This is a genomic window from Candidatus Magasanikbacteria bacterium (assembly GCA_021648085.1).
GTDB lineage: Bacteria > Patescibacteriota > Patescibacteriia > Magasanikbacterales > UBA922 > JAKITS01.
This window is the reverse complement of record JAKITS010000001.1, coordinates 115,343-173,013: the sequence shown is the minus strand read 5'-3', so window position 1 is coordinate 173,013 and position 57,671 is coordinate 115,343. Positions and strand designations below refer to the sequence as shown.

51 protein-coding genes and 2 tRNA genes (1 of these 53 cut by a window edge) are annotated in these 57,671 nt (G+C 30.8%); 4 read left to right on the top strand and 49 right to left on the bottom strand.

The genetic code is table 11. From position 1 onward, the window contains the following. Positions 1-257: 257 nt before the first annotated feature. Positions 258-1,145, bottom strand: coding sequence for a methyltransferase domain-containing protein (locus L3J07_00785; GenBank protein ID MCF6276361.1), 888 nt, complete (start codon positions 1,143-1,145; stop codon positions 258-260). Between the two features lie 283 nt (positions 1,146-1,428). Here L3J07_00785 and truB point away from each other — a divergent pair, with 283 nt between their 5' ends. From truB to L3J07_00770, 3 genes are all read left to right on the top strand, one after another. After that, on the top strand, positions 1,429-2,121 hold the full coding sequence (gene truB, locus L3J07_00780; protein ID MCF6276360.1) for a tRNA pseudouridine(55) synthase TruB: 693 nt from the start codon (positions 1,429-1,431) through the stop codon (positions 2,119-2,121). 314 nt (positions 2,122-2,435) lie between these two features. Then, complete coding sequence (rny, locus tag L3J07_00775) at positions 2,436-3,965, top strand: ribonuclease Y (GenBank protein ID MCF6276359.1); 1,530 nt, start codon at positions 2,436-2,438, stop codon at positions 3,963-3,965. Between the two features lie 58 nt (positions 3,966-4,023). Next, positions 4,024-4,308 carry an HU family DNA-binding protein gene (locus L3J07_00770; GenBank protein ID MCF6276358.1) on the top strand — a complete coding sequence of 95 codons (285 nt, stop codon included), beginning with the start codon at positions 4,024-4,026 and terminating at the stop codon, positions 4,306-4,308. A gap of 54 nt (positions 4,309-4,362) precedes the next feature. Here L3J07_00770 and dcm read toward each other — a convergent pair whose 3' ends face one another. The 17 genes from dcm to L3J07_00685 form a co-directional block, all read right to left on the bottom strand. Then, positions 4,363-5,610 (bottom strand): DNA (cytosine-5-)-methyltransferase, encoded by a 1,248-nt coding sequence (dcm, locus tag L3J07_00765; GenBank protein ID MCF6276357.1) that lies wholly within the window; start codon positions 5,608-5,610, stop codon positions 4,363-4,365. A gap of 54 nt (positions 5,611-5,664) precedes the next feature. Further along, on the bottom strand, positions 5,665-7,062 hold the full coding sequence (locus L3J07_00760) for a hypothetical protein (protein MCF6276356.1): 1,398 nt from the start codon (positions 7,060-7,062) through the stop codon (positions 5,665-5,667). After that, complete coding sequence (locus tag L3J07_00755) at positions 7,055-8,764, bottom strand: ATP-binding protein (GenBank protein MCF6276355.1); 1,710 nt, start codon at positions 8,762-8,764, stop codon at positions 7,055-7,057. The genes L3J07_00760 and L3J07_00755 overlap by 8 nt, the downstream gene beginning before the upstream one ends. Positions 8,765-8,775: 11 nt before the next feature. Then, a complete protein-coding gene (locus L3J07_00750) occupies positions 8,776-9,978 on the bottom strand; it encodes a hypothetical protein (protein ID MCF6276354.1) in 1,203 nt (400 codons plus the stop codon). 1 nt (position 9,979) lies between these two features. Then, positions 9,980-10,627 (bottom strand): DNA repair protein RadC, encoded by a 648-nt coding sequence (gene radC / locus L3J07_00745; GenBank protein ID MCF6276353.1) that lies wholly within the window; start codon positions 10,625-10,627, stop codon positions 9,980-9,982. Between the two features lie 166 nt (positions 10,628-10,793). Further along, positions 10,794-10,904 (bottom strand): helix-turn-helix domain-containing protein, encoded by a 111-nt coding sequence (locus L3J07_00740; GenBank protein ID MCF6276352.1) that lies wholly within the window; start codon positions 10,902-10,904, stop codon positions 10,794-10,796. A 1-nt stretch (position 10,905) separates the two neighbouring features. Next, a complete protein-coding gene (locus L3J07_00735; protein MCF6276351.1) occupies positions 10,906-11,928 on the bottom strand; it encodes a virulence RhuM family protein in 1,023 nt (340 codons plus the stop codon). Positions 11,929-12,196: 268 nt separating this feature from the next. Continuing rightward, a tRNA-Met gene (locus L3J07_00730) sits at positions 12,197-12,270 on the bottom strand. A 30-nt stretch (positions 12,271-12,300) separates the two neighbouring features. Continuing rightward, positions 12,301-12,372: transfer RNA gene (locus L3J07_00725), tRNA-Glu, on the bottom strand. 66 nt (positions 12,373-12,438) lie between these two features. After that, positions 12,439-14,214, bottom strand: a complete 1,776-nt coding sequence (locus L3J07_00720) for a penicillin-binding protein 2 (protein ID MCF6276350.1) — start codon at positions 14,212-14,214, stop codon at positions 12,439-12,441. A 5-nt stretch (positions 14,215-14,219) separates the two neighbouring features. Continuing rightward, positions 14,220-15,254 carry a PilT/PilU family type 4a pilus ATPase gene (locus tag L3J07_00715; GenBank protein MCF6276349.1) on the bottom strand — a complete coding sequence of 345 codons (1,035 nt, stop codon included), beginning with the start codon at positions 15,252-15,254 and terminating at the stop codon, positions 14,220-14,222. Between the two features lie 6 nt (positions 15,255-15,260). Beyond that, the gene (locus L3J07_00710; GenBank protein MCF6276348.1) at positions 15,261-15,590 is read right to left on the bottom strand and encodes a hypothetical protein; all 330 of its coding nucleotides are present in this window, start codon (positions 15,588-15,590) and stop codon (positions 15,261-15,263) included. Positions 15,591-15,651: 61 nt separating this feature from the next. Further along, positions 15,652-16,776 (bottom strand): glycosyltransferase family 4 protein, encoded by a 1,125-nt coding sequence (locus L3J07_00705; GenBank protein MCF6276347.1) that lies wholly within the window; start codon positions 16,774-16,776, stop codon positions 15,652-15,654. 4 nt (positions 16,777-16,780) lie between these two features. Further along, positions 16,781-17,119 carry a DUF2304 domain-containing protein gene (locus tag L3J07_00700; GenBank protein MCF6276346.1) on the bottom strand — a complete coding sequence of 113 codons (339 nt, stop codon included), beginning with the start codon at positions 17,117-17,119 and terminating at the stop codon, positions 16,781-16,783. 330 nt (positions 17,120-17,449) lie between these two features. After that, the gene (locus tag L3J07_00695) at positions 17,450-18,112 is read right to left on the bottom strand and encodes a glycosyltransferase family 2 protein (protein MCF6276345.1); all 663 of its coding nucleotides are present in this window, start codon (positions 18,110-18,112) and stop codon (positions 17,450-17,452) included. A gap of 27 nt (positions 18,113-18,139) precedes the next feature. After that, a complete protein-coding gene (locus L3J07_00690; protein MCF6276344.1) occupies positions 18,140-19,159 on the bottom strand; it encodes an NAD-dependent epimerase/dehydratase family protein in 1,020 nt (339 codons plus the stop codon). Between the two features lie 24 nt (positions 19,160-19,183). After that, complete coding sequence (locus tag L3J07_00685) at positions 19,184-21,205, bottom strand: S8 family serine peptidase (GenBank protein MCF6276343.1); 2,022 nt, start codon at positions 21,203-21,205, stop codon at positions 19,184-19,186. Between the two features lie 83 nt (positions 21,206-21,288). Here L3J07_00685 and L3J07_00680 point away from each other — a divergent pair, with 83 nt between their 5' ends. Continuing rightward, positions 21,289-22,677, top strand: a complete 1,389-nt coding sequence (locus L3J07_00680; protein ID MCF6276342.1) for a sugar transferase — start codon at positions 21,289-21,291, stop codon at positions 22,675-22,677. A 325-nt stretch (positions 22,678-23,002) separates the two neighbouring features. Here the strand turns inward: L3J07_00680 and L3J07_00675 are convergent, their stop codons facing one another. The 31 genes from L3J07_00675 to L3J07_00525 all read right to left on the bottom strand — a co-directional run. After that, entirely contained in the window at positions 23,003-23,905 is a 903-nt protein-coding gene (locus L3J07_00675; GenBank protein MCF6276341.1) for an NAD-dependent epimerase/dehydratase family protein, read from the bottom strand. A 4-nt stretch (positions 23,906-23,909) separates the two neighbouring features. After that, a complete protein-coding gene (locus L3J07_00670; protein ID MCF6276340.1) occupies positions 23,910-24,590 on the bottom strand; it encodes a hypothetical protein in 681 nt (226 codons plus the stop codon). Between the two features lie 4 nt (positions 24,591-24,594). Further along, positions 24,595-25,707 (bottom strand): glycosyltransferase family 4 protein, encoded by a 1,113-nt coding sequence (locus tag L3J07_00665; GenBank protein ID MCF6276339.1) that lies wholly within the window; start codon positions 25,705-25,707, stop codon positions 24,595-24,597. Continuing rightward, on the bottom strand, positions 25,704-26,483 hold the full coding sequence (locus L3J07_00660; protein ID MCF6276338.1) for a glycosyltransferase: 780 nt from the start codon (positions 26,481-26,483) through the stop codon (positions 25,704-25,706). The genes L3J07_00665 and L3J07_00660 overlap by 4 nt, the downstream gene beginning before the upstream one ends. Position 26,484: 1 nt before the next feature. After that, entirely contained in the window at positions 26,485-27,336 is an 852-nt protein-coding gene (locus tag L3J07_00655; GenBank protein ID MCF6276337.1) for an alpha-1,2-fucosyltransferase, read from the bottom strand. Next, complete coding sequence (locus tag L3J07_00650) at positions 27,333-28,109, bottom strand: class I SAM-dependent methyltransferase (protein MCF6276336.1); 777 nt, start codon at positions 28,107-28,109, stop codon at positions 27,333-27,335. The genes L3J07_00655 and L3J07_00650 overlap by 4 nt, the downstream gene beginning before the upstream one ends. Before the next feature lie 8 nt (positions 28,110-28,117). Further along, positions 28,118-29,050, bottom strand: a complete 933-nt coding sequence (locus L3J07_00645; GenBank protein MCF6276335.1) for a nucleotide-diphospho-sugar transferase — start codon at positions 29,048-29,050, stop codon at positions 28,118-28,120. 19 nt (positions 29,051-29,069) lie between these two features. Next, complete coding sequence (locus L3J07_00640) at positions 29,070-29,711, bottom strand: methyltransferase domain-containing protein (protein MCF6276334.1); 642 nt, start codon at positions 29,709-29,711, stop codon at positions 29,070-29,072. 6 nt (positions 29,712-29,717) lie between these two features. Continuing rightward, entirely contained in the window at positions 29,718-30,779 is a 1,062-nt protein-coding gene (locus tag L3J07_00635; GenBank protein ID MCF6276333.1) for a radical SAM protein, read from the bottom strand. Between the two features lie 60 nt (positions 30,780-30,839). Beyond that, complete coding sequence (locus L3J07_00630) at positions 30,840-31,847, bottom strand: WavE lipopolysaccharide synthesis family protein (GenBank protein ID MCF6276332.1); 1,008 nt, start codon at positions 31,845-31,847, stop codon at positions 30,840-30,842. Beyond that, positions 31,844-32,707: a hypothetical protein gene (locus L3J07_00625; protein MCF6276331.1), complete on the bottom strand. Its 864-nt coding sequence runs from the start codon at positions 32,705-32,707 to the stop codon at positions 31,844-31,846. The genes L3J07_00630 and L3J07_00625 overlap by 4 nt, the downstream gene beginning before the upstream one ends. Before the next feature lie 6 nt (positions 32,708-32,713). After that, positions 32,714-33,469 carry a glycosyltransferase family 2 protein gene (locus tag L3J07_00620; GenBank protein ID MCF6276330.1) on the bottom strand — a complete coding sequence of 252 codons (756 nt, stop codon included), beginning with the start codon at positions 33,467-33,469 and terminating at the stop codon, positions 32,714-32,716. Positions 33,470-33,473: 4 nt separating this feature from the next. After that, a complete protein-coding gene (locus L3J07_00615; GenBank protein MCF6276329.1) occupies positions 33,474-34,415 on the bottom strand; it encodes an HAD family phosphatase in 942 nt (313 codons plus the stop codon). 4 nt (positions 34,416-34,419) lie between these two features. Then, entirely contained in the window at positions 34,420-35,652 is a 1,233-nt protein-coding gene (locus L3J07_00610; protein MCF6276328.1) for a glycosyltransferase, read from the bottom strand. A gap of 25 nt (positions 35,653-35,677) precedes the next feature. Further along, positions 35,678-36,682 carry a polysaccharide deacetylase family protein gene (locus L3J07_00605; GenBank protein ID MCF6276327.1) on the bottom strand — a complete coding sequence of 335 codons (1,005 nt, stop codon included), beginning with the start codon at positions 36,680-36,682 and terminating at the stop codon, positions 35,678-35,680. Further along, positions 36,661-37,347, bottom strand: coding sequence for a methyltransferase (locus L3J07_00600; GenBank protein ID MCF6276326.1), 687 nt, complete (start codon positions 37,345-37,347; stop codon positions 36,661-36,663). Before L3J07_00600 ends, L3J07_00605 begins: the two co-directional genes overlap by 22 nt. A gap of 6 nt (positions 37,348-37,353) precedes the next feature. After that, entirely contained in the window at positions 37,354-38,322 is a 969-nt protein-coding gene (locus L3J07_00595) for a sugar transferase (GenBank protein ID MCF6276325.1), read from the bottom strand. Beyond that, on the bottom strand, positions 38,319-39,122 hold the full coding sequence (locus L3J07_00590; protein MCF6276324.1) for a LicD family protein: 804 nt from the start codon (positions 39,120-39,122) through the stop codon (positions 38,319-38,321). Before L3J07_00590 ends, L3J07_00595 begins: the two co-directional genes overlap by 4 nt. Positions 39,123-39,128: 6 nt before the next feature. After that, a complete protein-coding gene (locus L3J07_00585) occupies positions 39,129-39,755 on the bottom strand; it encodes a class I SAM-dependent methyltransferase (GenBank protein ID MCF6276323.1) in 627 nt (208 codons plus the stop codon). An 18-nt stretch (positions 39,756-39,773) separates the two neighbouring features. Next, the gene (locus L3J07_00580; GenBank protein MCF6276322.1) at positions 39,774-41,084 is read right to left on the bottom strand and encodes a flippase; all 1,311 of its coding nucleotides are present in this window, start codon (positions 41,082-41,084) and stop codon (positions 39,774-39,776) included. 3 nt (positions 41,085-41,087) lie between these two features. Beyond that, the gene (locus tag L3J07_00575) at positions 41,088-41,333 is read right to left on the bottom strand and encodes a helix-turn-helix domain-containing protein (GenBank protein ID MCF6276321.1); all 246 of its coding nucleotides are present in this window, start codon (positions 41,331-41,333) and stop codon (positions 41,088-41,090) included. Between the two features lie 563 nt (positions 41,334-41,896). Further along, complete coding sequence (locus tag L3J07_00570) at positions 41,897-42,826, bottom strand: GDP-L-fucose synthase (GenBank protein ID MCF6276320.1); 930 nt, start codon at positions 42,824-42,826, stop codon at positions 41,897-41,899. Positions 42,827-43,147: 321 nt separating this feature from the next. Further along, positions 43,148-44,176, bottom strand: a complete 1,029-nt coding sequence (gmd, locus tag L3J07_00565) for a GDP-mannose 4,6-dehydratase (protein ID MCF6276319.1) — start codon at positions 44,174-44,176, stop codon at positions 43,148-43,150. A 5-nt stretch (positions 44,177-44,181) separates the two neighbouring features. Next, positions 44,182-46,212 carry an O-antigen ligase family protein gene (locus tag L3J07_00560; GenBank protein ID MCF6276318.1) on the bottom strand — a complete coding sequence of 677 codons (2,031 nt, stop codon included), beginning with the start codon at positions 46,210-46,212 and terminating at the stop codon, positions 44,182-44,184. Between the two features lie 164 nt (positions 46,213-46,376). Beyond that, on the bottom strand, positions 46,377-50,228 hold the full coding sequence (locus tag L3J07_00555) for a hypothetical protein (protein MCF6276317.1): 3,852 nt from the start codon (positions 50,226-50,228) through the stop codon (positions 46,377-46,379). A gap of 347 nt (positions 50,229-50,575) precedes the next feature. Then, positions 50,576-51,781, bottom strand: coding sequence for a DUF5667 domain-containing protein (locus L3J07_00550; protein MCF6276316.1), 1,206 nt, complete (start codon positions 51,779-51,781; stop codon positions 50,576-50,578). Positions 51,782-51,789: 8 nt separating this feature from the next. Next, positions 51,790-52,353 carry an RNA polymerase sigma factor gene (locus tag L3J07_00545; protein ID MCF6276315.1) on the bottom strand — a complete coding sequence of 188 codons (564 nt, stop codon included), beginning with the start codon at positions 52,351-52,353 and terminating at the stop codon, positions 51,790-51,792. Positions 52,354-53,032: 679 nt separating this feature from the next. Next, on the bottom strand, positions 53,033-54,199 hold the full coding sequence (locus L3J07_00540; protein ID MCF6276314.1) for a glycosyltransferase family 4 protein: 1,167 nt from the start codon (positions 54,197-54,199) through the stop codon (positions 53,033-53,035). A gap of 511 nt (positions 54,200-54,710) precedes the next feature. Further along, positions 54,711-55,937, bottom strand: coding sequence for a glycosyltransferase (locus tag L3J07_00535; protein MCF6276313.1), 1,227 nt, complete (start codon positions 55,935-55,937; stop codon positions 54,711-54,713). A 413-nt stretch (positions 55,938-56,350) separates the two neighbouring features. Continuing rightward, positions 56,351-57,424 (bottom strand): glycosyltransferase, encoded by a 1,074-nt coding sequence (locus L3J07_00530; protein ID MCF6276312.1) that lies wholly within the window; start codon positions 57,422-57,424, stop codon positions 56,351-56,353. Beyond that, a protein-coding gene (locus L3J07_00525) for an O-antigen ligase family protein (protein ID MCF6276311.1) crosses the window boundary here: on the bottom strand, positions 57,421-57,671 show its 3' end. Its footprint extends 1,183 nt past the window's final position; only the last 251 of its 1,434 coding nucleotides appear in the window; its start codon lies off the right edge, out of view; its stop codon occupies positions 57,421-57,423. Before L3J07_00525 ends, L3J07_00530 begins: the two co-directional genes overlap by 4 nt.

Here is a 57,671-nt window from a genome sequence, read left to right as displayed (position 1 = left end):
AATACCTAATTTAGCTAAAAAAAGCAAGTTTTTAGCTTGACAAAAGTGTTTTTTGTGGTATGTTATATCAACCTTACTATTAAGGAATGCTAACTCACAACCCAAAAAAAGGAGGAATTGAAATCGACAGAAAAATATTAGAACAAGGAGTATCGAGATCCATTCGACTTCACTCTACTTTACTCCATTTCACTCAGGATAACGCCATTTTTCTAAACTTTCGACTTTATGGACTTTATAACTTTACAGACTTATTTTTATTTTTTCTTAGCAAGTATTATATAGCCCTGAGCTTCTACTTTTTTTCCAATGATTAGCATTTCCAAAAAACTATAAAACTCTAAAAATGCTGTGGAATATGGGTGGGTTTTTATTTTTACACTAGTTAAAAGTCTGCTTATTTGTTTCAAAAAGAAAAATCCTTTTTTATTTTTTAGTGCATTATAAAATTCATTTGGATTTATAAAAAAATGTAATGCAGACGAAGAACGAACTTCCAAAATCTCGAAACCTGCTTTTTCTATCTTTTGTTTTAGCTCGTCCTTGGAATACAGAGAAATATGAAATTTTGAGTGTGGATCTATGTTTACTCCTTTTTTCATAAGACGATTTCGTACAAAAGCATGCTTTCCCAATTTGGATTCGCTAAACATTGCCAAAACTCCCCCACTTACCAAAATCCTATTTAAATCTGCCAACCATTTATCTACATTTTCTACATGCCCCAAAACATCTGATGTGTAAATTCCGTCTATTATTCTATCTTCAAATGGAAGTTTTGAACCATTATACAGTTTAATATCTGCGCTTATCTTTTTATTTTTTAAATTTTGTTTTGCTATATCTGTCTGCATTTTTACAACATCCACCCCAAAAAGATTTGCACTATCACCAAACATACTATTGAAATCTATAATACTAGAACCTGTGGCGCATCCAACATCCAAAATATTTACCTTATATTTTTTACCTGCTAAATTCTTTTTCAAAAAATTGTACAAAAAAAACCTCTTTGGATAAAACAAAAGTTTAGCTTTTTCTTTTAAAGTTATTTTGGAGTTTGGGAAAACAGGCTCAGAATGCCATATTTCTGAACCACTCTCTGTTATTACTCCCCAACCTGATATTTTTGTATTGTTTTTCATACATAATCATTGTATCATAAGTGATAATAGCAAACTAACGATTAAGCAGACTAAGTAAGGAAAATGTATAAGACAAGAAAGTAAAAACTTCTATTTTGTCATTCTCAACTTGACTAGGAATCCAGGAATCTACAAACCAGAACAATGATACAAACTCTCGATCACCAATCGAGTTAAAAATAAAAATATGACATAAAACACGCGAGTCTTTTTAAATAATAAAAAACTCGTGAAGTTACTTTTGTTAATTGCTAATTGTTAGTTATTAATTTATATTAATAATATGGAAGAAAAAGAATATTCAGGATTTCTTTTGGTGGATAAGCCAACCAATTGGACTAGCCATGATGTGGTCGGCTATCTTCGTGGTGTCACAAAAATAAAAAAGATAGGGCACGCTGGAACATTAGATCCTTTTGCAACGGGACTTTTGATAGTTGCGGTAAAAAGAGAAGCTACAAAAAGAATAGATGAATTCAAAAACTTGGATAAAACATACATTACAAAAATAAAACTCGGCGCAGAAACTGATACTTATGATAAAACTGGGAAAATTACAAAAAAAATAAAGGTAGAAATGAAACCAACAAAAAAAGAAGTTGAAAAAGTATTAAAAGAATTTCTAGGTGAACAAAATCAACTCCCACCAATGTATTCTGCCAAAAAAGTACAAGGTAAAAAATTGTATGAACTTGCTAGAGAAGGAATTGAGATAAAAAGAACGCCACATAAAATTACAATAAAAAATATAGCCTTAAAAAAATATAAATATCCATTTTTGACTATTGAAGTAAACACAACAACCGGAACATATATACGAACACTTGCGTTTGATATTGGAAAAAAATTGAAGACAGGAGCTTATTGCGAAGAATTAAGAAGATTAGCAATTGGAAAATATAAAGTTAAAAAAGCAAAAAAAATAAAAAGTTTAAAAAGAAAAAACTGGTTTAAAAAATTATTTCAGATTTCTTAAAAATTAGGTGAATTATCTAGTTTTTTATTGACACAAAAAGTAAAAAAAGATATAATGCAGTTATACCCAATTATTAATTAGGGTTTGAAAGGATACGATAGATTAAGACCTGTTCAAAAATAGGTCTGTTGTAAGAAAGAAAAGAAGACGACTGATATGGAAAATAATGTTAAATGCAAAATAACAAATTTAACGCTTAAATTAGCGAAAATAAACTTCTTGAGCTATAAAATATAAGCAAAAAAAATGCTTATTTTTGTGTACTTCTACAATAAAATATAGTATTCTCAAAAACCCAGTGAGAAACAAAAAATATGTCGCAGATAACACTATTTTTATCCTCTATTATTAGTATTTTTATTGGTGTTGCTATTGGTTATGCAGTACGCAAACTTATAGCACAATCCAAGATAAATACAGCAGAGGCAAAAGCAGAAAAAATTCTTTCAGAAGTGAAGAATAAGGAAAAAACTATTTTAATTGATGCAAAAGAAAAATCAATTAAAATTCTAGATGAAGTAAAAAGAGAAGAGAATAATATGCGAAAAGATATTCGCAATCTTCAAAATAGAATGTCCCAAAGAGAATCAATGTTCGACAATAAGTTGTTGGATTTTGAAAATCAAAAAAGTAAATTACAACAAAAAAGAGATGAGATAGAATCTGTAAAACAAAAAATAGATAACACCCACAAAGATGCAGTAGAAAAATTGCAAAAAATATCCAACTACTCAAAAGAACAAGCAAAAGAAGAATTAATGGTGGCTATAAAAAAAGACTCAGCACACGACCTGTCTGGCAGATTGATGAAAATTGAAAAAGAAAATGCAGAAATTTATGCAGAAAAAGCAAGAGAAATTATACTTGGAGCCATACAAAGATGTTCTTCAAACCACGCAAGTGAGACAACATCTACTGTTGTAAATTTGCCAAGCGATGATATGAAAGGTCGAATCATTGGAAAAGATGGTAGAAACATAAAAACAATTGAAAAATTAACAGGCTGTGAACTTGTAATAGACGAAACTCCAGGAGTAATCTTAATCTCTGGCTTCTCGCCAATTCGTCGTAGAGTATGCTTTCTTGCACTAGAAAGACTTATCCAAGAAGGTGTAATTCATCCTGGAAAAATTGAGCAAGCAATAGAAGACTCAAAAAAAGAGTTGGCTATTGATATCAAAAAAACTGGTGAGGAAGCACTTTATAAGCTTGGTTTTACTGGTATTGTACCAAAGTTAGTTTCAATTGTGGGGCGTTTAAAATATAGAACAAGTTATGGTCAAAACGTATTGAACCATTCAATTGAAGTTGCTTATCTTTCTGCTTTGATGGCAGAAGAAATTGGTGGAGTTGATCCTATAAAAGCAAAAAAAGCAGGTTTCTTTCATGATATTGGAAAAGCAGTAGACCAAGAAACACAAGGAACACACCCAGAAATTGGTTTTACAATTCTAAAGAAATTTGGATTAGATGAAGATTCACAAGATGCTGCGGCAAACCATCACGAAGACAAACCAGAAAAACTAATTACACAAATAGTAAAAGCCGCAGATGCAATATCTTCTTCACGAGTTGGTGCACGGCGTGATACTTATGAAAAATATGTAGCTCGTTTGGAAGAGTTGGAGCAAACTGCAAAGGACTTCCCAGGAATTGAAAAAGTTTATGCTATTCAAGCTGGACGCGAAGTGAGAATCTTTGTAAAGCCTAGCGAAATTGATGATTACCAAGCTTACAACCTTGCAAAAGATATTGCTAGAAAAGTAGAAAGTGAACTTCAATACCCAGGAGAAATCAAAGTAAGTGTAATAAGAGAGACGCGTGTGATAGAATACGCAAAATAATTTTGACATTCTAAGCTAATTCTCCTATAATAAACCTATTATACTTTCAATAAAAAATATGAACAAAGTAGAACTATCAAACCAAATAGCTGAAAAAGTTGGTGTATCTAAAAAAGAAGCTGTGCAAATGGTTTCTGCGTTTGTGGAAATAGTCACAAATACATTAAACACTGGCGGATTTGTAAACATTGCAGGTTTTGGAGCGTTTAGTGCAAAAACACGTGCTGGAAGAATTGGCGTAAACCCAAGAAATCCAAGCATCAAAATAGAAATTCCACCAGTAATTGTACCAAAATTCAAAGCAGGAAAAACACTGAAAGATACTTTGAAAGGAAGAAGATAAAAAAACTCAAAACAAAAAAAACTCCGAGAGGAGTTTTTTTTGTTTTTTATGAATTTATATAAAGTCTGAAAGTGTTTGACCTAATTTTTTGATAACACCGATAACAAGAGCATTACCCATTATAAAAGCTCGTTTTGTATTTGATACACCTTCTGTATGATTATCTGGAAACATATTAAGTCGTTCTAATTCTATTGGTGTTAATCTGCGTAAACGTCCTGTTTTTGTTTTAATAACGTGTTTAAACCTTGAAGGTGATGAGCCTCCTTCACCTGTCACAATTGTCCTAGATGCATTCTCTAAATTATCTGGAAAAATCATACCACCTTCTGAATAACTATATTCAAAACCATCTTTAGTACATCTCTTTTCTGTTTTACTATTTTTTAAATATTTCCACCTTTCAAATGTTTTCTCATCAATAAAAAATTCTTCCGGTACATGTTTCTCATCAATTAAAACGTCTTTTAGAATTACTTTTTTACCATTATATTTTGGATGAACTTTTTTTGTATATATTTTATTATCAATCATTATACCACTATTATAAAAAGGACTTATTTTTGGAGAATTTTTTGAAAATTCTTCAGAAACTTTAGCCGGATTAGTGTTAATCTGAAACGAGGTTAACAAATTATTATTTTTATAAATAGGAAAACCTTTTGCCATTACACTCTTTTTATTTATCCAATCTTCTAAATTTATATTCCGTGCTTTTTTATTAAGTTTTGTTCCTTTTTTATAAGCTAAAATAAAAACACGTCTTCGTCGTTGTGGAAAACCATATTCTGCTGCATTAATAATCCTCCATTCCACTATATAATTAAGTGAAGCCAAAGAGGAGAGCATTACAGCAAAATCACGCCCCCTTTGTTTAGTTGGTGATTTAAGAAGTCTATCAACATTTTCTAACAATAAAAAACTGGGAGCTTTTTCTCCACTTTTTTTTAAAATATCAAAAATAGACCACCACAAAACACCTTTTTTACCAATTAAACCATTTGCTTGATTTGCTGTACGTGCTACAGAATAATCTTGACAAGGAAAACCACCAACTAATAAATCATGTTCAGGAATTGTGTGAAATTTATTATCAACAACATTTCTAATATCCTCACAAGAATGTCCTTTTTCACCAAAATGTTTTTTGTATATTTCTGAAGCATGTTGTGTTTTTGTACTTGGTTCCCACTGACTATTCCAAATAGTTTTATATTTCACTTTTTCATTATCTGCTTGTTTAAGCCCGATTCGAAACCCTCCGACTCCAGCAAATAATTCAACCACTCTTATTATTTTCATATTAAAAAAATTTATTAATTATATTTTAACAAAAATAATGATATTGATCAAATTTTAATCAATATCATTTTCGAGTACTTTTTGAATATACTTTGCATTTAACCAAAATGACCTTTTTGTTTCTTGTGTTTTTTGTGGAGTTTCTATTGTATCTTTTGAATTTTTTCCATGCGGTCGCACATGAGCAACACCATTCTCACTCATTTTTGGTAAATTTTTATATTCTCCATTATTAATACAATCAATTGTTTTATCCCATACATTTCTAACTTCCAACAAATCTTTCATTGGAAAATTCCAAAATTTTATTTTTCTAAAAATAATCTCTTTACTATCTTTTTGTTTTTGAAATACAACAAATAAAAATTTTTTCGTTTCTAATAACTCATATAAATCACTCATTTTCTGATTTTCGTCATCATACCAAACCTGTGTTATTAAATCTTTATAATTAAATGCTGGAAAAGAAAGTGATTCCCTAAGAGTACCTGTATATTCCAATGTAATTACTTTCATTTTTATATTTCCTTTTTCTAATTCCTCAATTTTATTTGATTTAACACCGAGCATTCTATTTGCCAAAAGACGTTTCCAACTTTTTGGTTTTTTCTCAATTTCCCAACCCACAATATTCTTAATCTCAAGATCTGTTTTTCCTATAAATTTAGAAAACTTTTCTTTTACAATATCTTCTACCGTAGCTAATCGTCGTTTTTTCTTAAAAATTGATTCTGTATCTACAGACTTACCGAGTAATTCTTTTTGAATTAAAAAGTTTAAATATTGTTGTTTAAAAGAAAAAGCTCTTGGTTTTGCTAATATACGTGATTTTGGTTGGTCACGTACAACCCTACTATTTGCAGCTTTTGTACAAGCACCTAAATAATACGTATCCCCTTCAGACAACAAATGAGCTTCTCCCCGTTTAATTTTTGCGACAATATATTCCCAATCCTTTTGTATTTGATATATATCTTCACCAGATAGACCATTTAGTAAGTCAAGTAAATGTACAAATTTAAACTCATAATCCAAAATACTCTGATCTTTAAGCCACAGATAAAACATCAGCAAAAGAACTTTATTTTTTTTAAGAAATGAACTATTTTCCCATGTTTCATTTACTATTTTATTATAATTAATCATTGAAAAAACCAAACGTTCCTTAGAAACAAAATCTTTTTTATTAGATTTTTTAAGTGGATTGGTTTTTAATTCTATACCAGCAATAACAAAATCTGCCTCAGCATTATTATTTACATTAAGCCCAAAAACGAATTCCTCAACCAACTCACCCAAAAGTCCTTTTCGTCTTTTATTATATTGAAAAAGTTTTTGTTCCAATTTTTCAATATCAATATTATTATCAATCATTATATCACGCAAAGATTGATTAAGAATTTTCTTAGCTTCTTTTAATACATCATTTTTTGTTGTGTATATTTTATTCATATTTCCATTTTTTAATTATGTTATTAAAATCAACATCTTTCCATTCCTCTTTCCATGTTTCCAAATATTTCACATCATTTGAAGATGGCTGTTTATCGTTATCACATTTTTCTATTTTAACTAAAGATGGCATAATTATTGATTCTCCAAGCAAAAGTCCTTCTCCAGATTGTAATGATGGTAAATTATCAATTAGATTCCCCAATGTATCTGGTAACAATCTTTTTACATAATTCTGATCAGTTGGATTTGTTAATCTCATAGCAATAAAGTTATTGCATTGAGAGAAGATGGTTTCAGATATTTCAGATGGCCTTTGGCTTATAATACCTAAAGTTACACCATATTTTCTTCCTTCTTTTGCAATTCTTTCAATAGCATTCCTCGATGCTCTAAATTTTGCAAAATCATTTTTTGGTACATATTTATGTGCTTCTTCATATATAAGCAATAATGGAGTTTCCAAATCAACACCTTCGTTTAAATATTTTTTATAAAAATATCCATAATCAAATAATATTCTTGAAATTAAAGCTACTGTGACACTAAGAACGTCAAAAGGAACACCACTTAAATCAATAATTGTTACATTTGATTTATTGTCATCTTTATATCCAATAAATTGTCTCAAAGTATCTTCAAAAGAAATTTCTTTTGAATTATCTCCTAATAAAAATTCAAATCTTTTATCATTCAATTTATTCTCTAATCTACTGACAAAATTGGTTAATTTTCCAAATAATGAACCCTGTTTTTCTTTATTATTTGCACCTGGAACCATTTCTTGATTTTTGTTTTGAGCAAATTCCAAAACTTTTTGAATATCAAACAAAACAGGAGAATCATAATGAATCTTTTCTTTTCTATTGTTAAAATCTTCATGACTTTCACCATCTTCTTTAATTAAACTGTCCTTTTTATTCGTTACAATTGATTCTTTGAAAACATTTTTTTGATTGTGGTCATTAGCTTCCGTATCAATAAATAGTTCTTCTAATTCTTCACTATTGAGTAACCAATAAGGCAAAACTAAGTTGCTAATATCCAAAAAGTTGGCATCTGGGAAAGCTGTTTTATATTCGTTGTGAATATCAAATATTATAATGTGAGAATTGTTTAATTCGAATTCACCATTTTTCTCTGCAACAGCTTTTTGTATAATTTTTGCTATCGTATGCGATTTCCCTGAACCACTAGACCCAACAATTGCGAAATGTTTATTGAAAAATTTATTCCCATTTACAGGAACTTCAATATTTTCATCTTGTGCTAATTTTGCAAATAAAAACTTTTCTTGTGGCTCAAATCCATTTTCATAAATTAATTTTATATTTTCTTCACTTGCAGGTCCTACCTCTGTTGGTGGAATAGTCAAAGCATCGCCACCTCTAGTAAATTCTTTACCTTTTATTGTACCGAGAGGACTAGCTTCTAATACGTAAGCGTTGTAAGTTTCTTTATTTTTTTCACCTTGTTCATTTTCTATAATTCTTTCTTTTAATTCTATTTGATAGCTTTCAATAATAGCAATAAGTTTACAACCTTCATTATCAGAAATTTCAAGATAAGAGCCAATTTTTAAATCACCAAGTGCGTCATCTATATTATCTTTAAAAGCAGTTAGATTTTCTACTTCAATTTTTACTTTATTTGGATAAACGGAAGTTACGAAAGCAAGTTTTTGATCAGTTGAATTTGTCATGATATTTTAAGTTAAAGAATAAAAATAATATCTGATATGTTTTTTATTTGTATTTCAATATTTTTCATATTAGGTTTAATTATAATACTTTCATTTGTGTAAAATTGATAAATTTCTTTTGGATGTTGAAAATCTTCACTTATTAATCGCTTTAAAATATCTTCATTATTAACTAATTTTAAACAAAGATTGTTGTGGATTGTAGAATTTTGTTTTATTGAATCTAAAGAAAAATTAGCACCAGCAAAATCAAAACCATCTTTGAAAATTGTACTTTCTTTTAATAATTCAGTTTTTAACTGAATTAAACTATCATCTGAAATATTAATCATATAAATATACGGGGCAGGAGATTTTATTACTTTACCTCTCCATGTTCCTGATTTGTTATAAAATGCATCTTTAATTTTAAAAACAACTTCTTTTATATCTGCAATGCTTTCATTTCTACTTAATTCTACAATAATGAATCTTTCAAAATAATCTATATTTCTATTAGAAAAATGTTGTTTTTTAATAAAAGTAAAATATTTTTGATCACCTTGATATTCTCTAAAACTAGAATTAAAGATTAGACACTTACCGTTTTTTAAATAATCAAATATTTCTTTTTGAGTACACGTCCTGTTTTTAATTTTTATGGTTGGATTATTTGTGACTAATTTATACAAAAAGTCTGAAATATTTGCATAATAAAACATTGCCTCTTCGTCAGTATTTCCAATAAAACTCTGTTCTTTTAATTTTAAAATTACAGAATTAAATTGAGATTGAAACTCTGGAGAAAAATCTAAATAAAAATTATTAACAAAGTCTATTCTTTCCTGTTCTGTAAAATCATTTTTTAGGTTCCCTAAAAATTCATCCAAAGTATCCTTTGAAATTTTTTTATCTTGATCTACTTTTTCCTCATATCCATTTAAGTCATCAAAATAAGTATACAAAATATATTTTTTTGTGTTATCTACTTTAAATTCTTCAATGAGTTGTGATATTGGCTTGTTTACTTGAGAGGGAACTAGCTTAGTAGTTTCTTTATATTTAACTTGTATAACTGAATCAGCTAAATCTATGTCTTGAATTTGCTCAATATTTATACTTTTACTCTCGTCATCAGTATTTAAGATTTCTAAAATTGCTTTATCTATTTGATAAGCAAAACCTTTTATAGCATAATATCCCCCATCATTAATTATAATATTATTTTTTGGCATTTTATATAAAACTCTTAAATTCTTTATTAGATACTATTACATGATCAACCACTTGAATATCCAAAATTTTTCCTGCATAAACAAGTTTTTTTGTAATTTCTATATCATCTTGTGACGGTTCAAGATCTCCAGATGGGTGATTATGAGCAAGAATTATTGATGAAGCATTGTTTTTAATTGCACTCTCAAAAACTTCCCGTGGATGGACAAGACTCGCATTTATTGTACCTATCGAAACAATCTCTCGTTTGATTTCTTGACTTCTGCTATTAAGATAAAAAACAACAAAATGTTCTTTTTTACTATTACGAATATCTACCATTGCTTCCCAGACATCTTTTGGTGTAAGTAAAATATTTGTTTTCTTTCCTTGTAATTTTCTACGTCCAAGCTCAAAACATGCCACGATTTCACATGCTTTTGCTAAACCTAAACCATGAATTTTCTGCAAATCAACAATAGTTACATCAAGAATTTTCTCATCTTTAAAATCACGTAATATCTTTTGAGCTAATTTAATTACATCCATTTTTTTCGTACCAGTGCGTAATAAAATTGCCAAAAGCTCTTCATCTTTTAGTTTTTCAGGGCCGTATTTTTTCATTTTCTCCCTAGGACGCTCAATTTTTAATTTATTTTTAATTCTCATACCATATTCTAAACATTTCTTATTATTTCAACAATATATTATTATGGTAGCAAAAAACTACAAAAATACAAAATATCTTAGAAAACAAAAAAACTCCAACCTGACTCTTCAAGGAGTTTATTTATTTTTATTCTTGATTTTGCCTATTTTGAATTTATCATAATAATTATTTCATTAAATCTCCAATCTCAACCCCCAACTCTTCAACAATTTTCGCAATTATTTCAAATGTTGGATTTTGTTTCCCTGATTCTAAATTTACTTTTAATTTTTCCATATTATTTTTTAGAAGACTTGGTTTTTTGTTCAACCTCTTTTTGTATGTTTTTGATATTTTTCAAATACGCCTCCTCAACTGGTGATAATGTTTTAGCTTGAAATTGTCTGTATTCTTTTTGAGCTTTTTTTACTGCTTGTTTATGGCTTATTTTTCCTGCATCTTTCAAAACACCCTTTCCATAATTTTCAGCAAATTTATCCAACTCTGCCACCCAGTCTGCCATATACATTTTTTTCTGTTCTTTTGCTTTTATTTCTGCCAAATCAAAGAAAGCCGAAACCATACGGTTTAATATAAACAACTCGTCTTCGGTAAGATAGTTTTTGGCAACCCCAACTTCTGACAATATTGGTAATATACCTGCAAATGTTTTCAAACCCATAAAATCTTTTTCGGCATCCGCGCGTGTAAAAATAGTTTCAGCTGCAGTATTTTTGTTTGTGGCATAATGAAGTTTGTTTTGTACTATTTTGAAAAACTTGATTGATTCAGAGCTATTTGGGTCATAATCAACACTAGTCGCATACAAATCCAACACTTGGCGGTACAGCACCTTTTCACTGCTTCGGATATCACGAATACGATCTAGTAATTCTTTCCAAAAGCTTCCTCCACCCATACCTTTGAGTCGTTCGTCGTCCATGGTAAAACCTTTTACGAGATACTCACTAAGACGTTCTGTTGTCCATTTTCGAAAGTGAGTTGCGATTTGCGACTTTACCCGATAACCAAGAGATATTATGAGGTCTAGATTATAATATTCTATATGACGAGAAACATCTCTATCTCCTTCTTTTTGAACTGTTAAGTATTCCTTAACAGTTGGTTCTTTACTTAATTCACCTTCTTCAAAGATATTTTTAATATGTAAGCTAATATTTGCTTTTGATGTTCCAAAAAGTTCAGCCAATTGAATTTGTGAAAGCCATACAGTTTTTCCTTCGATACGAACATTAATTGTTGGATTACCGCCGTCAGCCGTATATATAATTATTTTATTGTTTGGTTTGTCTTTTATCATATTTATTTTATTAAATCTACAATCTCAACTCCCAAATTTTTGTACAACATTATTTTTCATAAGATTGCATTTTATCAATACTATATATTATATAATGTATTCTGATTTATTGCTATAATGCAACCCACTATACAAGACCTCTCCGAGGTTAAGAACTAAGACTACTACGTAGTTAAGTAAAAACTTAAAACAAAAAAAACTCCAAATGGAGTTTTTTTGTTTTTGTACTTACTTAATCTGCTTATTCTGCCTAATTTGCTTTCCTCTGTGACTGGGGGGAGAGTCGAACTCCCGACCTCAGGGTTATGAATCCTGCGCTCTTACCAACTGAGCTACCCAGCCATTAGATTTATTTTTAAATAGATCTATATGTAGCCTATAGGGGAATCGAACCCCTCTTACCGGGATGAGAACCCGGCGTCCTAACCACTAGACGAATAGGCCAAATTGTATAAATTATATCTAACAATAGTCCCATTATATAAGAAAACCAATAAAATGTCAATATTATTATCTCGATGGAGGCACTCCATAATATTCTAAAATAAATTTTGCTATTTTACCAAAAGTTGGTGCTGCCGTCATAGAAGAATATGAACGCTGTGGTTTTTCAAATTTTATAAATAACACAAACTGTGGATCGTCTATTGGAGCATACCCAACAAAAGAATGGTTTGTCTCATCTGTATAACCACCTATGCCTGAAATTTGAGCTGTACCTGTTTTGCCAGCCACATAAAATCCAGATACTTTTGCTCCGCCAGCCTGACCATTATCCACCACATTTACAAGCATTCCAGAAATTAAAGATGAAGAGCTACCAGAGATAACCCTTCTAATTTCTTTAGTTTTTGTTTTTTCTATTTTGCCATTTGAATAATCAATTTCTTCAACCACATAAGGTCTTAAAAAAAGACCGCCATTTGCCAAAGAACCAAAAGCACTTGTCATTTGAAGTGGTGTAGCTGTTATACCCTGCCCAAAAGACGCTGTGGCAGTATAACAACCTACCTTATTCGATTTATTTCTACTTAGTGATTCTAAAGTACCACCAACTTCTGTATCTAATTTAAGACCATTTTTTGCACCAAAACCAAAATTTTCTATATATGTTCGTAGGTTTTCTTTTCCCAATCTTTCTACCACAAAAACCATACCCGTATTTATAGAATTTTCCAAAACTCCAATCATATTTTGATCCTCGTAAATTCTCCCTTCTGCATTTTTTATTGGTGTATCACAAACACCCTCTTTTACACCAGTATCATAAAAATATGTTTGTGGCGTTAAAACACTTTCGTTTATTGCTGCCGCCATCACAATTGGTTTAAAAATAGAGCCTGGCTCGTATGGAGTAAAAATTGCAGAATTATTGAAGACACTTACGGACTTTACACTTCCATAATTATTTGGATTAAAATCTGGCAAACTACACATTGCTCTAATTGCTCCTGTGTTTGGATCCATTACTATTGCTGTTGCAGACTGTGCTTCGTACTCTTCCATAGCTTCTTGCAGTATCTTGCAGGTTTGAAACTGGATTGTTCTGTCTATTGTGAGTGTAATGTTCGCACCATCTCGAGCTGGCTCAAATTTTACATCTCCAAAAGCTATCCTATTTCCAACGGCACTTTTCAAACCCTCATAAAAACCACCGCTTCCAGACAATTCCTTATCCCAATACCCTTCCACGCCATACCTCCCAACACTATTTCCACCACTATCTTTACCCAAAAAACCAATAATATGTGCACCGAGATTTTCTTCTGGATAAAATCTGTGTGAGCTTCGAATAAAAGCAATTCCTGGTAGTTCTAAAGCATCTATTATTTCTTTTGTTTTCTCATCTACCTTTTTCTCTATTGGTTCGTATGGGTCATCTTTTTTACTTAGTTGTAGTCTTATTTCATCTTTTTTTTCATCTTCATATTCAAAAATATCAGAAAGTTTTTCTATTATATTTTCAATATCATCCTGATTTTCAATAAGTCTTGTGTCTGCAAACAAAAGAAAAAAGTCACGATTTAAAGCTAGTGGATATTTTTCACTTGTTCTTGTGTCTTGTATAAAAACAATCCCTCTTTTTGGAAATAATTGTGCAAATACTTCGTGAGAGCCTGCGGCCATAGCTTTGTAAAACTGACCTTGCCAAACCATCAAAATAAATAATTTTGTTATAATCAAAAAAGCAACAACAATAATCATTGAAGCTGCGATATGAACACGAGGATCACTACGATCCCCCTTTTTTTTATTTAAACTATTTTTGGAATAATACAAATTCACACTTATTACACCTTACGAGATCTACCAACCCTCCTTTCAGCGATATCTTTTGTTATTAATTTTTCTTTTAAAAGTTTCTTTACAGAATTGCGCATACTTATCATCTTGTGTCGTCCACCTGTTTGAATAGAACTATAAAGTTGTGAGATATTATTTTCTCTAATTAAATTAGAAACTGCTGGTGTATTTACTAAAATTTCTCTTGCTGCTACACGCTTACCACTCTTCCCTGGAATTAGCTGTTGAGAAATCACACCTCTCAAAACAGAGCTAAACTGAATCAAAATCTGCTTTTGTTTTGCACCCTCAAACACATCTACAATACGCTCTACAGCCTCAGCGGCACTTGGGGTATGTAGTGTGGAAAAAACAAGATGTCCTGTTTCTGCAGCTGTCAAAACTGTTGCAATGGTCTCTGGATCTCTCATCTCCCCAACTACTATAATATTTGGATCTTGTCTTAAAACATGTTTCAAAGCAGACGCAAAAGAAGGCGTATCTGCTCCAACCTCTCTTTGTTCTATTATACTTTTATCATCTTTAAAAACAAATTCTATAGGATCTTCAATTGTAATAATATGTGCTTTTCTTGTTTTGTTTATTTGTTCTATCATTGCAGAAATTGTAGTAGATTTTCCAGAACCAGTAGGTCCTGTCACCAACACCAAACCATCTAGCAATTTTGTTGCTTCTTTTAAATAAGGCTCAAACCTTAACTCTTTTATACTTGGAATAGAATTTGGAATATATCTAGCGCTCAAACCCAAACCGCTCAAACTTTTGTGCAAGTTTATACGAAATCTACCGTTTTTAATAGAATAGCTAAAATCCAAATCATAAGTTCTTTTGAACTTTTTTATTTGAGATGGTGATAAAATAGAAAAGATAGCTTTTTTCAAAACTTTTGGATGAAGTTTTTTCTCACTTAAATGAATCAATTTACCCTCCAAACGCATACTTGGTTTTTTGCCAGCAATAAGATGAAGGTCTGATGCATTTTTTTTGAGAACCGTTTGAAAATATGAACTCAAGCTCTTCATAACAAACTATTTTTTAGATGTTTTACAGCAATTCTTTTTACATTTTGCGTGTTTTGCTTTTAATGTTTTTACAATTGAATTCGACATTGTTTTTGCCCAAGGATTTTTCTTTGTATATGCTTTTACTTTTTTTTCTGCGATTTTTGCGTACTTACTATCTGTAATTTTTCCTGCAAGTCCACTATCTTTTATCTCTTTTTTAACTTGCACAAAAATCTCTTCGGATGTTTCTTTTATATTCTTTTTTATCTTATTACCTTTTTTAGTTGTGTTTAACAGCGACATTCCAGCACCAAACAAAGCACCCAAAAATAAACCTTTTTTAAATCTACCCATATTTTTATTGTAAAAAATTATATATAGATTATACCACAATTTGACTTTTCACCCCAATGTTTTAGATTAGTTTTTTGTATATTTTTAACAACTTACAAACTGAGATTTCCCAAGAATATTCTTTTTTAATTATTTCTTGAAGTTTTATTTTTAAATTTTTATGCTCATATCTTTCTAAAACACTTTCTATTTTAATAATTAAATCTTCTGAATTATTTATTTCTGCCACTTCCCCACCTTTTCGGGCTATTTTTCTAACTCCTGGTAAATTTGTGGCAACCACAGGAACACTACTTGCCATAGCTTCTAGCAAAACAATACCAAAAGCCTCAGCACTACTTACTGAAGGTAACACAAACAAATCAGCCAAATTGTAATATTTTGGTAACAATTCTTCAGATACATTTCCTACAAATTTTACTTTTTCGTTTAAACCTAATTTATTTGTTAATTTTATAAACCCCTCTCTTAAATCACCTTCTCCTACTAAAATACACTGCCAATTATTCGTTTGAAGTTTTTTGAGTGCTTCTAGCAAAACTGGAACCCCTTTGAAATGATGACCTTTGTCCATTCCACCAACAAACAAAATAGTTTTTTTGTTTTTATCCAAATTATATTTTTCAAAAAGTTTTTCGTCTTTTTCTCTTATTTTAAACCTTTCGATATCCACACCAAAAGGGACTTCATGCCATTTTTCTTTTGTTTTTTTGTGTATATTTTTTGCTTGACTATTTTCAACAAAATCAAAAGTAGATGCAATTAAAGCATCTGCGGAATTTAAAATTTTTGGCATTAAAATTTTTGAGTAAAGTTTGAAAATTAAACCTTTCCACCCACTTGCTGTGGCGTCCATATGATAAGTAATCACGAGTGGAATTTTTGGATTTTCTTTTTTCCATTTTGCGACCAAACTAGCTGTACCAAAAAATGGATAATGTAAATGTACAATATCAAAATTAGTTAACCCATCTAAAAACTTTTTTATTCTTGCAGCTTTTCCAAAAGAAAATATCGGTTTTTCATAATTTACATTTGGAAGTTTAATTTCATTTTCAGTGTAAAATGGTGTAAAAACCTCCACTTCATTCCCCAACTTTCTTAGATATTTTGAAGCCTCAAAAACAGAATTACCCATTCCACCACGATAAGGGGGATAAGTACAAATAATTTGAGCAATCTTCATAAAATTATTTTGAACTATGTTTACTATTAATTGCATTTTTGCGAACAATCTTTGTAATATCCCTGCCAACAGACTCAATTTTTATATGCAAACGAAAAATAATATAAAAAAGTATTACAAAAGCAAAATAAAAAACTAAATCAACACCCCTTCCTATTCCAAATTTTGAGGCTAAAATACTGGTGCTTTCAGGCCAAACTACTGCCACCACAGCGAGCAACCAAAAAGATGTCCAAAAAAACACTCCTTTTGGTCCTAAAAGTCCTTTTTCCTTCTTTTTCCACACAGCAAAAACAGCAAACATAGAAAAAAGTACAAATAAAATTTGAAATAAAATTATCATATTACGAAAGTATTAAGTATGGATTATACGTCATATTGAGCGGGGTGAAACGGAGTTGAAAATCAAAGCTCACGTCATATTGAGCGGAACGCAGTGGAGTCGAAATATCTCGATTTAATTTCATTAGAACTATGAATATTTTGTGTTTTAATGATCTTAAATCGAGATCCTTCGGCTTCGCTCAGGATGACGTGATGGAAAAGATATAAGAATTAAGTTTAGAACTTTCTAATTTGCCATTTTTAGCCTGACTGTGGATCCACTTCCTATTTTATGACTAAAGACTCATAAATTCCTAATTAAGCAAGGAATGACAAAATAATTATCATATTATTTATTTAAAAATTTACCAAAAAACAAATCTTCTACTATTTTAAATCCTGAAAAAAAGTTTTGTCCATATTCTCTATAAATTACATTTACAGGATATTCCACAAAGGTTAATTTGTGTTTTTTTACCAAAGCTGGAATTTGTGTTGCGTGTGCCATTCTATCTTGTGTTATTACAATTTTATCCAATGCGTTTCTATTTAATATTCTAAAACCATTATGAGCATCCGACAATTTTACACTTCCAAAAAAAATACTAACGACTCTTGCCAACGGTAAAACCACATACTTTTTTGCAAATGGAATTTTAGATTTTTTCTCTAAAAATCTAGAGCCAAACAAAATATCTGCATTATATTTTTTTATTTTTTCTAGTGCTGTCAAAATGTCCCCTGCCGCAAACTGTGCATCACCATCAAAATGAACTACAAATTCTGCCCCAATCTTTTTTGCAAAATCATGACCTGTCTGAAGTGCTGCACCCTGTCCACGATTTATAAAATGACTCAATACAGTTGCTCCTGCCTTTTGCGCTGTTTCTGTTGTATTATCTTTAGATCCATCGTCTACTACAACAACCTTATCCACAACTCCAAAAAGGTCCTGAACTACGGAACCTATATTTTTTTCTTCATTGTAAGCTGGTACTATCGCTATTATCATATCAACAAATTAAAGAAAACTCACAACCTATAGAGATAATCTAGCCTTATTTGCTATTGTGTAGTCGACTGTTTTCTGTAAACCATCCTCAACGCGAACAAGTGGAATCCAGCCCAATTTTTCACGAGCCAAAGACAGGTCTGGAACCCCAGGTCTACTTATAAATTTCATAGCATCTTCAAATACAACTTTTGAAGTTGACTCTGTAAGATCAATTATTTTATTTGCAACATCTGCAAGCCTATACATTGCGTCTGATCCTAAATTTACAACACTCAAATCTTGTGGGCTTTTCATAAGCCTAACAAGCCCATCTACAACATCTGAAACATAACAAAGAGTCTGTGCCTTCTCCTCTCCACCGTAAATTTCCAAATCTCTTCCTTCCAACGCATCCAAAATAAAATCTGAAATAAATAGCCCACTTCGCAACCTTATTCTAGGTCCGTATGTTCTAAATATTCTAGCTATCTTACCATCTAAACCGTGTACTTGTCTATAAGTTTCCACACAAGTCTCTGCAAAACGCTTTCCCTCGTCATAACAAGCTCTTGGGGAAAGATGATCTACAATTCCCTCCTCATCTTCTTTGAACACAATCCTCTCGTCTGTGGCAGGACCGTAAACTACAGAGCTAGAAGCAAAAACATATTTTGCTTTGTGTTTTACAGCCAAATCTAGAGTAGAAATCATTGCCCTAGAATTTGCCCACAAAGTTTGAAGTTTCAATTTTTCAAAATCTTTTACATTTGTAGGGCAAGCCAAATGATAAATCTCTTGAATTCCTTGAAATTTAACTTTAAACTTATCCAGTTCGTCGAACTGTTCCAAATCGATTGGATTGTTTACATCATAACGAATAAATTCAAAATCTGGGTATTGAAGCAAATGATCTATGTTTTGTATTGAGGAATTTGATAAATCATCAACACAAATAACTTTAGCTTCTCTAAGGAGTCGTTCACACAAATGTGAACCAATAAAACCCGCGCCGCCCGTCACTAAAACATTCTTTTTTTCAAAAATTGGGTTTTCTTTATTATTCATAAAAATAAAATTACTTTAAAGTATTTATTTAATAGCAAATAGATGAGCATTTGACACATTTTTTCCGTTAAATGGAACCCACTTACCTATCTTTTTTGACCTATAATTCCAAACAGAAATCTTTTTTTCTCCTGATAATAAATTTAATACAATATCATCTTTCCCATCATTGTCATAATCTATAATTGTGGAAGAAAAACCACCAGTATAAGATGGCGAATTTGCATAAAATGTTCTACTCCAATCCCCGTTTTGTTCATAAATTGACACAAATGGCTCTTGGTTTTTGCGAGACGAAACAACAAATTCTTCTTTTTTATCTCCATCTAGATCTCCAACATTAAAATTTGGCAAAACCTTGAAGAAAGATAGTGGAATCTCCTTTTTTTCTGCTAAATTGGTATCAAAATGCTTCAATGAAAATTTTCCGTCAGCATTTTTATAAACAAGCACAATTTCTGTTTTTTCAACCCCGTTTACCAAATCTAGTGAAACTCCAGTGTGTTTTATTTTTACCTCTTTAGAGTCTAGATATTCTCCAGTTTTACTATAAATAATAAAAGTTGTAAATGAGCTGTATTTTGGAAATAATATTATTTCATACTCTGCACTACCCAAAACATTTCCGACTTTTATACCCAAATCACTACTAAACAATGGCACATTGAATGAGCTTTCAACCTTAAAATCACTATTTAAAATACTTATTTTTACCTTACCATTTTCTCTTTTTATAGTTGCAAATTTTGTCTGTCCATTATCAACAAATGAAGTAATTGAATTTATACCTGCAATTGTTTTTTTTGTAAACAGACTAATCTCTTCTTTTTTTAAATCGTTGTACTCAATTAAACCCGTTTTCAAGTCTACTGCAACCACAGTATTTCCTTTTGGAACTTCTGGTAAACTTTCCATTGCAAATTTTACAGCCTTATCTATTTGCAAAAGACCAGCTCCAAACAAATGAGCATAAGACTCTGGATCTTTTGGAGGTGTTCTGTGAACAGTAGAAAGTACAGCATCAAAAAGTTTATCCACACCCCAGCTTGGTTGAATAGATTTTACAAGCGCAAGAGCTCCACTCACAAAAGGAGTTGCAAAAGAAGTTCCACTCCACCCTCCACCGTACTGTTCTGTAAGACCATAACGAGGAGCATAACGCATTGTACTGGCTATATTTGTACCAGGAGCTGTGATGTCTATACAGTTTGATCCAAAGTTAGAGAAAAAAGCTTTTCTATGGTCTTCATTCATAGCACTCACTCCCAAAACCATTCTTTTCCCTGTTTTTTCATCTGTACAAACAGGATAAAGAGGTGATACATTTAATGATCTTGAGTTATTTCCTGCTGCAGCGACAACGGCAACATTGTTTTCATAAGCATATTTTATAGCGTCATTTATTTTTTCGTCGAAAAGACCAGTCACCATACTTATGTTTATCACATCTGCATTGTTATCTACTGCATATCTAATTGCATTTACCAAGGCACTAGCAGAGCCATCTCCATTACTTTCAACTACCTTCAAATTCATTAGACTTACATTCCAATTTACACCCACACCATCTGTTAGATTATTTCCAACAGATCCAATAATTCCAGCAACTAACGTACCGTGATGTATAAAATCTTCTACAGCTGGAATATCAAAAGCACTTGGTCTTGGGTCGTTATTACCAAAAGATTCTTCTGCCGAAATACCACCACTCCCATCTAAATCTTTATAAGAAAAATTCCAACCCCAAATATCGTCTATATATCCGTTTTTATCGTCATCTATGTTGTTTCCAGCTATTTCACCTGAATTTTTCCAAACATTATCATAAAGATCTGGGTGAAAAGTATCAAAACCGTTATCAATTATCGCAACTACAACATCTTTTGATCCTGTTTCACTAGCCCAAGCTTTATAGAGTCCCAAATCATTATAACTCCACTGTTTCACATTTGGATCATTTGAAACTTGTGCAAACAAAACATTTGGCAACAAAATAATGACTAAAGTAGTAAAAAATAAACAGAATAAACCTTGTCTTTTTTCCATAAACATGCTATAAATTCAATATAAACTAATAGTAACTTTACTTATATAATATACCATTTTACCATTGAGAGCAAACAAACATCATGCGTTTTATTTATAGATTCAAACAAATAATTTTACTTTCTGGAGATATTCTAAGTCTTTTGGTCGGATTTTGGTTAAGTTTTTTAATACGAAACTTTCACTTACCCACATTAGAAAAAATAGAATCACACTTACCCCTATTTAGTGTTATTTTTATAATTTGGATTTTGAACAATTATATAAACGGTCTATACGATCTTATTAAAATATCAAAAAAAGAAACCTTTTATCGTCGTTTTGTGGAGACTGCCATACTGTCACTAGTTGTTGGAGTGTTCTTTTTCTACCTAATAAATAATTCAAAAATAGCTCCAAAAACACTACTACTTTTAAATGTGTTTACTGGATATAGTTTAAGTTTTTTATGGAGACTTTTATTTAGAAAATTTTCTGGAATAAGAAAACTACAAACAAATGTTCTTTTAGTTGGTTATACTAAAGACGCAAAAGAATTAATAGATATTTTCGAAAAAAATCCAGAAAGAGGCTATAAAATTGTAGGATTAATAGAGCCAAACAAGATCATAAAATCATCTGAATTTTCTTTTGATGTTTATTACAATTTAAATACAATAAGACCGGCAATTACAAATCATAATGCACATTTAGTAGTAATATCTCCAAATTTAAAAGACGATCATCATGCAATGCGCGAATTTTATGAATTGCTTTTTTGGAAAGTACAAATCAATGATTTATCATCTTTTTATGAAGTTGCGACGGGTAGAATTCCTCCATTTACTTTTTCTGAAGGTTGGTTTTTGCAACACCTCCGACATCATGAAAACACAGTGTATGAAAAATTTAAAACTGTTTTAGACTTTTTTGGAGCTGTACTTATTTTTATTATATTTGCTCTAGCACTTCCTTTTATTGCAATAGGTATTAAAGCAACATCAAAAGGGCCTGTTTTTTTCAAACAAAAACGAATTGGTCGCTTCGGAAAACACTTTATGATCTACAAATTTAGATCTATGTTTGCTCTGTCAAAAGATGGAAGTGCCGAAATAGATGGTGCTACTTTTGCAAAAAAGGGTGATAAACGAATCACAAGTTTTGGTAAATTCCTAAGAAAAACCAGATTGGACGAATTGCCACAAGCAATAAACATGCTAAAAGGAGAAATTGGACTAGTGGGACCACGTCCAGAAAGACCTGAAATAACAAAAAAACTAGAAGAACAAATGCCATATTATTCACTGCGACATGTCGTAAAACCCGGATTAACTGGCTGGGCTGTAATAAACCAAAACTATACCGACACAATGGAAAGCTCATTACAAAAACTTCAATACGATTTGTTTTATATAAAAAACCGATCTATATTTTTGGACGTGTCTATTTTATTAAAAACTGTGAATTTGGTGATTAGATTTATGGGGCAATAAGAAAACAGTAGACTAAATAAGGAAAGACACAGAACATAATACAAAACAAAAAACCTAACATTGACATTTTTAATTTGATTGGGATCCAAAATTTGTAAATTTGTTTCCACACGTCATCCTGAGCGAAGCAAAGCGGAGTCGAATGGATCTCGATTCAAAATAACTTTTCTTACTGTCATCCTCAACTCGATTAGGTATCCAGGGTTTGTAAAATAGAACTAAGAATTAAATACTAAGACTGCTTTGTAATTAAGAGGAATGACAAAAAAACTTACATATAAAAAAACACCGAGACTTGCCTCGGTGTTTTTTTTATAATTTATTCTTAAAGCCCCATTTCTTTTTTTAACCCAGCAATACCCTCTTCAAATTTTACAGCTGGTTCCCAATTTAGAAGTTCTTTTGCTTTTTCAATATTAGCTTGGGCACGACACATTTCTCCAATACGAGGCTCAAGATACTCTTTCTCACCTCCAATATGTTCTGCAATTTTATTTACACTAGTCTGTTCTCCAAATCCTATATTTATAGACTCTCCGTTTACAACTTCTGATTCCCATGCTTTTACATTTGCATCTGCAACATCATTTACATGGACATAATCTCTTGTATTTTCTCCTGTTCCAATTACTGTCATTTTTTTACCTTCTGCAATTTGCTTTAAAAATACAGGTATAACCATTGGATATCCCCCATCTGCCAATTTTCTAGGACCGTAGACATTGAAATATCTTAAGCAAACTGTCGGCAAATCAAACAGTTCTGAGTATAGTTTCATGTATTGCTCACCTATCAATTTATGAAGTCCATAGGGGCTTTTTGGATTTTTATGATAATTCTCAGTAATTGGCATAACCGCACAATCTCCATAAACAGCACAAGAAGAAGAGAAAACTACTTTTTTTACACCCGCTAACCTAGAAGCTTCAAGTATATTCAAAGTTCCACTTACATTTATATCGTTAGTTTCAATTGGTTTTTCGATAGAAATTGGAAGTCTTGGCTCGGCTGCCAAATGAAAAACAACCCCAACACCTTCAAATAAATTTTTAATTTCCTCAAAATTTCTTATATCCACTTGGTGGAATTCAGCTTTTGAATTAACAAATTCTTTTTTACCCAAGCTTAAATTATCTATTACTAAAACCTCGTTTCCGAGTTCAATTAATTTATCTGTGATATGAGACCCTATAAAACCCGCTCCACCTGTTACAATACATTTTGACATATGTTTAATCTTTAAATATTTTTTTTAAAAAATCATCTGGGAATTGACTATCAAGCATCTTTGCATTTGGCACTACACAATGTCCACCTATTTTACCTTCTGGTGGATTTAATATATATCGTTGATAATTAACTTTTCCCAAATCTCTATATAGTTTATTATAATCCAAATCGAAATCTTTTACATATTCAAAATCCATTTCTATTTCATCTGCTACTTTTTTACAATATCTAGCATACTCAATATTCACACCATAAAGAGAAGTGGATCTTAATTTTAAAAATTCTGTATGTTCTGGTTTTTTGACTTGCTTAAACTTGATCCCAGCTTTTTCCAAAAGACCGATAAAATCAGTAGATTCACCACCAACCCATCTTATAGCCCTACGAATACTATCTGCAAGTGTGGGGTGCATTCCCTCAACCGGAGAATGTACAGCACCCAGCTGACTTGAAGTACCAATTGCAACTGTTGAGAAGATTATAGTACTTTTTGGCTTGTGTTTTAGTTGGTAATTTTTTACAATCTCCACAAAATTTTCTGTATATGGAATTGCCACAAACATCATATCAAACTTCCCTTCTACTTTTTTATCAATATCACAAATTTCTATTTGTGCATAATTAGAAAAAACCTCGTACAATGAACTTCCTATTTCACCATATCCAATCAAAACAATCTTCATAAAATTATTTTAACAAATTATTATACTCTTCTTCCACTTTACTAAACATTATAGATAGGGTGAAATTTTCCTGTATTTTTTTTCTTGAATTTTTACCCATTTCTATTCTTAAATCACTTTCTTTTACAAGAGTTGTTATAGCGTTTACCAAAGAATTTATATCATCTCGCTCAATTAAGAAACCATTAGTTTTTGAGACAAGCTCGGGTATTCCTCCAACTTTCGATGCTACTACCGGCAAGCTGGCGCTCATAGCCTCTAGAATAGTAATTGGCAGACCTTCCCACTTTGAAAATAAGGTAAAAACATCAGTCTTATTGCAAAGCTGATCAAAAACATCCTCTCTAGACAAAAGACCTTTTAGAATTACTGTTTTTTCTAAATTGTTTTTAATTATAAATTCTTTTATTTCTTTTTCTTTCTCACCTTTTCCTATTATTGTCACATTAACTTTTTGTTTTATATCTTCTGGTAAAAGAGTAATTGCTTTTAATAGAAATGAAGGCTTTTTTGGTTCTGTCAATCTTCCAACAAAGACAAAATTCACTTTTTCACTTAGTGTTTTAGCGCATTCGATAGTTGGTAAAACATCTTCAATTCCATTATAAATTACAATAAATTTTTCTGGTTTATCTATTTTATATTGAATAGCTAGTTTCTTTCCATATTCTGAAACACAAAGTATTTTGTTTGTAAAACGACTAGAAAATCTTTCGACTTGAATTGCAAAATGTTTGCGAAAAAAAGAAACCCCAACATTGAAACCCCAACCGTGTGGTGTAAAAATTGTAGGATATTTACCTTTTACAGCAAGCCTCCCGAGGAAACCAGCAAAAAAACTATGACAATGAACAATGTCCGGATTAGTCTTATTTACAACCTTGCGAATTTCCAAAAAGCTCTTCCAAACTTTTAGTGGATTTATAGTATTGGTTAAGTATTTACTCGGTATAAAATCAACACCAAAATCAGCCGCCTTTTTTCCAAGCCAGCCGTCTTGCGAAGATGACATCAAAGTTATATCCCAATCCTTTTCTTTGAAGTGTTTCATAAGCTGAGCCACATGTGTTTGCGCCCCACCCTGTTCTGATTTTGTAATTAAATAAAGAATTTTCATCTTTTTGTTTTAAATAAAACCAAACCAACAATATAACGAAATAATCGTCTTGTTATAGCAATATAAAATCTACCATAAAATTTTCTATATTTCAACACTAAAATTATATTATTTTTTAAGGCCTGAATAATTTTTGTGTTGCAGGTATTTTTGCTATGCACTCTATATTTTACAAGATAGTCATCTAAATTTAAAAATTTACCCTCTTTTCCCAAACGCAACCACAGATCATAATCTTCACCTATCTCTAGATTATTATAACCTCCAACACCTTCCACAATACTTTTCTTAAACATTACACTAGAATGCGCAAAAGGATTTTTAAATAAAATATTTTTTCGTATTTTTTCATCGCTATTAGGATTTAAATATCTTTTTTTCTCTTTTCCGTTTTTATCTATCTCAATAACACCACCGCCAACCAAAACAAGATTTTTATTTTCTTTAAATTTACCAACTTGCTTCTCTAATTTAAAATTATCCACCCAAATATCATCACTATCTAACACTGCAACTAAATCAGCTTTTGAATTTTTTAATGTCTTATTCCTAGAATATACTATTCCTAAATTCTCTTCATTTTTAAAATAAACAATTCTATCATCTTTTTCACTGAATGATTTTATAATATTTTCACTAGAATCAGTAGAGCCATCGTCAACAATTACAAGTTCCCAATCTTTGAGTGATTGGTCTAAAACGCTCTGTATAGCTTCTTTTATATACTCAGTACGATTATAATTTATCATTATTATACTGATTTTAAACAAGTTCATATTATATTTTTATCCAACTTGGTGGAATTAAGTCTTTATATTTTTTTTGATATTTATTATTCCATTTAGCAGGTGCGATGACTATTTTAGTTTTATTTTGATTTAACCAAGCACCCCACCAACTAAATGTACTATTCGCAATAATATTATGTTTACATTTACTCATTATTATTAACTCCTCATAATCTTCAATATTTGTGTCAGAAACAAAAAATGTAGAATTTTTAATTTTCAAATTATTTTTTACCCACCCAATATCGTCAGAAAAAATGAAAAATATTGGACTGTCTATTTTTTTAGAAATTTTTTCTATTGCCTTTTCATAATATTCTAAATTACAAATATTATGAACCTTGGCAGTTTTTTGATTATTCACATAATCCCCCCTTCTGACATGTAAAGAAATTGAATTTGAGTTATTAATTTTTTCCAAAATATTATAATATTTATCTTTAATAGGGTTTTTAAGAGTAAGCTCTTTTAATAATTTCTCCCTTATTATTTTTGGATATTTATAACTCTGCCAATACCCATCAAAATAACTCTTTTTAGAATTCAAAATTCGTGGATTCCAGCCAACATTATGTATTTTCAGTATTTTACCTTTAAATCCACGCCAAATTTTTGAAATAATACCAAAAGGATATTTAATTTTCTGCACTTCATTAAAAGTAACGATACTATTACCAATGTTAAAATGTTTTAAACCACACTGACGATAACTATCTTTTTTAGCACCTAAAATATCTTTATCCAAAAACAGTTCCTCTTTTCTTTTAGAAGCAAGAAGGCTCCCAAATGCATATTGGAATAATTGATTTCCTAAGCCACCTTTTAGTTTAATTACTATCATGCATTATTTTTTAAAAAAATAATCAAACTTTCATTATTTCTTATAATTTTTTTATAATTTCTATTATCTCTAGACAAAAAGTAATCTCCACTACCCATTATTTTTAAAACATCGAAATTATTTTTTTTTGCAATCAAGTCTATTTCCCATTTAAATACCGGATTTATATGATAAGAAAAACATTCGAGAGTAAACCAATGTAAGTATCCTTTAAACAAAAATTTAATCCTACTATACAACGATTGTACATTTGGAGTTGTCACTATTAAAATCCCATCTTTTTTTAAAACCCTTTTTGCATCCCTGAAGAGTTTCCATGGATTCTCAATATGTTCTATTATTTCCGAACATACAACAACATTAAAAAAAGAAGAAGAAAACGGAAGCTCTTTACTGCTATTTAAATCAAACCTTATTTTTTTTTCACTTTCATTTTTTTCTTCAAGATCCACATTATAAACATTGAAACCAATCTCACGAAAAATATCAGATACTTGTCCAGTTCCTCCACCCAGATTAAGTAATTTATTATTTTCTTTGTTATTTTTTAAATATTTAGATAAATAAACAATAATTAATTCGATAACGCCTGGGGAAGCATGGCAATATAAAGAATCGGCCAGCCTCTTAGTTAGTCCTGACACGAAACTTCTTTCATTATGTATAAATTTTTTTTTAAGCCTACTTATTATATTTACATCTTTTGGCTTAATAATTATAACTCCAAACTTACGTAAAAAAAATTTAATAAAGTGTAATATTCTTTTTTTCATTTTTATATTTATAATTCCCTAAATAAAAATTTTATTTTGTATTTAATTTTTTGGAATAAACTTCTTTTGCAAACTTTGTTATAAAAAAAATCATCTGCAGTTCTGTTTACTGTTATTGTTTTTGGGTGATTAATTTCTTTCAACCCTCTTCTAACCATAGACAAACCATACTCGTCAAATGTATTTGTAGCACCCTCTCCAAAACCAATATTTTCTATTAAATTACTATTCGGTATTATACATACACTATTGGAGTTCCACATTGCAAACATTAATTTAGAATCCATAAAATGAAACTTACCATTTTTAATTTTTTTAAAAAAATTAATCCAATATTTTTTCTGTTTTAAATTGTATAGTATTTCGTCAATTTTTTTTAAATTCAAAAAACTATCTAAACCTTTCATTTCACGGTCATATTTATCCCACGACCTTCTCCAAGTAGCCCACCCCCAAGTTGGATATATAGAGAAATAGTAACTTGCACCATCACCCTCAATCTCACCTTGAAAATTTGTTCCACATATCATCATAACTTTTTCCTCATCACGATATTTAGACAAAAGAGTTTGTGCATAATTAAAATAATCCAATGATGGTAGATGATCATCCTCAAAAATTATACCTTCTGGTTCAATAGAAAAAAACCAGTTAAATGCAGTTTCCAAACCTCTATTTCCAGAAAGTCCTAAATTTTCTGTAGCAAAATTAGTGTAAATTTCACAAGGCCAGTTTATATTTGTTGCTATATTTCTTGCTCTTTTACAAAACTCCACGTCTTTTAAGTTATTTTTTCTAGGGCCGTCAGCAGAAATATATAATTTTTCTGGTTTAACTTGAGACAAAATCTTCATTAAGTTTTTCAATTTTTCCGGTCTATTAAAAATAACCAATAAAATTGGCGTTGGAAATAACCCATTATTTTCACTGAAACTCAACATAAATTTTATTTTAACGGAATTATTTTTTAACTATAAAAAAAGCATTCCCAAAAGCATATTTATTTGTCCAATTCTCCTTTATTCCTTTTATTTTGTATTCAAATGAAACATTATTCCACCCTTTTGATTTAAATTTTTGAATCCACCAATTTAAATCTTTTCTCAAAATATGTGTTTTGTCAAATTCATAATCAGGCACTATATAACTCCCTTTTTTATCAGCCAAAGGAATTATGTGAAACATTTTATCAGTTTTACCAAATGATTCCTCCAAAAATATATCCAGACCCTCTTCACTTATGTGCTCTAACACATCCTTACTCATAATCCAATCAAACTTTTTTTCAAAAGGAATAACACTTTTTGATTCAGAATTAATCAATTTACAACAATTTCTAACTTCTGTTTCAAGATTATCTATTGCATAAGATGAAATATCACAACCATAAGCGTTTATGTCTAATATCTTCAAAGATTTAACAACAAAACCTTTTGCACATCCAAAATCTAATACAGATTCACCATCCTTAAGATTAAGATGTTTTATAATATTATACGCCATTTTTATTGTTAACTCTGGCATCCACCTATAATTAACATAGCCAGACTTACCAGTTACAAGCCCGTCTTCATAGTATTCTCTATCAAAATCATTTTTCATAAAAAATTAAATAAAATTTTTATGTTTTAAGTCTTTGTTTGGTTTAGGTAGTTCATCTTTTGTGTTAATAATTTTAGACAAAAGTTCATTTTGACGACTAAATACACAATTGTGGCATTTTTCAGTATTTATTAATGTGCCGTTTATTTTTTGTGAATAAAACTCTTCAACCTCATCCCATTTACATAAAGCAAATTCTCTATGAAATTTCTTGTCATCAGCTGGGGAATTTAAAACCAGAGAATCACATGGATACACATATCCATCCACATAAAGTACCGGATGAACTCTTCCGAGATGACATTCTTTTGGTGTTATATGTGTTTTATATTGATGGAAGAAAGGTGCACCAAGTCTTTTTGTAATTTTTCTTAATTTTTCATGTGCAGCCTCCAATTCACCTGTTTCAAGATTGCAATCGGGTAATAATCTAATGTATTCAACTTTGTTTGTAGTTGAAATTTCTTGTACTTTGTTTTTTATTTTATTTATAACCTCTTCTGATGATAGCGGATTCCAAATGTAACTAAACCCTAATGTTGTTTTTTCTGAATCTAACTTAGGTATTTTAATATCTGGAACATAATCAAGAGCATTTATTGAGATCCTTAACCAAGTTAAATACTTCAACTTGTCCTCATCAACCTTATTTGATAATACTACCCCATTAGATATCATCCCAATTTCCAAACCTTCTGAATGTAGATACTCTAATAACTCATTGATATGTCGATATACAGACGGCTCACCTCCCCCACTTAAAATAACAGCTTTTAGACCCATCTTTTTAAATTCTGTTACCACACTTTTAATCTGGTCCATAGTCAGGTCTGGTAATAATTTCCCCTCTTCACCTCTTTGAGCTACAGAACAAAATACACACCGCAAATTACAAATTTCTGTAGGCATTATATGTAAAACTATAGGATGATTTTTTTTCCACCTAAGGTCTTCAATGGCTTTTTCGTGATATAACAATTTATCTCCTGTTGAAGTAAATGAACTTTCTTTTTTCGTATTCTCTATATCAAAACTGTTTACCTGAACATTTATTGTGTCGTCTGTCATATTATATTTATTTTTAAAATTAATTATTGAAATTTAAATTAAAACATATGAATAAAAAAGTTATTGCTTTATTTTTTCTTTAAATTTCTGACTTAAAATATATTCTGGAATATTTTTTTTATTGTTTAAATTGTAAAACATATTTAACCACTCAGAAAAAGTTAGCTCCTGACTATTTTTAAGATTTTTGTATTCTAATCTTCTATATTCTAAATTTCTTGCGTATTTATGCCAATAAATATCCAAGCTTTGCTGATCAAATATACAAAAATAGTTTGCAAACATAGACCAACTGTCTTCTATTGTCCATTTAAGTTTTCTACCTTTAGTTTCTAAATAATTTGCAGACAGATACACCTCGCACAACCTAGCTCTCGACCAATCTCCTATTTTTTCATGATTTGCAAAATCTTTTCTCATATCCAAACCACACCCCCAATAATCCACCATATCATCAACACAACCAAACAAAACCATATCAGAAATACTATAAGGACGATATTTAAAAGTGTTCAAACTAATACCTGCAATTCTCTTTTTTTGTTTATAAAGCGGATCTACGGGAAATAAACTTATAAAATTAACAAGAAATTCAATTGAATTTGGATTATATATTCTTAAATCAGTTCTTGTTTTCAGAATGTATTCTACACCAATTTCTTGTGCTTTTGCAATAGCGTTACTAGTTGAAACAATTTGATAATTAATATGAGAAATTCCAGAATAATCAGGTTTTTTATTTAACAAAACTACTATCCCCTCTTTTTTAATTTCATTTATATAGTCAACATCCTCATCTTCCCATGTGGATAAAATAATTGCATATTTATTAAATATTTTTTTATAAAGTCTTACTGTTTCCAAAGTAAAATTATTTTTTTTTAACAAAGGACCTTGAATTATTATTGCAACCTTAGAATAATTAACCAAAGAATCATGCCAAATATTAATATCTGAAGAATTTTTAGGACGAATATGAAAAGTTATATAACCACAAAAAAAATGTTTCAACCGTAAAACAATTCTATTTTTACAACTTTTAAATTTTTCTATTTTTATCTTTGTCATTTTACAAGTAATAAACATTCCAAAATTAACTCTGGATAATCTGTACACACCATATTGGGATTTAATTTCAAAATTTTTTCAATTCTTTTTCTGATTGTATTTAAATTTTTTGCATCTTGATGAGTCTCACCACCTAATAATCCAGGTGAAGTTCCGTGTAGTTCTGGAGTAACCAAGGCAATATTAAAACCTTCTTTTTTTAGCAAAGAAAAAACCCGTTCATTATAAAATGTTTTCTTTTGTCCACCCTCGTCATGCCTATCCCACTCATCAAGCCAAACCCATTGAAATAACTTTTTATTACTTATTACCTCTTCAATAGTGAGCAAGGTATTATTTACACAAGTATTATATCTCTTTATGTCATATTTGTGAGATACTGATGGTGCTAGAATTAAATCTGGCATTCTTTCTAGTAAATATTTAGCAGTTTCAACCTTAACATCAAAAATAATTATTTTATTCATTATTTGTTGAAATTTTTTAAAATATTTCAACAAAATTTCCAGATATTTTTCATCCTGATATTTTCCCTTCAGATGGAGTGCATTCATTTTACTGCTACCATACTTTATAATTAACAACACTTCATTCAAACTACACACCCTTCCTTTTTTAAACTTAACTCTTTTAATTTCATCCAATGTCATACCAGAAAACAGTCTATTGTCTTTTCCATTTGTTATCCTTTCCAATCCTTGATCATGAAAAATAACAACCTTATTATCTTTGGAAAAATTTACATCAAACTCAAGCCCAAACCCTCTTTTTGCTTGATCCTCAAAAGCCTCAAAAGAGCTTTCAGTAAAAAAATCTTTTTTTTTAGGCTCAAGACCTCTATGAGTAAGCGTGATAATCATAAAAATTTAAATTTTTACACTTCCACCATCTAATTTTTTCAAAAACTCATTTAAATCCTCTGGCGTTCCTAAACCGTGCATCTCTTCCACTTCTATGTTTTTTATACCTATATTTTTATCTTCCAAAATCATTTCATTATACACAGGACAAACATAAAATTCATTATTATGTCGCATATCCTTTTCTATCATAGACTGTGCAGATCTTATAAATTCTTTACCTGATTTAAAATAGTAAATTCCCACAGTTGCCTTATCTGAAATTACTCGTTTTTCTGCCACTTCCACAACATTACCGTCCTCACCTACTCTAGCATAACTCCACTTAGGGTGACTTGCTTTAAAAGTCATAATCAACCCGTCCTTATCCCCACATCTAGCGTCATTAATAAAATCATTCAATCCCATACTAATAAACTGATCTGAATTTGCTATCACAATATCATTTTCATTGTTTATATATTGTAGAGCACAAAGAACTGTACAAACAGCACCTTCTGTAATACCATCTATTTGTACAATTTCAAACTTATTGTCTGTAGCGTTTTTTAAAATATTATAAAGATCATATTTTTCATAATGCTCTCTCTGACAAATAAAAATAAACTTATGGTCACAATCTGGCTTAAGATTGTTTATTACAACCTCAATCATTGTTTTTCCTTTTATATCTATAATAGGTTTTGGAAATGTATAACCAACATCTCTAAAACGAGATCCTTTTCCTGCCATTGGAATTATTATATTTAGTGTTTTTGACATAATATTACTTATTAATTATATATTTATCCCCCACAACTGATGGTGTTTTAATTACTATAATAAATCCATCTTCTAAACACTCGAAACTGCTACTTTCACTAGGATCCAAAACCATGATTTCACCTTTTCTAAATTCTTTACCATTCATTTTAAAAATTCCAGAAATGAAAACTGTAATTTCTCTTGCTATTTTGTGAACATGTTCAGGTTCTAAATCTCCTTTTTTATAATATTTTATGGCGACCTCAAAATCCTTAGTTTTTAAAATACTCAAATCAAAATCACCAATAATCCAACCTTTTGTAAAATCACTTAATTTTAAAGTTTTTTGTATTTTGTTCAATAATAAATCTTTAAACAAAGATAAGTTAACATCCTCAACACCTTTTACTTGGTATACAATACCACCACTTCTCTTTGCTGCCTCAACACCAGGTGGAGCATCTTCCACAATAATACATTCATTTGGCTTTAAACCCATTTTTTCAAATGTTTTGAGATATATTTCTGGATCTGGCTTTGAATTAACAACCTCATCATTGCCTATAATAAAATCAAAATAATCAAATAACTGTGCAGATTTAAGCATTAAATGTAAAGTTTCTTTTACAGAGTTTGAACAACAAGCCAATTTATATCCTTTTTTCTTTAACTGTTTTAACAAAATAATTTTTGAATAATCTGGTACACAATATTTTGGAATAATTTTTTTTGTGTGTATTTGCTTAACACTATTTATTAATTCTACTAAACCATTAGGTAAGCGCCCCTGCTCTTGTAATTTTTCAACCTTCTTTCTTGTTGGTAATCCGTTGAAGTTTAACACATGCTCTTCTCTTTCAATCTGCGTACCAAAAAGATTTAAAGTCTTATTTAGAGCTTCATAATGCCCATCAGGCATATTTACCAAAACCCCATCCAAATCAAACAAAATCGCCTTTATCATATTTTTATTTTATCCTATTATTAAAAACTTTTTTATATTTTTTAACAAATTTCCATAAAAAAATTAATATTTTTTTAATAAAATTTGGATTTAAATTTATCTTTTGTTTTTTTAAAGCTAGTAATTCAGTTATTTTTACAGACTCTTTTTCAATTAAATTTCTATTTACACCAGACAGGGCGACGACGCAACGTATTATGTTAAAGTACACTAATTTATTGAAAGTGTCAAAATTTAACGATTCTATAAATAAATCTAATGCCTTATTAAACTCATGTTTTTTATAAAAATAAACAGCCCTAATAAATTTATTATAAAATTCCTCACATTCTGGCGTTTCTTTTATATATTTATCAAAACCATCTTTAATAACATAATTTTTGTAATTAGATATAAACAAACTATCTTTTTTTTTCAAATATTTCAGATCCAATTCAACTTTTAAATTTTTTTCTCCTAATTTAGAATTTTTAAAAACATTATACTTAATAATATTTTTTACATCTTCTCTGGAAAAAAGATATAATATTTCTTCATATATATAATAAAAGTTTAATGAGAATTCACCTGACTCATACATTCTTTCAAAATATGATTTTTTATTAGCTTGTCTATGAAAATAATAAGTATCCGGACAAACACAAGCTTTTAAACCCTTAGTAATAAAGCGAAATCCAAAAGCTTGGGTGTCCATATTATGATTTTCCGGATAACCACCAGCAATATCAAAAGCTTTTTTAGTATATAAAAAATTAACCAATGTCAAAGATCCGTTATTCTCATTAAACAAGTCTTTTACTTCAAAATTTCTATTATTTATATTGTTAAAACTACTACTAGTTTTATTTTTATTTAAACCTTTAAAAAATCTGGCTTCGTGAAAAACAACTCCATCAACTTTTTTTTTACTTATACATTCCACCATTTTATAGAGCATATTTTTTGGTAAAATATCGTCACTATCTAAACAAAAAATTAAGTCTCCGTCTGAATTTTTTACAGCTGTATTTCTTGTTGCTCCACCACCTCTATTTTGCTTATGGATAATACGTTTTATTTCACTAAACCTAATAACTAAATTATTTATAATTTTTTCTGTATTATCAGTTGACCCATCATTTACCATAACCACCTCAAACGGTATTTGTAAATCTTGCTTATAAATAGAGTTTACGGCTTCTTCAATCGTAGACTCACAATTATAACACGGCATTATTATAGATAGTTTTTTATACATAATATTAAGAATATAAATACTAAAATTATTTATTTTTATATTTCAACCAAGTCATATGTTTAAAAATATTAGGATTTGCATTTTCTGCAACAAATATGCGAGGTAATGAAAACAACTTATCTTTATAATTTGAATAAATATTACCAACACTTGCTGTGACTGCAGTTTTAAAACCCAAAGATTTAACAATTCTTTCATCTCTAGGACTCAAATTGTCTCCATAAGGATAACAAAAATGATTAGGTTTAAAATTTACTTTTTGTTTAAATAAAATATTAGCCTTTTTTATATCACTAACTATCTCGAGTTCATTAAAAAATTTAAAATTTATATGTGAATGTGTATGTGAGCCTACTGTTGCAAGTGGCTCATCCACCAATAATCTCACGTCTTCCCAAGACATTGGTAAAATATCATTATACTTGTAAAGGTCAATTTTATAATTCGAAAATAATTTAGTAAAAATTTCTGAAAAATTTTTAGGATTTATAGACATAATTTTTTGACGTATCCTCATAAAAGTAGCTTCTTTATCTTTTTTACTTTTGCAATTATAAACACTACCATCGCTCAAAATAATACTATTATTTTGAGAAATTAAATCTTCAAGTAGATACCACCAATAGATAAACTCATGTTCGACCATTCCAGTAGTCACATACACAACAAATGGCACGTTATGTTTTTTAAATACCGGCAAACCTTTTGTAATATTATCTTTATAACCATCGTCCAAAGTAATAACAACCATCTTTTTATTATTTGCATTTTTATTTAAATTATTAAATAATTCATCAATACTTACAAAAATAAAACCTTTTTTCTTAAAGTCTAAAATTAAATTTTCTAAAAAAACTTCAGAAATTTTTAAGTGCTCATTACACAAAAAACGGCAAGTGTCAATATTATCTACTCTATGCAACATTAAAATTGTTGCTATACTTCCATCTGAAAAACTAAATATTTTTTGAGAAATACCAGATGTTAAAATATTTTTAAAAACTTGCTCTATTTTATTGCGGTAAAACATATTGTTAACTGATAATCTTTATCATGTTTATTTAATAATTGTTTTTTAGGCATATCCTCTATCACAACACCTTGTAAAAAAGCTATGGACGCTAATACATTTCCCATTGGATATACATTAATATTTTTAAAACCTGCTTCTTCCAAAAGAATTCGAATAGATTTATCTGTAAAACGCCAATAATCACCCCATTTATCCATATCATATCGTGAAATCTGAGAAATACCAGACACCGTACCTAACAAAGTACCTTTTTCTTTTAAGATATAATAACTACCTTTTATAGCTTTTTTTACATCATAAATAAAATTGTAAGTCTGAGTACAGATAAAACAATCAATTTCTTTATTAGGCAGTGTTTCCATTTTTGTTAGATCACCAATTATAGTTACATTTGGAGATGTTTTATCAAATCCCAACACCTCACTTTTCACATTTTTATTACCGTACTTTAAAGTATATATATTATCACCAATTTCCAACACTTTACCTGTAATAAATTTGGAATTAGCTGATAAAAAATTCTCAATATAATATCTATCAATAGGTGTTCCGCGATCAAAACCAAACATGGTACTTATTGGATATATTCTTTGTAAGTCATTAAATATAACTTTTGACTTTGGAAATAAAAAACGATAAATATTAAACAGCTTTTTTAACATATACACTTATTTAAAAAATTTCTTTAATAATTTTGTGATCTTTAACACAACCAAAATACGAATAAACTTATTCAAAATAATAGCTCTTTTTCTTTTTTCCATTTTCTCATAAAATACTTTCAATAATTTTATAGCATTCTTATTTTCTACAATATGATCATCAAAAATAATTTCTTCATTTTTATCTAATTCAACTTCAAAAGGACTTTTTCCAAGTAGTCGATTAATTATAGTAAAATGAGTCCCGTTAAATAATCCGTTATTTTTAATAAGTGCGTGTGGGGAATTTACAGATAAACCATTGTTTCTGATAAGTGCAATATACCAACAAATATCCCAAGGTATTGGGTTTAATTTTAAAGTGGTAAGACATTTAAAAGAACCATTTAGTTGTATTCTATTTTTTTGATTTAGAGACAGTGCAGACAGAGCTTTTTCTTCTGAGAAAAACTGTTCAAACTTATCCCAGCTATTTTTCCATGTTCCCCAACCTCCACCAGTATTTTCTGTATAACGCCAAAAAAAAGTTTTTTTATATTCATTTGGCATTTTTATAAATGTAAATGTAGCGACATGCATAATTTGATCTTCTTTTTCATAAAAATCAAGTGCACCATTCATAAATGTTAGAAAATTCCTAGCTGTAACACCATCATCCTCTAAAACAATAATTTTTCCAAACCTATTTACAATTTCAGTTACACCCTCTATTATATTTTTCTCAATATAATAATTTTCTCTTCTTTCAATAATATTTACAGTTTTAAAACCTCTTATATTTTTTATATATTTTCTTACATTTAAAACATCTTTTTTGTGGCTTTCAGTTTTATAAAAATCAGAAAAAATAAAAAGATCTGTTTTTTTTGCTAAATAATTTTTCTGTAAAGCCTCTAATACCTCCTTTGTATTTTTAAGCCTATTATATACAAAAAGTGCTACAGGTGCTATTTTATTATACTCTTTATTGTTCATACAATTCTTTTGAATGCTTTAGGATGATTACATGGCGTGTCTGGTAAAATAATATTAGCGTGCGGAATACGTTTTTCTATTGGTGTAGGTGTTGTGTGATTACGATACATTTGAGATAAGTGTTTATTTGGATTGTTAGGCGCAAAATAGAACTTACCTTCAAATTCTACTTTTTTTAAAGGAAAAATATAAGATATATGTGTTGTACACATATATCCATTATCTTCCGGTGTTCTCCCAAGTGCTGTCTTTTTAAAAAAAGAGGCTAAAAACCAAACACTTTTACAAAAAAAATATATTGGATAATTAAGCCACCTATTTTTTGATAGCACAACAGCATTATATCTAGACCGAACAGTTGTCCGAAACATTATTTTTCTAAATAACTTAGGCATTTTTGGATAGGCTACAGAAGGAAATATGTCTATAAATATCCCCTTATGATATGGATATTTTTGCTGATGTTCTTTATTTTCATGGTGTTCTAAAAAAGTAGAACCAGTGTCTCTTAACTTTGTAAAATACTGTTTATATGATTTATCAGTTTTGGGAGTTTGCAAAAAAATATCTTTTGGTAACTCCTTTTCAGCTATTTCTAAAAATTTTTTATAATCTTCTATTGGCATAGAGACATCTATGTCATCATCCCAAGGAATGAATCCATTATGACGAACTGCACCTAACAAAGTTCCAAAATCAAGCCAAAACTTAAATTTATTTTTTTCGCATATTTTTTGAAATTCATTTAATAAACGTAATTGAATCTTTCTAGTTTGTTTTTTTATTTCTTCGTTAATCATAATATTTTAGCTATTCTTTTGAGCAACAATTCTTATAAAAAAGAAATCTTCATTCTCTAAAGGAGCAAATCCAGTCTTTTCTTCTGCTGATATAATTCTTAATTTTATACTTTCCAACTTTTTACAAATATTATTAATATTAAGAAACCTTCTAAAATGACCATTATAAATAAATGCATTTATCTCGCCAATAACAGGTTTACCAACTTTAAACAATCCATTTTTCTCCCCCCTCACTTCAATAAATATTTTTCCATCTTTATTTAAACACGAATTTACAAATAAAAATAAGTTATTTTCTTCTTTTTCTGTAATTGAATGTAATGTAAAACGAGAATAAATATTATCAAATGTTCCAAATTTATTTAATTTGGTAAAATCACCGGCTTTAAAAATTAAATTTTTATACTTATTACTATTTAATTCTGAAATTTTATTTTTACACTGATCAACAGCAAGCACATTTATATTATTAGAAGCAAAAAAAATAGCATCTCTTCCATTACCACAACCTAATTCTATTAAAGATGCGTTATCCTTTATATGCTTATTTAATACAAACTTAGCAAACAAAGAAGGCTTTTTAATTATACTTCCATTTTTGTATATATTTTCCCAATATTTTGTGTCCATAAAATTTTTTTATTTAACTTAAAAACTTGTAAATTTTTTAAGATTATTTTTAAATAGAATTAATGCTATAAAAGGACCCAATGAATAAGAAATAAAGGTAGCCCACGCAGCCCCCAATAAACCAAAATACGGAATAAATATAAAATTAAGACTTATATTCAAAATCATCAAAACTAAATATATATAAAAAATTGTACTCAACCTATTTCCAATTAGAAGGTGTTGCTGTATCCCCCACAAAACAAACAGTCCTACACCCGACCAAACATATATTTTTAAAATTCCTACAGCTTCTTGATAAGCATTGCCAAATAATAAATTTATTATAAACGATGCAAAAAATGTTAAAGGTATTGCAATTAAAATGGCTGACACTGCTAATAATATGTATAATTTTTTTAGGCGGTTATAATACTGTACTTTATTATTTTTGTATGCGTTAACTATTGCTGGAAACAAAGAACTACATATAATACCTGGAACAAAGTACCAGATTTCTACCAACCTTACTGCAGATGCATATAAACCGACAGAAGACTCATCCAAAAAATTCCTTACCATAACCTGATCAACTCTTGTAAAAATATAACTAGCGGCAGCGGCCAACATTAACATCCAACCACTGGATAAAAGTTTTTTTGCATATTGCATGTCGAATTTCCAATCTACAAAAAAATGACCACTTTTTCTATAAATAACAACACTTAAAATTACATTAATTAAAGATTCAAAAATAAATATTAATATCAACCAAATTAAGTTTAAACCAAAAATAATAAATAAAACTTTTAGTATTAATGACGCAAACATACCAATCATAGATATTTTTACATTTTTTTCTGCTTGAACAGTAGATTGAAAAAATATAGAAATAATTCCAAACGCCCCCCAAAGAAAATTGGATGCATACAAAATTATAAGTATACGGTTAAAAATAGATTGTTCGAATATAACTACAGAAATAACAACAAGCACAAAAGCTAATAGTCCACCCAAAGTTTGTATTATGAAACTAGTGCCCATTAATTTATTTCTTTTTTCAGGATATTTAACTAAATCACGAGATAATATATTACTAATACCAAGTGTAGTAATAAAAGTAAAAAGACCAACAAAAGCAAAACTATAATTTAAAATTCCATAATTTTTTGGGCCAAGATATCTAGCAATCCAAGCACCCATAAAAAATGCTATTCCCATACGAAACATCTGTCCAAAAAACATCCAACTTGTATTTTTAAAATATTTCTTGAAACCAACATGTTCCAAAACCCATTTCCATTTTTCTGGAACAATATTATTTAATTTTAAAAATAAAATATCAATCATAAACTACCACTCTTTAGTTTTATTCCTAACTTTTGTCTTAACCTTCTGATAAACTACTGTTGCTTTTTCATCTACATCAGGAGACAAAACCCTTAAAATTTCATGCCCCAAAATTCTATATTGACCGCCTATTTTATTTGCCTTAAGCAAACCATTTTTCAAAAGTCTTTTTACAGTACTCTTACTAATCTTAAGGAGTTTTTCCGTTTCTGAGGTTGTATAAACTTCATTAGGATTTATTTCAGGCATAGAGATGGTTTATAAAGTTCTTAAAGTTGAAAGTTTACAAAGTTTTAGGAAGTTGTTATTTAAACACGAGATCCTTCGGCTATCGCTCAGGATGACGTGATAAAAAGGTAATATTGTCCCGAGATCCTTCGGCTATCGCTCAGGATGACGTTTTTTTATTCCATGTCATATTGCGCGGAACGGAGTAGAGTCGGAAATTAAAGCTCACGTCATATTGAGCGGAGTGAAACGGAGTCGAAATATCCCAGTGCAGTATCACTATTTATAATTTATAATACTTTCACGAGATCCTTCGGCTATCGCTCAGGATGACGTGAGAGAGGGGTGATACTTTCACGAGATCCTTCGGCTATCGCTCAGGATGACGTGATAAAAAAGGTGATATTGTTTCGAGATCCTTCGGCTGTTACTCAATATGGCGTACTCTGTGTTTAGTATAACAACAAGTATCAGAAGGTGTCAACAAGTGTCAGTAAGGTTCTATAAAAAATTATCCGCGGATATGCAGAAATAAGAAGTCAGCTTAGTTTAGCTTAACTTTTTTATTTTTATATTAGTAATTTTTATTTTCTATCTTCCAAATACCATTTATGTAAATTCCCAATTCCTTCTCTTAATGAAACTTTATGTTTCCATCCGAGTGAGTGAAGTTTACTAACATCCAAAAGTTTTTTAGGTGTTCCATCTGGTTTTGACAAGTCATTTTTAATTTCCCCACCAAAACCAACAATTTCACAAATTAATTTTAATAAATCTTTTATTTTTATATCCTCACCCATTCCCAAATTTAACAATTCATTTTCAACACCACTTTCCATCAAGAAAACACAAGCTTCACCGACATCATCTATATATAAAAACTCTCTCATCGGCTCTCCAGTACCCCACATTGTAATTTCTTTATCGCCGTGCTCTTTTGCTTCTACAACCTTACGAAGTAGCGAAGGAAGGACATGAGAGGTGTTCAAATCAAAGTTATCTCCAGGACCAAACAAATTACACGGCATAACAGCAATATACTTCAAACCATACTGCTCATAATAAGATTTACACATTTGAATTCCTGCAATCTTTGCAACCGCGTAAGCATTGTTAGTTTCTTCAAGTTTACCAGTCATTAAATATTCTTCTTTTATAGGTTGCTCCGCAAATTTTGGATAAATACAACTACTTCCTAAAAACAGTATTTTTTTTACCCCATTTAAATGTGAACTGTGGATTATATTCATTTCTATCGACATATTGTCATAGAAAAAATCTGCTTTATTTTCTTGGTTTGCCAATATTCCACCAACTTTTGCCGCAGCCATAAAAACATACTCTGGCTTTTCTTTTTGAAAAAAACTTTCCACTGCCTTTTTATCTCTTAAATCTAATTCTGAGCTAGTACTAAAAATAAGATTATTATAACCTTTTGATTTTAAATTTCTTACAATTGCAGAGCCTACCATTCCTTTATGTCCTGCGATATAAATTTTTGAAGATTTTTCCATAAAATTAGGGATTTGGGGAAGTTTATAAAGTTGTTCTCGGCTTGACTAAGAATCCAGGAACTTTAAATAATTAAACGTTGATTAGAACTGTCATCCTAAATGGAACGAAACACACACGTCATATTGAGCGAAGTGAAACGGAGTCAAAATATCTCGAACAATATCACCAGAACTATGAATATTTAAAGTTATAGTGATTTTAACCCGAGATCCATTCGACTTCATTTCGCTCAGGATGACGTGGTTTTTGTAGGTCATCCCGAACGGAACGAATAAGTAAGGGAGTGACTTTTAACTTTATAAACTTTTTACTTTCTTATTTTATAAACCACTCTCAAGCCTCTCCTCAACCATTATTTTTATCAAATCATCAAATTTCACTTCTGGCTCCCAACCCAACTCTTTTTTTGCCTTACTAGAATCACCCAAAAGCAAGTCTACTTCTGCTGGTCTGAAATACTTTTCATCTATTTCAATTATAGTTTTACCTGTTTTTTTATCTATACCTATTTCTTGCAAACCTTCACCTCTCCACTCAATTTCCATATTCAACAACTGTGCTGTTTTTTCAGCAAACTCTCTTACACTATGTGTTTCGCCAGTTGCTATCACATAATCATTCGGTTTTTCTTGTTGCAACATCATCCACATTGCACGAACATAATCCTTTGAATATCCCCAATCTCTTTTTGCATTTAAATTTCCCAAATACAACTTATCCTGCTCTCCTTTTTTAATTGCAACTAAACCATCTACAATTTTCTTTGTCACAAAAGTTCCACCTCTTCTTGGAGATTCATGATTAAACAAAATACCATTACATGCAAAAATATCATAGCTTTCGCGATAATTTACAACCAACCAATGTGCATAAACTTTTGCACAACCATAAGGGCTTCTTGGATAAAAAGCTGTTTTTTCACTTTGTGGCACTTCTTTTACCTTTCCATACATTTCAGAAGATCCGGCCTGATAAAATTTAATATTTAAACCACTATTTTTAATAGCTTCAAGCAATCTCAATGTTCCTAACCCGTCTGCATCACCTGTATAAATTGGCAGATCAAAACTAACTCTTACATGACTTTGCGCTCCCAAATTATAAACTTCATCTGGTTTAACCTTGTTTAAAATCTTATTTATATTACTAGCATCCAACAAATCTCCATAATGTAAAAATAATTTTACACCTTTATCGTGTGGATCTTTATAAATATGGTTCAATCGTCCAGTATTAAAACTGCTCGACCTGCGAATAATTCCATGAACTTCATATCCTTTTTCCAAAAGAAATTCTGCCAAATAAGATCCGTCTTGTCCTGTAATTCCTGTAATCAATGCTTTTTTCATACTACTTATTCATTTTTATTAAAGTCAAAATCTGGGTAAAAACTATTTAAATACACCTCTGCATTTTCATTTAAGACTATTCCATTATCCAATGCATAATTTAAATGTTTCAAACCCTCTTCAAACTTACCCATTTCCTGCTCCAAAGCAATTAAACGAAGTAATCCTACTTCTATTTTAGGATTGTTCTCCAAACTATCGATTAAAACCTGTTCAGCCTCCTCATCTTTACCAAGAACAATTTTTATCTCTGCCAACACATATTGAACTTGTTGTCTTTTTGGAGATTTTGAAAGTGCATCCTCCAAAAGCAATTCCACATTTTCAAATGCTTGTTTATTTTCTGGATTCATATATTGTTTTGTCATGTTTGCCAACTGCAAATGAACCCGAATATCTAACGGATGTAATTCTAAGTTTTTTGACAATTCTTCGTATACCAAATTGTATAGTTCATTCACCTCTTCTTGCCTATTTGCTTTTATATATTCTCCTAGTTTGTCCACAACTGCTCTTGAAAAATCAGCTCTAATATCATCTATATGTGGTGATGGTATTTTAATTGCATTTTGATATTGCAATGCCGGATTATCCCCATTGTGAATTGATTTTATAGCTGTTAAAGTTGCCTTATTTGCTTTTGCAGGATTTATATTTGTTGCGTATAAGATAATAAATATAAAAGAAAATACTAATACTACCAATCCTACAGATATATCGTTATTTAATTTATTATTTTCAGCGACATTTTTATTTTCAGAATTAGCACTCAAAAGAGCCAAAAAGAAAAAGAAATATAAATATGAGGTTGGATTTTCAAATACAAACACATTATTGACCAAATGCCCTATTAAAAATGCAGTACCGACAGCAAAAAAATGTATATCTATATCACCTTTTTTATAAGCTCTAAAAAGTACAATAATTGATACAATGAACAAAGAAAGATAGGTTAAAATTCCAAAAGCTCCTTGAACTGCCAAAGTATTCATCAAAATATTGTGTGCATTATCAAACCAAGTTTCTCCAAAACCATAATCTAAGAAGTTTGGATTATAATACTTATTGAAAGCATAAAAATAATTATTTGGACCCCAGCCAAAAATAGGCTTATCTTTCCAACTTTCATAAGCTATACCCCAAGCCATTATTCTTGTGTCTGCTGTACCACCGGTTAAACTTACATTCATAAGCCTTCCAACTGCAGGTATATTTTTTACGAAATCTGTCTGTCTAAAGAAAAACAAACTAGATAAAACTAACACTCCAAAAATAACTAATGCTGAAAGTCTTAAACGAATTTTTTTGTGTTTTTTTAAAAAAAGTAAATAAACAAGAACCATAACAAACAAACCAACAGTAAGCCCTAAAAATGCACTTCTTGTACCACCCCAAAAAACACCGCCAAAACCAAACAACATTCCAACAATCGCAAAATATCTCCAAAAATTATTTGTCTTTTCTTTTATCATTAGCAAATAACCTATAAAAAATAAAAACATTCCATAAGCACTAAAATAAATAGCGTTTCCAAGAGTTGCAGAGACCCTACCGCTACCACCATTCAATAAAAAATTTACATTTAGATATTTTTGTATAAAACCTATAAACATTACCAACAATCCTGCACCCAAAAATAATCTTAAAAATAATTTCCAATCTAACCAATCTTTGAAAACAGAAGATATAATAAAATAATAAATAACATAATGCCCAACAGTAAACAACCCAAGCATTCTCTCGTGATTATCCCAAAAACTTTTATAAGGATCTACTCCCACAAAAGTAGAAATTGTAAAACTTAGAAAAAATAAAAATACTGCAATATTTATTGCTGTTAATTTTGGTTTATATCTATGCCAATTACTAAATAGTAAAGCCAAATAAGACCCAAACATCAACAACACAATACTTCTGAAAATAACAATCTTAGGTACTATAAAAGGAAAGATAAAGCTAGACGACATTAAAACTAATGGGACAAAAAAAGATAAAAGTATTAAAAGTTTTAAAAACTGCTCTATATTTTTTCTCATAAAAAATTTAATCAATCTACTAATAATTATTTTAAACATCGTAATTATAGTCTTTTTGTTCATTTTAAGCAAGGCAAACAAAAAACTCGCACGAATGCGAGTTTTTTGTTTCTATGTGTAAATTACACAATAGAATTCTAATTTAACATATTTTATATGAAAAACTAGCTATTCTTTGGAGCTGAGATTCTTGTACCATCAATACTTTCAGTATCTAAGTATAAGAAATCATAGTTATTAGCAATTGTATATGTTGTGTCATAACCATCGAACCAATCAATATTATTGTTTGCATCACCATCGCTACCCTTTAAGTCATCCAAACCAACTTGGATCCAGTTAGTTTCATTGGTTGTTGTACTTAAAGCTGTAATGTTTGCTTTTACAACAAAGTAAGCAGTTGCACCTTGATCAATCAAAGCATCGTTACCCAAAGTTGTTGTAGCAGCTGATAATGTCCAATCTCCACCAACATCACTTGCTCCACTTCCAGTAGAACTAGCTGTGGCAACAGTAAATGTTACTGCACCTGTCACACCATTGATACGCTCAATTGTACCAGTTGTAACAGCCACACCATTGAATTTAGAGATATCAAACAATAGACTATCTACTGCTAGCTTCAAACTATTACCATCTGTGTCAGTATTATTACTATCTGAAACAGTTACAGCTAGGATAGCAAGAGTAGTTACTCCTGTACCTGTGATACCTGTAGCGACAGATTCACCATCCATAGCAGTTACAAATTCTACTTTTGTAATCTTTGTACCAGCAACATAGTAATCTTTTGTCTCAGCTGTTCCGCCATCATCAGCAGCTTCATCGTAGAAACCATCCAAATCTAGGTCGAATACGATTTCACCTGCAGCAACTCCGTCAGAAGTTCCAGCTGTACTATCTAAATTACCATAAGTAAATGCCTCTCCAGAATCCACACCTTCAGCTGTCAAGTGTCCAGTAGTTGTTACGATCTTGTACTGGATAGCTTCGCCAGCAGCGTTCTGTGAATCTGATGTTTGTGTAGCACCATTACCCATTTCATTGGTATTTACATAAATCCACCAATCATGAGTTCCTTGAGGAATCACTTCATTAACACCATTAAAGAAAGCAATGTCGCTTGTATCAACTGTTGTACATCCTACAAGATTTGCTGAAACATTAGACTTCTCTTTGTACAAACACACTGACTCAACCTCATCTTCTGTTCCAGAATTAGAGTTAGTCAATTTAAGATCTTTCAACAAAACATCTTCATATTCTGCTCTTAATCTCAATTTACCAGCCCATAGATCTGTACCAGCAACAACTACACGATCTTTATTAATTCCAGCGTCGTTGTTACGCAATTGAACATAAAGATTTCCTTTTTCTTTCAAAGTAAGAGTGCGTGTTGTTTCAAGTTGATCGGTTGTTGAAATTGCTGTACCACTTGAATCTTGTACTGTAGCATCATCATTATCAGCATCTTTTGCTGTTATTACACTAAGTTGAGCATGAACTGTTCTGTTTGATGCATCAAGTGCTGAAGAAACGGTACCTTTTACTGAGAAAGTACGAGAAGTTCCAGGAACTACCAATACATCTATAGTATCAAAATCTACATATCCAGTTGTTAGACCAGAATTTGTAACATTTTGTTGAAATACACCATCCACATAAAGTGCTAAATCAGACCAGTTAGCCTTGTCCAAATTATCCTCAACAGTTGATGTATTACTTGCCGCACTATTTCCACCCTCAAACTTAAGCTGTGAAATTCTTACCTCTCCAGATGTAGCCTCAAGAGTACCGTTAAATATTTCAACAGCAGTGTCATTTATAACAGCTGTTCCAGTATTCATTGGTGAAGCTTTAATTGTCAATGTAGCTCCTTTTACAGTTACTGTTTTACCAGTAATAGAACCTACAGAGAAATTACTAACAGCATCTCCAGCAGGAACTGTTTCAGCAACCCAGTTTGTTGTATTAATTGTAGATGTTACTTTGTAAGTATCACCACTACCAATACCAGTTGGAAGATCTCCACGAACAGAGAATTCAAGAGTTTCCCCAGCGTTCAAATAAACCTCGTCTGAGAAAGTCCAAACCTCTCCATCCACATCTCCGTCTCCACCACCTGACATTACACCACTATAAGCAGCACCACCAACAGATACGATTTCGAAGTTATCAACATCTTTATTATTTGTAGCATCACCATCTCCGTCTGCTTCAAAAATACCAAAGATCATTGTTGTAATCTTCATATCTGTAGAGCCAGCACTCAAAGTAAGAGTACCAAATTCAACATCTGTTCTATCATCTGCAACATCTTTTAGAGTTGAAGTGAAAGAAATGTTAAGCTCTGCACCATCAATAGTAATAATAGCTCCTTCTGTAGCAGCATTAAAATTAGTTGAAGTTACAGTAAGACGAGTATTATATGTACTTCCAACGACCTTTAGATCACTAGTAGTATCCAATACAAACTCTGCAGTATTTCCATCACCATTTACAACATCTGCTTTCACAGTAAATGTTTCATTCTTATTCTTTAAAATAGAATAAGGTGTGTCCAAAACAAAAGTAATTTTATCACTTACCATTGATACAGGACCAGCTAAAACTGTTGTACCTTGATATAAGTAGAAATTCTTTAGATCTCCATCAGCAGCATTACTTGAAGCTGCTTTATTTTTCAATGTAATGGATTGAAATTCAGAATCTTCTACACTACCTATTGCAAGTTTAAATTTACTCACAATTACACCTGTTGTACCAATTTTCTTTGTGACAGCAGAAGCAGAATTTGTAATAGTAACAGTACCAACAGATACATTTACACCAGACATAGCATTACCATATACAGGAACTCCTGAAACAGTACCACTACCAAGTGTCATATCTACAACACCAAGTGCATTAAATGTTCCAGCAGTGTCTATTTTAGCCACAATTGTAAGCTCCTTAGATGTTCCAGCTGGAATTGTCCAACCACCAGACACATTATATGTCATAAATTCACCTGAAGAATCCCAAGTTGTCTTAGTACTTCCAAGTTTTGTAGAACCATCATATAATGTAACATTGGTAAAGTCACCTGTGGCACCAAGCCCAGAACGACCTACCTTTACTGCATTAATAATTGCATCTGCATCAGAACCAGCAGAAACCATTACTTTTGTAAATACAACATTGTCAGTGTTAATAATAACACTAGCAGAAACAGGAGTATCGGCAGATAAAGAAACTGTTAAGTCTCCTCCTGTTACAACTGTTCCACTTCCACCAGTAGTAGCACCCTGAGTTGGGTCTTCTACTACGCTAGAAGGAGTTACATTTGTAGTTGCCATTGCAGCTGCATCAAATACAGTTGCACTAACTTCTTGAACATCTCCACTAGTTGCGCCGCTCATTGCACCGTCAACCATATAAAGCATTCCATCTACCATTTGGTAAACAGTAGTTTCTCCTGTTTTCTTTACAAGCATTCCGTTGTGAAGAGCTGATTCTGTAATTTCTGAACCACTATTTGCATAGTTTGGCCAGAATACATCTGCTACATCACGAACTTTTGTTGCCCAGTCAGCTCCGTAAAGCTCTGAAGCAATAGCTGCGCTTGCGATCTTTGATTTTGTATTACCTGGCTCAACCACATATACGCTAGGTGAGATTTGAACCTTTACCAAGCGAGAACCTGGTCTATAGTTTACACCATAAGGTGCAGCTGTAGGTGCAGGATATGCGTCTACACAAGTATTAGGGATAACATTGATACCAGAATAATCTGCGTACCAAGTCTTGTATACTTCACCATTTGGGAAGTACATTCTTTCCATGTCTGAATTCAATAAGTACACTGCTGTGTTGTCTGCAACCTTGAAAAGGTCGCCAGCTGCCAATGTAGGACATGTAGCAGCAGAAACACCTGCAGGAACTAAAGCTGCAACTCCAATGCTCCAAGCAATTGTCATTACAGTTACAGACATACTAAAGGCTTTTTTTCCAACCTTTTTTAGTTTGTTTGTCATAAATAAATATTTTTTTGACCTATATTCTGACGCAATCTGTTTTTAAAAACAAACCGTCCAAAAGTATAAGCTGTTAATTCACAATTTTAGGTGTATAACTGGCTTGTGACCACCGACCTTTGTTTTACACCGCCCTTACTGTATGGCAGGCGGTTTTCCACTAGTGTTTACTAAACAAACACCACAAGCTATTTACAGCTTTTTCTAAAAACTATTTACAGTTTTTAGAAAGTGAAAAACCATTTGCCTACAGTAAGAACATTAATACGTTCTTTTATGTGCAGAAGCACACAATTATTTTGACTAGTAAAAATCAAAATAATTGTAGTCTTCTTCTGTGCTTTTCTCTAAATAACTTCTTCTTGTGTAATTTCTTCTGTGGTTGTACTTATTATAATGGTACTTGTGGTAGAATCTAAAACACCTTCTTTATCATTAGAATCTACACCTTCACTTATTTTTACCGCTTCGTCTACAACTGCACTTATCTCATCTTGTGTTATTACCACTTCTTTCATTTTTTCAAATGCACTCGCAACATCTTCGCTTTCTAGTAAGTCTCTTGTTTCTACAAGTGCTGTTTCTATTTGTTTTGTAATGTCTTCTACTTGCTGTTCTGCATCTTTTGCATTTTCTACTACTCCAAGATCTAAAGTGCTAGACACAATATGGTAATTATCAACAAGGACAGTACTACTTGAAGCAAAACTACTAGTACCTTGCACAGCATTTTTTACACCTTCAAAATCTTCTGCAACCTTGATTAACTGATTTTCAATATGAACCTTTACAACCTCTTTAAGCTCTGTTTTTACACCCTCTTCAATAGTATCTCCTGATATTTTTTCTACCAAAACCTCCATTGATTTTGCACCAACCTCTGCCACAACTTTACTTATTTCGTCCATTTGGTTTGAGGCAACCACTAGACTACTCTCTTCCAAATCTACCAAAATACCCTCTACAGCTTTATCTGTATTTTCTGCAATTTCAAGAACACCTTCTATGCCGTCTTTTGCAACATCTTCCAAAGTTTTTGATGCAGACTCAATTGATTTTTTAAGTGAATCTACAGCTGTTGTTATTGATTCTGCTCTGGCGCTAGTCTCTTCTTTTGATACTACCTCTTTTATTTCTACTGCTCTTTTGGATGCAAATTCCAGATAAAGCTCTACTTCTTTTTCCTTTGAACCACTTACAGAAGCCATTACTAATCTTGTTTTTTCACCAGCCAATTTTACACCCCACATTACATCTCCTGGTAAACTGTTTTGTGAAGCGCTTACTCCTACTATCCAACCGCCTACTACAATTACAAATGCCAACGAAGAAACAAGCACAGGCCTTGCGTACGATATAAATTCTTTGGGTACAAAAAGATCAATGAAACTATTCACCCTTCTTAATCCTACTTTTTTATCCACACCAAAAGAACTATTTGAGATTTTACTCAACAAAACTTTTTTAGATTGAACTACCCATTCCTGATCTGGAGATACTCGACCACTCCTATTCTTCAGTCCTCTTAATTTTGCTTTAAGTTCTTTGCTCATATATTTAACTAATGTGGCAATTTTTCTGCAAGCTGTTTAAGTTTTTTCAATGCTCTGTGCAATGTCACTCTTACTGCTGTCGGTCTTTTACCAAGAATATCTGATATTTCCTTTATAGAAAGCTCTTCGGTATAGCGAAGTAAAACAACCTCTTGATACTCTTGTTTCATTTTTCTCAACAATTTAAATGTGTGTGCAATATCTTGCTTTAATTCAATCTCTCTAAGATTATCTCTATTATTTGGGAACTCTTCCATTAGATAATTTGCACTCTCATTTATTCTAGATTTTTTTCTATAATGATCTACTATTGAGTTTCTAGCTATTCTGTAAACCAATCCGCTAAAACTTCTTATAACTTCTACATTCTTTTTTCTTTTTATAATATACTCCCAAGTTTTCAAAAAAACTTCGTTTGTTATGTCTTCTGCATCTTCTTTTGTTCTTACTTTCAAAAATATAAATCTATATATCTTTGCAACATATAAATCATAAAGTTTACCGTATGCAACCGGATCTGCTTTTGTGACAACTTTGTATAATAAAATTTTTTCTGTAATTTGCACTCTCATAAGAGAAGACGATTGAAATTCAAAAGTGTTACACTTTTAGTTATTTTACAAACTAATTTGATAAAACTTTTAATTTTTAAGTATAAAAAAATAATTTAATGTTGTCCAACCAAAAAATATTAGACCTCTTTGGTATATGGTGGAAAGTATAACACGGTGGTTTTAAATTCTCAAGGGTATTTTTTCTTTATGTGTTTTTATATTTTAGTGATACTGTTTCGAGATCCCTCAAGCTCCGCTTCGCACCGTTCGGGATGATGTGTGATTATTCAGAATGACGTTTTTTTATTCACGTCATGATGTGTGATTATTCAGGATGACGTTTTTTTATTCACGTCATATTGAGCTTCACCTCGTGGAGTCGAAAAAAAAGTTCACGTCATATTGAGCGGAGTGAAACGGAGTCGAAATATCTTGGGATTGTATCATTAGAACTTTGAGTATTTTGTGTTCTAGTGTTTTTATTATTACGAGATCCTTCGGCTTCGCTCAGGATGACGTGTGGGAAAGTGATACTATCTCGAGATCCTTCGGCTTCGCTCAGGATGACGTGATGGAAAATTCCCCTCAGGATGATGTGTGGGATTTTTGTTATCCTGACCTCGACCAGGAATGACAGAATAGTTTAAAAACAAAAAAATAGCTTTAAAGCTATTTTTTTGTTTTTGAAAATAATTTATTAAGCTGTTTTAACTAATTTCATTTTTCTCATATTGGTGTACTCACTTTTATACACATTTATTGTTTCATCCACAATTGTATCCCAGTTATAGTCTCTTTGAACTCTTGTTTTATTTCTATGAATTTCTTCTTTAATTTCACCCTTACTTTTAGACAATACTTTTGTTAAAGTTTTCATAAGTGAGTTTACATTATCAGTTTTAAACAGAAAGTCTTTAGTTTTTATCAACTGTTTGTGAGCTGGGATATCTGAAGCCACAGTTGAAATTCCATAACTCATAGACTCCAAAACGGTAATCGGTAATCCTTCATTGTTTGAAGGGTTCACTAGTACACTAGCCCCTGAAAACAACTCTCTTAAACTTTCATCAATTTGCACTCCAGTGAAAATAATATCTTTTTCGCCTTCAGCCATTTTGTGAAGTTTGTTTACATATTTGTCTGTGCTTGCACCAGCTCCAACAATTACCAGTTTTTTGTCTGTCACAATATTTATTTTTTCTTTTTTTGCTTGCAGATAAGCTGTAATAAGATTGTGAACTCCTTTATCTGGAATAAGTCTTGCTACCACCAGAATATACCCATCTTTTTTAATCCCCCATTTTTTTAGAGTTTCAAATTTTTCACTCTTTTTCAAATCTGGAACACCATTTGGAAGACATACTGAATTTACATCATATTTCAAATTCAAATAATGTGCCATCACATCTGAAACCACAATAGTTTTGTGTGCAAAATGTATGGCAGTCCACTCTCCCATTCTAAGTATAAGTTTTGCGAAAATACCCCATTTCATCTGCTTCCTGTCCATAGAATGGAAAGTAGTAATTACAAGGGTTTTTGGTGCAAAAACACGCGGAATCCAAGAAAGTAATGACGGTCCAACACCATGAAAATGGATAATATCATTTTTTGACCTAATTGCGTCTATTGTAGCAAACAAAGTGTGGGTAATAGTATCCAAATGTTTTGTTCGAACAGTTGGAGTGTGTTTTATAGAAATACCTTCAAATTCACCATTTTTAGCATTTGTATACCATTTTCTAGCGTAAGCTATCACCTTAAAGTCAAACTTAACCAAGCGTGTTGCCAATTCATGCACATGCCTTTCTACTCCACCATATTTTGCTGGTAATCCTTTTTGTCCAATAAATGCTATTTTCATACTATTTTAGTCTAAAATTTGTTTATTTTTAGCCAAATTATACTTTTTATTTATCGTAAAATTATACCACATTTTAACCCTTTTGTCAAGGTAAAAATAAGAATAACAAAAAACTACAAGTCATATTGAGCTTCACCTCGTGGAGTTAAAAATAAAAGTTCACGTCATATTGAGCAGAACGAAGTGGAGTCGAAATATCTCGTGTTTGTTTCACTATTTTATTTTTGTGTTTTTATTTCGAGATCCTTCGGCTTCGCTCAGGATGACGTGATGGAAAATTCCCCTCAGGATGATGTGTGGGATTTTTGTTATCCTCACCTCGACCAGGAATGACAGAATAGTTTAATTTATTATAGTTTATGTATTTTTATATAAAATAATTTTAGTTTGTAGACTCTGGATTCCAGATCGGGATCGGGAGTGACAAAGAGGGTTTAAGGTTTGAATTACTGTTTTGTTTTATAGACTCTGGATTCCCGGTCAAGCCAGGAATGACAAAAGAGCAGGGACTTTACAGACTTTTAACCTCCTTATATAAAGCCAAAATCTGCTTCAGATGCTTTTCTGGTGAGTTTATTTTTAAAACCTCTTTTCTAAGCTCTTGTCCAACATCTAACAATTCCTCCTCTTTTTTGTTGAACCAATACTTAATTTTTAAAGCCATTTCTTCTGAATTTCTTGGCTCAAACAACATAGAATTTGAAACCATTTCTGGCAATCCGCCAATGTTTGAAGCTAATACAATTTTTCCCATTGCTTTTGCCTCCAAAACACTAAGTGGATAATTCTCATACCAAATAGAAGGAGTTACCAAAATCCTAGCACCGCCAATTAGCCTTTCTAGTTTTTTTCCTGTTTGAAAACCTGTAAACTCTACATTTCTCAAACCCTCTTGCTCTACAGCATTTTGCAAAATTTCCAGTTGTGGTCCATCGCCAATAATTTTTATATCTATTTCTGTATTTTTAATAGCAGTGTCTATCAGAAAACCAACACCTTTTTCCTCTGAAACCCTTCCCACAAAAGCTATATAACCTCTGTCAGTTTTAGATAAATTAAACCTTTCTACATCTATAGGATTTGGCAGATTTACAAACTTTTCCTTTTTCCATCCAAATTCTATGCACTTTTTTTTCATAAATTTACTTGGTGCAATAAACTTATCCACATATCTTTTGTAATATCTCATTATTTTGTGATGAAAAATCATTTCTAAAGTCAAAATAATACTCTGAGAAAGACTATTTTTTTGACACCTATTTTTAATACAGCTCAAATAAAATCCTTTTGCATCTTCCTCGTGCACAGCCCCGTGATGAAACATAGAATAGTTTGGCACAAGCAGTTTATAATCGTGCAAAGTCATTACAACAGGAATTTTGTGCTTTTTGATAACCCCCAAGATCGATGGAGAAATATGATGATAAATATTATGCAAATGAATTAAATCTGGCTCTTCATCTTTTATCAACTGTTTCATTTTTCTCCTTGCCTCAAAAGAATAAAAAATTCTTACAATACCTTTTATTTTATCCAAAAAAGATACCTTACTAGGATCGCCAAGCTCCATATTTGAAACAAAATATTTGCTATATGGAGTTTTAAAATTTTTTTCATTTTCTACAGAAAAAGGAATTACAGTATGTCCAGCTTTTTCTAGCAATTCAGTGAGATACAAAGAATAATTTGATGCGCCATCTCTATGCCAATAATATTTGTGTACTTGTACAATTTTCATATTTTTAAGAAGTTATAAAGTTTATAAGGTTGGAAGTTGAAAAATAAAACCAATCAACATTATATTAAGAGAAATAATGTGAAAAAATATAACATATGTCATATTGAGTTTTACCTCGTGGAGTTAAAAATAAAAGCTCACGTCATATTGAGCGGAGTGAAACGGAGTCGAAATATCTCGGGAAAGTATCATTAGAACTTTGAGTATTCAGCGTTCTGGTGTTTTTGTCCCGAGATCCTTCGGCTTCGCTCAGGATGACGTGATGGAAAAATAACATATCCCCGAAATCCCTGTTTGTAGGCAGGCACGGCATTTCGCCATACTCCATTCCGCTTAAAATAATATAATTATTTCTTATTTTTCTTGTCCTGTTTCAAACCAAACTAACGAAGTGGGTGATCTGTTATTTTTTATCATTTCCTAGCCAAAGATAAATATATTTCTTCGTATTTTTTCACCATTTCTTCCACTCCAAAATGGTGTAATGCAAAATTCTTTGCACTTTTTGCAAGCTCTTCACCAGAATGCGGATGACTAAATAGCCAATGAAGCCTTGAACGCAAATCATCATACCTACCATTTTCAAACAAAAGACCATTTTCCATATTCCTTACTACCTCTACCAACCCTCCCGTAGCAGATGCTACTACTACTCGACCACTTGCCATTGCCTCCATAGCCACTATTCCAAGACCTTCCCAATTAGAAGGAATAATCATTATGTTAAAATTCTTTAGAAGTTCTGGTACATTTGTTGTTGGTTTTTGTATACTTATTCTATCAAAAATTCCCAATTTTTTAGACATAGAGATTATTTCTTTCTTTTTTTCTCCATCACCTACTATAGTTAGGTGCCACTTAAAATCTTTCAGACCTACCAAAGCTGAAAGTGCATTTTTATGACCTTTCTGCTCCACAAGTCTACCCAAGATAAGTAGTTTAAAATTTTTCTTAATCTTTGCAGGTTTAATTTTTGCAAATCTCTCCAATTTTATTCCATGACGAATTTTATGCACAGGTTTTTTCAACTTATATTCCTTCTTCATAAATTCCACAACGGCTTTAGACGGCGCTGTGTAAACATCACTATAGTTTTTCAATAAAATTTTAATTCGTTTCTTAAAAAATGATTCGTCTGTATTTATATTATGTTCTGTTGTCACCACAGGAATTCCCATTTTGTGTGCAACTACTCTTCCCCAAAAATCCCCACCAAAAAGATGCGTATGTATAACATCTGGTTTTAATATTTTTAATTTTTTTCTAAGTAATTTAAACAATCCAAAACTTATCTTACCTTTCTTTTTCACTGTTATAACTCGCACAGATCTTTTTAACTCTTTTTTCAATGGGGTATAATTTTTCAAAACTATAATAGTAGTTTCAAATTTATTCTCATCATAATTGTTTGCCAAATCAACCACAAAACGCTCGGCACCGCCGAATGAAAGAGTTGGGATAATATGTACTATATGAATTTTTTTCATTCTATTTTAGATAATTTACTAGTAGAAGCCAAAGCAATACCAATTGGCATCCACATTACAGCATTAAAATAAGAAGTATTAAACAACTCAAAAATTATAATTCCCAAAACAGAAACAAACAAAACTTGATACAATAGTTTTCTTTTTCTGGAAAAATGAGTTCTTTTTTGACTTTGCCAAAGTGTCCACAAAACCCAAGATAAAAAACCCAAGAAAAAGAATAACCCAACAAAACCTTCTTCCAGTA

Coding starts and splice junctions, on each gene's coding strand:
- L3J07_00785 (MCF6276361.1), bottom strand. CDS start 1,145: ATGAAAAACAATACAAAAATATCAGGTTGGGGAGTAATAACAGAGAGT.
- truB (MCF6276360.1), top strand. CDS start 1,429: ATGGAAGAAAAAGAATATTCAGGATTTCTTTTGGTGGATAAGCCAACC.
- rny (MCF6276359.1), top strand. CDS start 2,436: ATGTCGCAGATAACACTATTTTTATCCTCTATTATTAGTATTTTTATT.
- L3J07_00770 (MCF6276358.1), top strand. CDS start 4,024: ATGAACAAAGTAGAACTATCAAACCAAATAGCTGAAAAAGTTGGTGTA.
- dcm (MCF6276357.1), bottom strand. CDS start 5,610: ATGAAAATAATAAGAGTGGTTGAATTATTTGCTGGAGTCGGAGGGTTT.
- L3J07_00760 (MCF6276356.1), bottom strand. CDS start 7,062: ATGAATAAAATATACACAACAAAAAATGATGTATTAAAAGAAGCTAAG.
- L3J07_00755 (MCF6276355.1), bottom strand. CDS start 8,764: ATGACAAATTCAACTGATCAAAAACTTGCTTTCGTAACTTCCGTTTAT.
- L3J07_00750 (MCF6276354.1), bottom strand. CDS start 9,978: ATGCCAAAAAATAATATTATAATTAATGATGGGGGATATTATGCTATA.
- radC (MCF6276353.1), bottom strand. CDS start 10,627: ATGAGAATTAAAAATAAATTAAAAATTGAGCGTCCTAGGGAGAAAATG.
- L3J07_00740 (MCF6276352.1), bottom strand. CDS start 10,904: ATGGAAAAATTAAAAGTAAATTTAGAATCAGGGAAACAAAATCCAACA.
- L3J07_00735 (MCF6276351.1), bottom strand. CDS start 11,928: ATGATAAAAGACAAACCAAACAATAAAATAATTATATATACGGCTGAC.
- L3J07_00715 (MCF6276349.1), bottom strand. CDS start 15,254: ATGAAGAGCTTGAGTTCATATTTTCAAACGGTTCTCAAAAAAAATGCA.
- L3J07_00710 (MCF6276348.1), bottom strand. CDS start 15,590: ATGGGTAGATTTAAAAAAGGTTTATTTTTGGGTGCTTTGTTTGGTGCT.
- L3J07_00705 (MCF6276347.1), bottom strand. CDS start 16,776: ATGAAGATTGCTCAAATTATTTGTACTTATCCCCCTTATCGTGGTGGA.
- L3J07_00700 (MCF6276346.1), bottom strand. CDS start 17,119: ATGATAATTTTATTTCAAATTTTATTTGTACTTTTTTCTATGTTTGCT.
- L3J07_00695 (MCF6276345.1), bottom strand. CDS start 18,112: ATGATAATAGCGATAGTACCAGCTTACAATGAAGAAAAAAATATAGGT.
- L3J07_00690 (MCF6276344.1), bottom strand. CDS start 19,159: ATGAATAATAAAGAAAACCCAATTTTTGAAAAAAAGAATGTTTTAGTG.
- L3J07_00685 (MCF6276343.1), bottom strand. CDS start 21,205: ATGGAAAAAAGACAAGGTTTATTCTGTTTATTTTTTACTACTTTAGTC.
- L3J07_00680 (MCF6276342.1), top strand. CDS start 21,289: ATGCGTTTTATTTATAGATTCAAACAAATAATTTTACTTTCTGGAGAT.
- L3J07_00675 (MCF6276341.1), bottom strand. CDS start 23,905: ATGTCAAAATGTATTGTAACAGGTGGAGCGGGTTTTATAGGGTCTCAT.
- L3J07_00670 (MCF6276340.1), bottom strand. CDS start 24,590: ATGAAGATTGTTTTGATTGGATATGGTGAAATAGGAAGTTCATTGTAC.
- L3J07_00665 (MCF6276339.1), bottom strand. CDS start 25,707: ATGAAAATTCTTTATTTAATTACAAAATCAGAACAGGGTGGGGCGCAA.
- L3J07_00660 (MCF6276338.1), bottom strand. CDS start 26,483: ATGAACTTGTTTAAAATCAGTATAATAATGATAAATTATAATCGTACT.
- L3J07_00655 (MCF6276337.1), bottom strand. CDS start 27,336: ATGATAGTAATTAAACTAAAAGGTGGCTTAGGAAATCAATTATTCCAA.
- L3J07_00650 (MCF6276336.1), bottom strand. CDS start 28,109: ATGAAAAAAAGAATATTACACTTTATTAAATTTTTTTTACGTAAGTTT.
- L3J07_00645 (MCF6276335.1), bottom strand. CDS start 29,050: ATGTTGAGTTTCAGTGAAAATAATGGGTTATTTCCAACGCCAATTTTA.
- L3J07_00640 (MCF6276334.1), bottom strand. CDS start 29,711: ATGAAAAATGATTTTGATAGAGAATACTATGAAGACGGGCTTGTAACT.
- L3J07_00635 (MCF6276333.1), bottom strand. CDS start 30,779: ATGACAGACGACACAATAAATGTTCAGGTAAACAGTTTTGATATAGAG.
- L3J07_00630 (MCF6276332.1), bottom strand. CDS start 31,847: ATGACAAAGATAAAAATAGAAAAATTTAAAAGTTGTAAAAATAGAATT.
- L3J07_00625 (MCF6276331.1), bottom strand. CDS start 32,707: ATGATTATCACGCTTACTCATAGAGGTCTTGAGCCTAAAAAAAAAGAT.
- L3J07_00620 (MCF6276330.1), bottom strand. CDS start 33,469: ATGTCAAAAACACTAAATATAATAATTCCAATGGCAGGAAAAGGATCT.
- L3J07_00615 (MCF6276329.1), bottom strand. CDS start 34,415: ATGATAAAGGCGATTTTGTTTGATTTGGATGGGGTTTTGGTAAATATG.
- L3J07_00610 (MCF6276328.1), bottom strand. CDS start 35,652: ATGTATAAAAAACTATCTATAATAATGCCGTGTTATAATTGTGAGTCT.
- L3J07_00605 (MCF6276327.1), bottom strand. CDS start 36,682: ATGTTTTACCGCAATAAAATAGAGCAAGTTTTTAAAAATATTTTAACA.
- L3J07_00600 (MCF6276326.1), bottom strand. CDS start 37,347: ATGTTAAAAAAGCTGTTTAATATTTATCGTTTTTTATTTCCAAAGTCA.
- L3J07_00595 (MCF6276325.1), bottom strand. CDS start 38,322: ATGAACAATAAAGAGTATAATAAAATAGCACCTGTAGCACTTTTTGTA.
- L3J07_00590 (MCF6276324.1), bottom strand. CDS start 39,122: ATGATTAACGAAGAAATAAAAAAACAAACTAGAAAGATTCAATTACGT.
- L3J07_00585 (MCF6276323.1), bottom strand. CDS start 39,755: ATGGACACAAAATATTGGGAAAATATATACAAAAATGGAAGTATAATT.
- L3J07_00580 (MCF6276322.1), bottom strand. CDS start 41,084: ATGATTGATATTTTATTTTTAAAATTAAATAATATTGTTCCAGAAAAA.
- L3J07_00575 (MCF6276321.1), bottom strand. CDS start 41,333: ATGCCTGAAATAAATCCTAATGAAGTTTATACAACCTCAGAAACGGAA.
- L3J07_00570 (MCF6276320.1), bottom strand. CDS start 42,826: ATGGAAAAATCTTCAAAAATTTATATCGCAGGACATAAAGGAATGGTA.
- gmd (MCF6276319.1), bottom strand. CDS start 44,176: ATGAAAAAAGCATTGATTACAGGAATTACAGGACAAGACGGATCTTAT.
- L3J07_00560 (MCF6276318.1), bottom strand. CDS start 46,212: ATGAGAAAAAATATAGAGCAGTTTTTAAAACTTTTAATACTTTTATCT.
- L3J07_00555 (MCF6276317.1), bottom strand. CDS start 50,228: ATGACAAACAAACTAAAAAAGGTTGGAAAAAAAGCCTTTAGTATGTCT.
- L3J07_00550 (MCF6276316.1), bottom strand. CDS start 51,781: ATGAGCAAAGAACTTAAAGCAAAATTAAGAGGACTGAAGAATAGGAGT.
- L3J07_00545 (MCF6276315.1), bottom strand. CDS start 52,353: ATGAGAGTGCAAATTACAGAAAAAATTTTATTATACAAAGTTGTCACA.
- L3J07_00540 (MCF6276314.1), bottom strand. CDS start 54,199: ATGAAAATAGCATTTATTGGACAAAAAGGATTACCAGCAAAATATGGT.
- L3J07_00535 (MCF6276313.1), bottom strand. CDS start 55,937: ATGAAAATTGTACAAGTACACAAATATTATTGGCATAGAGATGGCGCA.
- L3J07_00530 (MCF6276312.1), bottom strand. CDS start 57,424: ATGAAAAAAATTCATATAGTACATATTATCCCAACTCTTTCATTCGGC.